Source organism: Brenneria alni, from assembly GCF_003666245.1.
GTDB lineage: Bacteria > Pseudomonadota > Gammaproteobacteria > Enterobacterales > Enterobacteriaceae > Brenneria > Brenneria alni.
On sequence record NZ_MJLZ01000021.1, the window covers coordinates 1 to 57,671 of the forward strand.

At 52.2% G+C, this 57,671-nt stretch carries 48 protein-coding genes and 1 pseudogene (1 of these 49 running past the window's edge); 32 read left to right on the top strand and 17 right to left on the bottom strand.

Annotation, left to right across the window (positions count from 1 at the left end; all coding sequences use genetic code 11):
• Nucleotides 1-236 precede the first annotated feature (236 nt).
• From BIY29_RS10770 to BIY29_RS10785, 4 genes are all read right to left on the bottom strand, one after another.
• Nucleotides 237-1,673 (bottom strand): NAD(P)/FAD-dependent oxidoreductase, encoded by a 1,437-nt coding sequence (locus tag BIY29_RS10770; protein WP_170158919.1) that lies wholly within the window; start codon nt 1,671-1,673, stop codon nt 237-239.
• The gene (locus BIY29_RS10775) at nt 1,670-1,978 is read right to left on the bottom strand and encodes a (2Fe-2S)-binding protein (RefSeq protein ID WP_121575129.1); all 309 of its coding nucleotides are present in this window, start codon (nt 1,976-1,978) and stop codon (nt 1,670-1,672) included. The genes BIY29_RS10770 and BIY29_RS10775 overlap by 4 nt, the downstream gene beginning before the upstream one ends.
• The gene (locus BIY29_RS10780) at nt 1,938-3,071 is read right to left on the bottom strand and encodes an NAD(P)/FAD-dependent oxidoreductase (RefSeq protein ID WP_240630094.1); all 1,134 of its coding nucleotides are present in this window, start codon (nt 3,069-3,071) and stop codon (nt 1,938-1,940) included. The genes BIY29_RS10775 and BIY29_RS10780 overlap by 41 nt, the downstream gene beginning before the upstream one ends.
• 297 nt (nt 3,072-3,368) lie before the next feature.
• Complete coding sequence (locus BIY29_RS10785) at nt 3,369-3,713, bottom strand: YceK/YidQ family lipoprotein (protein WP_121575179.1); 345 nt, start codon at nt 3,711-3,713, stop codon at nt 3,369-3,371.
• 318 nt (nt 3,714-4,031) lie between these two features.
• Here BIY29_RS10785 and ibpA point away from each other — a divergent pair, with 318 nt between their 5' ends.
• From ibpA to dcuR, 6 genes are all read left to right on the top strand, one after another.
• A complete protein-coding gene (gene ibpA, locus BIY29_RS10790) occupies nt 4,032-4,445 on the top strand; it encodes a small heat shock chaperone IbpA (protein WP_121575130.1) in 414 nt (137 codons plus the stop codon).
• Nucleotides 4,446-4,576: 131 nt separating this feature from the next.
• Nucleotides 4,577-5,026 (top strand): small heat shock chaperone IbpB, encoded by a 450-nt coding sequence (ibpB, locus tag BIY29_RS10795; RefSeq protein ID WP_121575131.1) that lies wholly within the window; start codon nt 4,577-4,579, stop codon nt 5,024-5,026.
• 266 nt (nt 5,027-5,292) lie between these two features.
• Entirely contained in the window at nt 5,293-6,951 is a 1,659-nt protein-coding gene (locus tag BIY29_RS10800; RefSeq protein WP_121575132.1) for a putative transporter, read from the top strand.
• Between the two features lie 492 nt (nt 6,952-7,443).
• Nucleotides 7,444-8,856 carry a DASS family sodium-coupled anion symporter gene (locus tag BIY29_RS10805; RefSeq protein WP_121575133.1) on the top strand — a complete coding sequence of 471 codons (1,413 nt, stop codon included), beginning with the start codon at nt 7,444-7,446 and terminating at the stop codon, nt 8,854-8,856.
• Between the two features lie 161 nt (nt 8,857-9,017).
• A complete protein-coding gene (locus BIY29_RS10810) occupies nt 9,018-10,631 on the top strand; it encodes a sensor histidine kinase (protein WP_121575134.1) in 1,614 nt (537 codons plus the stop codon).
• Nucleotides 10,624-11,346, top strand: a complete 723-nt coding sequence (gene dcuR, locus BIY29_RS10815; protein WP_121575135.1) for a two-component system response regulator DcuR — start codon at nt 10,624-10,626, stop codon at nt 11,344-11,346. The genes BIY29_RS10810 and dcuR overlap by 8 nt, the downstream gene beginning before the upstream one ends.
• Before the next feature lie 46 nt (nt 11,347-11,392).
• Here the strand turns inward: dcuR and glk are convergent, their stop codons facing one another.
• Nucleotides 11,393-12,361: a glucokinase gene (glk, locus tag BIY29_RS10820; RefSeq protein ID WP_121575136.1), complete on the bottom strand. Its 969-nt coding sequence runs from the start codon at nt 12,359-12,361 to the stop codon at nt 11,393-11,395.
• A 233-nt stretch (nt 12,362-12,594) separates the two neighbouring features.
• On the bottom strand, nt 12,595-13,944 hold the full coding sequence (locus BIY29_RS10825) for a 2-hydroxycarboxylate transporter family protein (RefSeq protein ID WP_121575137.1): 1,350 nt from the start codon (nt 13,942-13,944) through the stop codon (nt 12,595-12,597).
• Between the two features lie 1,093 nt (nt 13,945-15,037).
• Between BIY29_RS10825 and dppA the strand changes: the two genes are divergently transcribed.
• The 5 genes from dppA (at nt 15,038) to dppF (ending at nt 20,739) form a co-directional block, all read left to right on the top strand.
• The gene (gene dppA, locus BIY29_RS10830) at nt 15,038-16,645 is read left to right on the top strand and encodes a dipeptide ABC transporter periplasmic-binding protein DppA (RefSeq protein WP_121575138.1); all 1,608 of its coding nucleotides are present in this window, start codon (nt 15,038-15,040) and stop codon (nt 16,643-16,645) included.
• 157 nt (nt 16,646-16,802) lie between these two features.
• Nucleotides 16,803-17,822 (top strand): dipeptide ABC transporter permease DppB, encoded by a 1,020-nt coding sequence (gene dppB / locus BIY29_RS10835; RefSeq protein WP_121575139.1) that lies wholly within the window; start codon nt 16,803-16,805, stop codon nt 17,820-17,822.
• 13 nt (nt 17,823-17,835) lie between these two features.
• A complete protein-coding gene (gene dppC / locus BIY29_RS10840; protein WP_121575140.1) occupies nt 17,836-18,738 on the top strand; it encodes a dipeptide ABC transporter permease DppC in 903 nt (300 codons plus the stop codon).
• A 13-nt stretch (nt 18,739-18,751) separates the two neighbouring features.
• Nucleotides 18,752-19,732: a dipeptide ABC transporter ATP-binding protein gene (dppD, locus tag BIY29_RS10845; protein WP_121575141.1), complete on the top strand. Its 981-nt coding sequence runs from the start codon at nt 18,752-18,754 to the stop codon at nt 19,730-19,732.
• Nucleotides 19,729-20,739, top strand: a complete 1,011-nt coding sequence (gene dppF / locus BIY29_RS10850) for a dipeptide ABC transporter ATP-binding subunit DppF (protein ID WP_121575142.1) — start codon at nt 19,729-19,731, stop codon at nt 20,737-20,739. The genes dppD and dppF overlap by 4 nt, the downstream gene beginning before the upstream one ends.
• A 212-nt stretch (nt 20,740-20,951) precedes the next feature.
• On the opposite strand, the gene pdxR is transcribed toward dppF, so the two are convergent.
• Both pdxR and BIY29_RS10860 read right to left on the bottom strand, forming a co-directional pair.
• Nucleotides 20,952-22,448: a MocR-like pyridoxine biosynthesis transcription factor PdxR gene (gene pdxR, locus BIY29_RS10855; RefSeq protein ID WP_121575143.1), complete on the bottom strand. Its 1,497-nt coding sequence runs from the start codon at nt 22,446-22,448 to the stop codon at nt 20,952-20,954.
• 162 nt (nt 22,449-22,610) lie between these two features.
• On the bottom strand, nt 22,611-23,369 hold the full coding sequence (locus BIY29_RS10860; protein WP_121575144.1) for an SDR family NAD(P)-dependent oxidoreductase: 759 nt from the start codon (nt 23,367-23,369) through the stop codon (nt 22,611-22,613).
• 91 nt (nt 23,370-23,460) lie between these two features.
• Here BIY29_RS10860 and BIY29_RS20215 point away from each other — a divergent pair, with 91 nt between their 5' ends.
• From BIY29_RS20215 to BIY29_RS10885, 6 genes are all read left to right on the top strand, one after another.
• Entirely contained in the window at nt 23,461-23,634 is a 174-nt protein-coding gene (locus tag BIY29_RS20215; RefSeq protein WP_170158920.1) for a hypothetical protein, read from the top strand.
• Nucleotides 23,635-23,660: 26 nt separating this feature from the next.
• On the top strand, nt 23,661-24,992 hold the full coding sequence (locus BIY29_RS10865; protein ID WP_121575145.1) for an aspartate aminotransferase family protein: 1,332 nt from the start codon (nt 23,661-23,663) through the stop codon (nt 24,990-24,992).
• A gap of 386 nt (nt 24,993-25,378) precedes the next feature.
• The gene (locus BIY29_RS10870; RefSeq protein WP_121575146.1) at nt 25,379-26,215 is read left to right on the top strand and encodes an ABC transporter ATP-binding protein; all 837 of its coding nucleotides are present in this window, start codon (nt 25,379-25,381) and stop codon (nt 26,213-26,215) included.
• Nucleotides 26,205-27,086, top strand: coding sequence for an ABC transporter permease (locus BIY29_RS10875; RefSeq protein ID WP_121575147.1), 882 nt, complete (start codon nt 26,205-26,207; stop codon nt 27,084-27,086). The genes BIY29_RS10870 and BIY29_RS10875 overlap by 11 nt, the downstream gene beginning before the upstream one ends.
• Nucleotides 27,086-28,192 carry an ABC transporter permease gene (locus tag BIY29_RS10880; RefSeq protein WP_121575148.1) on the top strand — a complete coding sequence of 369 codons (1,107 nt, stop codon included), beginning with the start codon at nt 27,086-27,088 and terminating at the stop codon, nt 28,190-28,192. Before BIY29_RS10875 ends, BIY29_RS10880 begins: the two co-directional genes overlap by 1 nt.
• Nucleotides 28,193-28,243: 51 nt before the next feature.
• Entirely contained in the window at nt 28,244-29,257 is a 1,014-nt protein-coding gene (locus BIY29_RS10885) for an ABC transporter substrate-binding protein (RefSeq protein WP_121575149.1), read from the top strand.
• A gap of 483 nt (nt 29,258-29,740) precedes the next feature.
• Here the strand turns inward: BIY29_RS10885 and BIY29_RS10895 are convergent.
• Nucleotides 29,741-29,950, bottom strand: a pseudogene (locus BIY29_RS10895) (DUF1989 domain-containing protein); the annotation flags it as partial.
• Between the two features lie 365 nt (nt 29,951-30,315).
• Between BIY29_RS10895 and BIY29_RS10900 the strand changes: the two are divergent.
• The 8 genes from BIY29_RS10900 to BIY29_RS10935 all read left to right on the top strand — a co-directional run bounded on the left by BIY29_RS10900 (nt 30,316) and on the right by BIY29_RS10935 (nt 40,276).
• Nucleotides 30,316-30,960 (top strand): TetR/AcrR family transcriptional regulator, encoded by a 645-nt coding sequence (locus tag BIY29_RS10900; protein WP_170158921.1) that lies wholly within the window; start codon nt 30,316-30,318, stop codon nt 30,958-30,960.
• Nucleotides 30,961-31,264: 304 nt separating this feature from the next.
• A complete protein-coding gene (locus tag BIY29_RS10905) occupies nt 31,265-32,290 on the top strand; it encodes an ABC transporter substrate-binding protein (RefSeq protein WP_121575150.1) in 1,026 nt (341 codons plus the stop codon).
• On the top strand, nt 32,277-33,107 hold the full coding sequence (locus tag BIY29_RS10910) for an ABC transporter ATP-binding protein (protein ID WP_205680331.1): 831 nt from the start codon (nt 32,277-32,279) through the stop codon (nt 33,105-33,107). Before BIY29_RS10905 ends, BIY29_RS10910 begins: the two co-directional genes overlap by 14 nt.
• Nucleotides 33,100-33,936 (top strand): ABC transporter permease, encoded by an 837-nt coding sequence (locus BIY29_RS10915; protein ID WP_121575152.1) that lies wholly within the window; start codon nt 33,100-33,102, stop codon nt 33,934-33,936. The genes BIY29_RS10910 and BIY29_RS10915 overlap by 8 nt, the downstream gene beginning before the upstream one ends.
• Before the next feature lie 791 nt (nt 33,937-34,727).
• Nucleotides 34,728-36,143 carry an NAD(P)-dependent oxidoreductase gene (locus BIY29_RS10920; RefSeq protein WP_121575153.1) on the top strand — a complete coding sequence of 472 codons (1,416 nt, stop codon included), beginning with the start codon at nt 34,728-34,730 and terminating at the stop codon, nt 36,141-36,143.
• Nucleotides 36,136-37,449, top strand: a complete 1,314-nt coding sequence (gene preA / locus BIY29_RS10925) for an NAD-dependent dihydropyrimidine dehydrogenase subunit PreA (RefSeq protein WP_121575154.1) — start codon at nt 36,136-36,138, stop codon at nt 37,447-37,449. Before BIY29_RS10920 ends, preA begins: the two co-directional genes overlap by 8 nt.
• 28 nt (nt 37,450-37,477) lie before the next feature.
• The gene (gene hydA / locus BIY29_RS10930) at nt 37,478-38,929 is read left to right on the top strand and encodes a dihydropyrimidinase (RefSeq protein WP_121575155.1); all 1,452 of its coding nucleotides are present in this window, start codon (nt 37,478-37,480) and stop codon (nt 38,927-38,929) included.
• Nucleotides 38,930-38,986: 57 nt separating this feature from the next.
• Nucleotides 38,987-40,276, top strand: coding sequence for a Zn-dependent hydrolase (locus BIY29_RS10935; protein WP_121575156.1), 1,290 nt, complete (start codon nt 38,987-38,989; stop codon nt 40,274-40,276).
• Nucleotides 40,277-40,351: 75 nt separating this feature from the next.
• Here the strand turns inward: BIY29_RS10935 and BIY29_RS10940 are convergent, their stop codons facing one another.
• The 4 genes from BIY29_RS10940 to argG all read right to left on the bottom strand — a co-directional run bounded on the left by BIY29_RS10940 (nt 40,352) and on the right by argG (nt 44,570).
• Nucleotides 40,352-41,002, bottom strand: coding sequence for a LysE/ArgO family amino acid transporter (locus tag BIY29_RS10940; RefSeq protein WP_121575157.1), 651 nt, complete (start codon nt 41,000-41,002; stop codon nt 40,352-40,354).
• A 245-nt stretch (nt 41,003-41,247) separates the two neighbouring features.
• Nucleotides 41,248-42,729 carry an argininosuccinate lyase gene (argH, locus tag BIY29_RS10950; protein WP_121575158.1) on the bottom strand — a complete coding sequence of 494 codons (1,482 nt, stop codon included), beginning with the start codon at nt 42,727-42,729 and terminating at the stop codon, nt 41,248-41,250.
• The gene (locus BIY29_RS10955; RefSeq protein WP_121575159.1) at nt 42,726-43,325 is read right to left on the bottom strand and encodes a formyltransferase family protein; all 600 of its coding nucleotides are present in this window, start codon (nt 43,323-43,325) and stop codon (nt 42,726-42,728) included. The genes argH and BIY29_RS10955 overlap by 4 nt, the downstream gene beginning before the upstream one ends.
• A 9-nt stretch (nt 43,326-43,334) precedes the next feature.
• Nucleotides 43,335-44,570 (bottom strand): argininosuccinate synthase, encoded by a 1,236-nt coding sequence (gene argG, locus BIY29_RS10960; RefSeq protein ID WP_121575160.1) that lies wholly within the window; start codon nt 44,568-44,570, stop codon nt 43,335-43,337.
• Nucleotides 44,571-44,788: 218 nt separating this feature from the next.
• Here argG and BIY29_RS10965 point away from each other — a divergent pair, with 218 nt between their 5' ends.
• Both BIY29_RS10965 and BIY29_RS10970 read left to right on the top strand, forming a co-directional pair.
• Nucleotides 44,789-45,721 (top strand): LysR family transcriptional regulator ArgP, encoded by a 933-nt coding sequence (locus tag BIY29_RS10965; RefSeq protein ID WP_121575161.1) that lies wholly within the window; start codon nt 44,789-44,791, stop codon nt 45,719-45,721.
• Between the two features lie 454 nt (nt 45,722-46,175).
• Nucleotides 46,176-47,384 (top strand): aldose 1-epimerase family protein, encoded by a 1,209-nt coding sequence (locus BIY29_RS10970; protein ID WP_121575162.1) that lies wholly within the window; start codon nt 46,176-46,178, stop codon nt 47,382-47,384.
• 135 nt (nt 47,385-47,519) lie between these two features.
• On the opposite strand, the gene ghrB is transcribed toward BIY29_RS10970, so the two are convergent.
• The 4 genes from ghrB to BIY29_RS10990 form a co-directional block, all read right to left on the bottom strand.
• Nucleotides 47,520-48,482 carry a glyoxylate/hydroxypyruvate reductase GhrB gene (gene ghrB, locus BIY29_RS10975; protein ID WP_121575163.1) on the bottom strand — a complete coding sequence of 321 codons (963 nt, stop codon included), beginning with the start codon at nt 48,480-48,482 and terminating at the stop codon, nt 47,520-47,522.
• Between the two features lie 117 nt (nt 48,483-48,599).
• Nucleotides 48,600-49,625, bottom strand: coding sequence for an ADP-ribosylglycohydrolase family protein (locus BIY29_RS10980; protein ID WP_121575164.1), 1,026 nt, complete (start codon nt 49,623-49,625; stop codon nt 48,600-48,602).
• A 263-nt stretch (nt 49,626-49,888) separates the two neighbouring features.
• On the bottom strand, nt 49,889-50,332 hold the full coding sequence (locus tag BIY29_RS10985) for an N-acetyltransferase (protein WP_121575165.1): 444 nt from the start codon (nt 50,330-50,332) through the stop codon (nt 49,889-49,891).
• Nucleotides 50,329-50,892: a DNA-3-methyladenine glycosylase I gene (locus tag BIY29_RS10990; protein WP_121575166.1), complete on the bottom strand. Its 564-nt coding sequence runs from the start codon at nt 50,890-50,892 to the stop codon at nt 50,329-50,331. Before BIY29_RS10990 ends, BIY29_RS10985 begins: the two co-directional genes overlap by 4 nt.
• Before the next feature lie 227 nt (nt 50,893-51,119).
• Between BIY29_RS10990 and BIY29_RS10995 the strand changes: the two genes are divergently transcribed.
• The 5 genes from BIY29_RS10995 to BIY29_RS11015 all read left to right on the top strand — a co-directional run.
• On the top strand, nt 51,120-51,926 hold the full coding sequence (locus tag BIY29_RS10995) for a sulfite exporter TauE/SafE family protein (RefSeq protein WP_121575167.1): 807 nt from the start codon (nt 51,120-51,122) through the stop codon (nt 51,924-51,926).
• A gap of 153 nt (nt 51,927-52,079) precedes the next feature.
• Entirely contained in the window at nt 52,080-53,009 is a 930-nt protein-coding gene (gene glyQ / locus BIY29_RS11000) for a glycine--tRNA ligase subunit alpha (RefSeq protein WP_121575168.1), read from the top strand.
• A gap of 9 nt (nt 53,010-53,018) precedes the next feature.
• Complete coding sequence (gene glyS / locus BIY29_RS11005) at nt 53,019-55,088, top strand: glycine--tRNA ligase subunit beta (protein WP_121575169.1); 2,070 nt, start codon at nt 53,019-53,021, stop codon at nt 55,086-55,088.
• A gap of 743 nt (nt 55,089-55,831) precedes the next feature.
• Entirely contained in the window at nt 55,832-56,977 is a 1,146-nt protein-coding gene (locus BIY29_RS11010) for an iron-containing alcohol dehydrogenase (protein ID WP_121575170.1), read from the top strand.
• Nucleotides 56,978-57,187: 210 nt separating this feature from the next.
• Nucleotides 57,188-57,671 carry the 5' portion of a DUF3053 domain-containing protein gene (locus tag BIY29_RS11015; RefSeq protein ID WP_240630096.1) on the top strand. The gene runs 233 nt beyond the window's last position, so 484 of the gene's 717 nt are visible here — the first part of the coding sequence; the start codon lies at nt 57,188-57,190; its stop codon lies off the right edge, out of view.

The window sequence follows — 57,671 nt, forward strand, 5'->3', positions numbered from 1 at the left end:
CATTTATATACAGTTTATAACGCTAATCTAAAAAATTTAATCAGCTTTAATCTCTATTTTTTATGGAAAATTAGCTAATACAGGGCGCTTTTTCCTGTGAATCTTCATTTACTGGGCTGACAAAGACGCAGGTAAACCTTTGGGCGGGAAAACGCGGTGATTTATTCTGCGAAGAGCGGCCTGGGGGGAGGTGGGAAAGCCGCATGGCGATCGGGCGCGGGTTTACCGTAAACCACTTATTTTACTCGTTCCCCGCTTTGCGCCAACTCGGCAAGGGTTATGGGTTTAAGGGGAAAGCGCGCTCGCTGGTAGCCTACATCCTGCATCTTACGCTGTTGGGCGTGAGCCAGCAGTTGCGCCGCGTTTTGCCCACACATTCGCCCCTGACAGGCTCCCATTCCGCAACGGGTAAATGCTTTGAGCTGGTTGGCGCCGCTACATCCCATTTTTGCCGCCGAGCGGATATCACCTGCGCTGATCTGTTCACAGCGGCAAATCATCACACGGTCTTCCGGTTGGTCAGCGGCCTGCGGTACAGGATACAGTGCGGCAAGAAACGGCCTGATCGCCAACTGTTTATGCAGTGCCGTCTGTAACTGCTTTCCCTGTCTATTCCGTTCCTGAAGAGTGATAACGCCCGCGTCATGCAGTACCCCCAGCGTGGCGATTTGCCCGCTCAGTACCGAGGCCGCCGCGCCGACAATGCCGCTGGCATCACCGGCGATGTAAACGCCCGGCAGGCTGGACTGCTGCCAGTCGTCCAGTTCAGGTAACCAGTATTGGTATTGCTTATCCCAACTCAGACGGCAACCCAGCGCATTCGCCAACTGATTGGCAGGCGTAACGCCAATGTGACTCAGCACCGAATGGGTGGTCAGCCGGTGTGCTTTCCCCCGATGGGTGAAGTGGACGGCGCTGGCCTGCTCGTCACCCTCAATCGCCAGATTGCCGACGCCTGAAAAATAAGCAATGTTGGCTTTTTTTATTTCACGCAACAACTGCCAGCCTTTATACAGATAGCCTGGCGTATGCCGTAATGCGGCAGGCAGAAACGGCAGCGCGTTAAGGTAATGTCGGGGGGCGGTGGTGTCCAGAATGGCCTGAATATCTCCTCCGGCGCGTACCACCTGCGCGGCGAACAGCAATAGCAGCGGGCCGCTGCCCACCAACACGCTTTGCGACGGCGGGAGTAACCCGGCGGATTTCAGCAGCAACTGGGCCGCGCCCACGGTCATGGCGCCCGGCAGCGTCCAGCCCGGCATCGGGAACGTTCGCTCCTGTGCGCCGACGGCCAGCAAAATAAAGCGCGCCTGAATTTGATGGTTGCGGGTGACCTCGCCTTTTTCCAACAAAAAGACCTGTTTTTCCGGCGTGATTTGCCAGACCAGCGTATTGGGCAGATAGCGAATATGGGGGGAAAAAGCCTGTCCTGCAAGCTGGCGACCCGCGCTGTACTCGTCTCCAAAAATAGCGTTCGCATTGCTGATGGGCGAACGGGTCACATTACGATAAATTTGTCCGCCGGGCAGCGGGTTTTCATCCACCAGCCAGACGGTAAGCCCGGCCTGACTGGCTTCCTGTGCCGCTTTTAAACCCGCTGGCCCCGCGCCGACGATCAGCAAATCAACCGTTTTTCCTGCTGCGGTCTGGTGAGTATCATCACTGTTTTTCATTGCACCACCCTTGCGCCATGAGGAAATGCAATGCGCATACCGGCGCGTACCGGCGTCATACAACCCTGAATGTGTGGCGTGCCGTCCACCGTTACCCGGCATTCAAAACAACTGCCCATCATGCAAAAAGGCCCACGCGGCTGTTCATCAATGGCGGTTGTACGGCAGGCGGTAAAGCCGTTGGCCAGCAGCGCGGCGGCGATAGTCCAGTCCGGGCTGGCCTGCAAGGCGTTGCCATTAACCCAGATGGTGACTGACTGCGGGCTAACTGACGGCAAAGGGTGAAAGTGTAAATCGCTGGACATTGAACGCCTCAAAAAGATGGTGAAGTTTCCCGCCGAGGACCCAATCCGGCAGAAGGTTGCTGTGTAACGCGGCCAGCGTGACGCCGCTGTGACAGGTGACGGCAAACGCGCCGGGGTGACTGCCGGACGTATCGTAAACCGGGAGGCCGTCAGGCGTCATAATGCGTAATGCGCCCCAGGCGCGCACGATCCGTACCTCAGCCAGCGACGGAAAGGCCGCCAGCGCCCGTTGCGCCATATCGCGCTGAATAGCCGGCAACGTACCGTCATTCATCCCCACATGTTCATGCGAGTCGCCGATCATCACCGTACCTTCCTGCGTCTGGCGCAGCATGTTGCTGGGATAGTCGATCAGCAGCGCCAGACGTTCGGTTATCATCACCTGTCCGCGCACCGGCTCTATCGGAATAGATAATCCAACCTGTAACCCAAGCCGGGTATTCTCCAGTCCGGCGGCCAGCACAATCCGCTGCGCACGGAATTCGCCGCGTGAGGTATGCAGGATAAAACCAGTGGCATCACGCTGAATTTCACTGACCGGCGATGAGGGGAAATAATCTCCGCCCGCCTGTATAAAAGCTTGCGACAGCGCCCGCAGCGTCAGCAGCGGGTTGACGTGACCGTCATGAGGCGAATAGATGGCGCCGGCAACCTGCGGCGAAATGGCAGGGACATGCTGACGCAAAGTCTCTGCGCGCCATACCTGATAGCTGAAATGGGGGTTACCCCGGCGCAATTTCCGCATCGCTTGTTCAGCCTGTTCCAGCGCATCATGGCTGAGACAAATATTCAAACCGCCGGGGCGGCGAAAACCGCAGTCGATACCCGTTTTCGTTTGCAGACTTTGGGCAAAATCCTGCCATTGCGAAGCGGCAAGACAGGACAACGCATTATAGGATGGGCAGGTTAACCCTTTACCCTGAACCCAAACCAGTCCGAAATTACCGCGTGAAGCCCGGAAGTCGCGATCGCCGCCATCGCAAACCGCCACGCTGATCTTTTTCTGACTCAGGCCGTAAGCGATGGCATGACCTACAATACCGCCGCCGATAACCACCACATCATAGTGCCGATTGATATCGTGCCGATTCATAACTGACGATTCCTGCGCCGATGCAAGGGATATATGCCGGTTCTGTCGTGCCGGATTCATTAACCGGCTATTCATGGAAAATTTCTTCTGTTCTTTTAACGGGCCTTGGCTAAGTTGCTGTCAAATTAACAAATATATATTTTATATTGTATAAACTTTACGGAATAACGATTCTCATAAACTGCAAATGAGCGCAGGCCGCGTTGTACTGGCGGGTTGAGGGTAATAGTCACCCGCTCCGGCGACGCTTCAACCAGAGGGGCAGCCCGAAAAGAGCGGGAAAAAATAAGTTTAAAGTTAATTGTGAGGCGCAGTGGCAGTCTGTGAAATGACGGTTTGGTTCTGCTGTTCGCTGTGTGAAATGCGATCGTGCGTTGAGGTTTTATCACTACCTGCCCGGTAATAGTCGTAGGGGAGCAGCAGGGTATCGGCCACAGCGGAAAATGGCAGGTCGAGAATCACCAGCGGCATCATTGCCCAACTGGTGTCGTCATCGCGCAACATATCCATACTGGCCCGTGTACCGGGATAGTACCCCTGATCGCTGCCGGTGTGCGTCATTACGCTGGAACAACCGGCGGTTGCCATCACTCCGCTGCCGGTGATGATAAAAGAGAATAAAGCACTTTTCAGCATGGTTATATTACCGTCCATTAGAGATAGCGCGCCATGATTTACTATATACCTCGCAGCGCCAGATGAGCGCAATTCCATTATTTACGCTACGGCGATTCTTTAAATTGTATTGTTAAGTGTATGTGATAACCCGCGCTTCACCGGTGAATTTTGCATGAAAATACTAATTTTTGTTATCGGCCTATTGAAAGTCTGACAGAGGTCGCCATATTGATTACACGTCCGGCGAGAAAGATACGCCGTAAGGGTGTCTATCCGGGCTGCGAACCTGTCCTTAGGGAAGGTTGATTATGAATCCTCGCTGAATTTTTAGGAGGCTGTTTTATGCGTAACCCTGACTTTTCCCCGCTTTATCGTTCCGCTATTGGTTTTGATCGCCTGTTCAATCTGCTGGAAACCGGCCAAACCCAAAGTAATGGCGGTTATCCCCCTTACAACGTCGAATTAGTCGACGAGAATCAATACCGTATCGCCATTGCTGTCGCCGGTTTTGCTGAACATGAGCTGGATATTACGGCGCACGACAATTTATTGATCGTAAAAGGGGCACATGCCGGTGAACCGGTAACCCGTAACTACTTATATCAAGGTATTGCCGAGCGTAATTTTGAACGCAAGTTCCAGTTGGCTGAACATATTCAGATCAAAGGCGCCAATCTGGAAAACGGTTTGCTGTATATCGATCTGGAACGCATTGTGCCGGAAACGATGAAACCACGCCGGATCGAGATTAAATAACCGGTATCCGCGCCTGCGTTCATACATTAGCGAATTAATCGACTAAACATCGTCCGCCGCATGGGGATGAACCCAGTAACCTCGCCGTGACTGGGAGAGACGGTCTCGCTTCATAGAAGGAGTAAATTATTATGCGTAACTATGATTTATCACCACTATTACGTCAGTGGATCGGTTTTGACAAATTAGCCAGTTCGATGGGGAGCCAGGAGTCTATTGAATTTCCTCCCTATAACATTGAGAAAAAAGACGATAACCATTATCGCATCACACTGGCGTTGGCGGGTTTTCAGCAGCGTGAGCTGGATATTGAAGTAGAAGGCCCGCGCCTGACGGTGAAAGGGAATCCGACGCCGACAAAGAAAAAAGTTGAGTATCTGCATCAAGGGCTGGTGTTTAAGCCATTTTCCCTGGGCTTTACGCTGGCGGAACATCTGCATGTCTCTGATGCTCAGTTTGAACACGGGTTGCTGCATATCGATCTGGTTCGTGAAGTACCAGAAGCATTGCAGCCGCAGCGAATTGCTATCGGCACTAGCCGTCCGGCATTGACCCAGGCGTCAGCTGACGATAAGTCATAATTTTCGTTTATAACCATTTTGTTTGTTTTGCCCGCCGCTTTGCCGAGTAGCGAGCATTTTTCGGGGCGGGCTATTCCTGCCCGCCACCCTTACGGGCCGTCGCTGATGCGACGTCAAAAGTAATGGAAATTTTTTGTGCTGCCCGCCACGTTTCCCGCCGTGCCATTCTGCCAGAATCAATAACAGTAAAAGCGTATTCTCAACTGAATAGCTTGTTTTTACTCTTATTCTTTCCATGAAGATACGTCCACACAAGGATACAAGGTATGAGTGATATTGCGCTTACCGTTAGTATGCTGGCGCTGGTGGCGGTTCTGGGGTTATGGATCGGCAACTGGCGGATTTATGGTGTAGGTTTAGGGATTGGCGGGGTTTTGTTTGGTGGGATCATCGTCGGGCATTTTGCCGAGAGCTATCAGTTTACGCTGAATGGCGACATGCTGCATTTTATTCAGGAGTTTGGGTTAATTCTGTTTGTTTATACCATCGGCATTCAGGTTGGGCCGGGGTTTTTCGCTTCGTTACGCGTTTCTGGTCTGCGTCTCAACGGTTTTGCTATTCTGACCGTCCTCCTCGGCTGTGTAGTGACCGTTATCATTCATAAAATTTTCAATGTGCCTCTGCCCATCATACTGGGGATCTTTTCTGGCGCCGTAACTAACACGCCTTCTCTGGGAGCGGGCCAGCAAATTCTGACCGATCTCGGTTCCAGCAGCGCACTGGTCAATCAGATGGGGATGGGGTATGCCATGGCTTACCCGTTGGGTATCTGCGGAATTTTGCTGGTGATGTGGCTGATGCGTGTTTTGTTTCGCGTGGTGATCGATGCGGAAGCCAAGCAGTTTGACAACAACAGCGGTATGCATCATGAACAACTGCATACCATGAATGTGGCCGTCACGAATTCAAACCTGCAAGGATTGGCCATTCAGGATGTACCGATTCTGAATCGTGATGCCATTGTGTGCTCTCGCCTTAAGCGTGGTGATGAACTGGTGGTGCCTTCCCTCACGACCATTATTCAACTGGGGGATTATTTACATCTGGTTGGCGCGAAAAGCGATCTGGAGCAAGCGCGGTTGGTTATCGGTAATGAAGTGGATACCTCATTATCGACCAGTGGCACAAAGTTGCACGTAGAACGGGTGGTGGTGACCAATGAGAAAGTGCTGGGACGTAAGATCCGTGAATTAAATCTGAAACAAAATTACGATGTGGTGATTTCCCGCCTTAACCGTGCCGGTGTCGAACTCATCGCCAGCAATAATGCCAGCCTGCAATTCGGCGATATTCTTAATCTGGTTGGGCGCAAGACCGCGATTGATGCGGTTGCCGATATTGTGGGAAATGCACAGCAGAAATTGCAACAGGTACAAATGTTGCCGGTGTTTATTGGTGTCGGACTCGGTGTATTGCTGGGATCTATCCCGCTGTTTATCCCCGGTTTCCCGGTAGCCTTACGGCTGGGGCTGGCTGGCGGACCACTGGTGGTTGCGTTGATTTTGGGGCGTATCGGCGGTATCGGCAAGCTGTATTGGTTTATGCCCCCCAGCGCCAACCTTGCCTTGCGCGAACTGGGTATTGTGCTGTTTTTGTCGGTTGTCGGGCTGAAATCGGGCGGTGACTTCATGGATACGCTGCTGTATGGCGATGGCATATGGTGGATTGGATACGGGGCGTTAATTACCATTATTCCGTTGCTGATTGTCGGTATTTTGGCGCGGGTGGTCAGCAAAATGAATTATCTGACGCTATGCGGTATGTTGTCAGGGTCAATGACGGATCCGCCGGCGCTGGCATTCGCTAATGGATTACATCCCACCAGCGGTGCGGCGGCGTTGTCTTATGCCACGGTGTACCCATTAGCGATGTTCCTGCGCATTATGTCGCCACAACTGTTGGCGGTTCTGTTTTGGGCGATGTGAAATACGCTCCGGCGGCTGCAAATAAAATCAAGATGAGGGGGAAACCTCTCCTTCGTTTTTTAGCTATCTTTTGCCAGGCATAATTTTATTATCATTACAAATATTGTGGTTTTATGTTTAATTCTTTGAGAATAAACTAAGTTAATTATATGTTCTCTAATTGTTGTAACTTATTGATTTTAAGATGTGATATTTACCAACTTAAATTAATAAATGGCGTGATAATTAACTTAATAAACATCTTTAGTAGTTAAAGTAAAGATGATGCTAAAGTGCTTTATAATATCATATTCCTATTAATCATTTGATTTGATAAAACGAGAAAAACCTGACCTGTTTTCTCGTCTTTTTTTCTGCTGATGTTCCCTGTTGTGCTAGTTAATACAGTATTAACCAGTAGGGTGATGAAGGAAGAATAATGAAATGCCAACTTCTCCACACGGGACATCCGTTGTAAATTAACGAATTCCGTTTAATGAAGAGTGGTGTTCTATGTCTGCGAATAGTGGCAGGTTGTTAAAGCTTCTGATTATAATTTGTATCGCCGGTGGGTTATGGCTACTCCCGGTTCCTGATGGTGTCAAGCCTGACGCCTGGCACCTAATGGCGCTTTTTATTGCCACAGTGGTTGGTCTGATCCTTTCCCCTTACCCGCTGGGCGCGATGGCGATGTTCAGTCTGACGTCGGTCGTCATATTGGGCTTGCTCTCCATTAAAGATGTTCTTGCTGGTTTCAGCGATCCGACCATCTGGATGATCGCCTGCGCATTCTTTATTTCACGCGGTTTTATTAAAACGGGCTTTGGCCGGCGTATCGGCTTGGTGTTTATCAGCAAACTGGGTAATAGCTCGCTGGGGCTGTCTTATGGGCTGGTGTTCACCGACTTGTTGTTCGCCCCGGCCATGCCTTCAACATCAGCGCGCTGTGGCGGGATTATAACACCGCTGTTCCGTTCTATCGCTGAGGCCTATGACTCTACGCCGGAAAAAGGAACCCAACGCCGTATCGGCGCCTTTCTGGTGCAGTCCATTTTCCAGTGTAATGCCGTAACTTCCGCCATGTTTATGACTTCTATGGCCGGTAACCCAATGGTGGCTAAACTGGCCTCACAGTTCGATATTCATATCAGTTGGACTGACTGGGCGCTGGCAACGCTGTTACCCGGCTTCCTCTCTCTGGCTCTGATCCCCTATCTGATTTACCGTTTCTATCCGCCAGAGCTGAAGAAAACCTCAGAAATGCGGGCGATTGCGGTAGAACGTCTGCGTGAAATGGGGTCGATGAGCCGTGATGAATGGATCGTATTGGGCGTGTTCCTGGGGTTGGTTACGTTTTGGGTGCTGGGCTCTACGCTGAATATTGACGCCACTCTGACTGCGCTGGCTGGCCTGTGCGTGTTGTTGTTGAGCCGTGCACTGTCCTGGGACGATGTTATCGGTGAAAAGGAAGCCTGGCATACCGTGGTGTGGTTCGCGGTTCTGATGACGCTGGCCGGTCAGCTCAATAAGATGGGATTGATCGCCTGGCTTGGCGGGCTGGCAGGCGGCGCCGTGAGCGGTATGCATTGGCTGCCGATGCTGGGTCTGCTGTTGCTGATTTACTACTATAGCCACTATTTGATGGCAAGTGCGATTGCCCATATCAGCGCCATGTATGCAATTTTCGTATCGATTGCCCTGGCGGCGGGCGCGCCTCCAATGCTGACGGTTATCGTCTTTGGTATCTTCAGTAACCTGTTTATGTCCACCACTCACTACTCCAGCGGCCCGGCGCCGATTCTGTTCGGCTGTGGTTACATGCCGTTAAGCACCTGGTGGAAGATCGGCTTCTTTGTCAGCCTGGTGATCATCCCTATCTGGCTGGTGGTTGGCGGTATGTGGTGGAAAGTGCTCGGTTACTGGTAAGGCCAGAGAGATCCCTTGCCTTTAAATCGATTTATGTCTCTTCCTGAAATGACGCTCTTTGCCACCTGCTGGTAAAGAGCGTTCAGTGTTTACAGCGCTACGCGAAAAGCGATGAAACAGTATAAGATAACGGTGTGATGATGGTCATTCCGGAGAGCGACATGAGCAAGAAAAAAACACCGTTGAAACTGGGAACATCGGTGTTTCTGATGGTTTCGGCTGTGATCGGGGCTGTGCTGCTGGTGGTGTACGCTTTACTGTTTTTCCGCATTAACCAATTATCAGAGGATCACCTGCGGGAAAAAGCATTTGCCATTGCCCGCACGTTTGCCGCTTCACCCATGATCATTGATGAACTGCAAGGGATTGGAAACGCGAGTTTGGTGCAGAAGGAGGCAGAAATTATCCGTCTGCGTAATCAGTTGCTCTTCGTTACCGTCACCGATATGGACACTATTCGCCATACCCATCCTGAGCGGGAAAGGATTGGTGAACACTTTGCAGGCCGGGATATTTATCCAGCCTTGCTGGGGATGGAGAATACCTCAATTAACCGGGGTACCCTTGACCCGGCGCTGCGGGTTTTTACGCCGGTTTTTGATGGTAATAACAGGCAGATTGGCGTTGTGGCATTGGGTATCGCGCTTACCAGCGTGCAAAAGGTCATCAGTGAGAACCGCTGGATGATCCCCTGGACTATCCTGGCGGGGGCGCTGGTTGGCTGGTTGGGCACCTTGATTTTAGTGAAAATACTCAAACGAATTATGCTGGGATTTGAACCGTTTGAGATCTCTAATCTGTTTGAGCAGCGTAATGCCATGTTAAAGCAGATTACGGAAGGGGTGATTGCCGTTGACGGGTACGCACGTATCACGGTGATTAATGATGAGGCCAAACGGCTGTTTCGACAGAGTAACCTGCTGGTCAAAAAAACATCAGAGAGCGTTAGCGAACAGTGGCTGGAACACTTGCATATGCAACAGGTGCTGGAGAGTGGTATCCCTCGCCGCGATGAGGAAATTAATGTCAACGGGCATCTGTTGCTGACCAATACCGTACCGGTGTTTGTTAAGGGCGATATTGTCGGCGCGATCGCCACATTTCGTGATAAAACGGAAGTCAGCCAGTTGCTACAGCGTTTGAGCGGGATGTCTTACTATGCGGATGCCTTGCGGGCGCAGTCGCATGAATTCATGAACAAACTGCATGTAATACTGGGGATGCTGCACTTAAAATATTATTCTCAGTTGGAAGATTATATTTTAAAAACAGCCAATAACTACCAGGCGGAAATTGGTTCAATTATCCGTAAAGTAAAATCTCCTGTGATCGCTGGTTTTTTGTTGGGTAAAATTAACCGTGCCCGCGATCTCGGCATTACGCTATCGATCAGCGAAGAGAGCCTGCTGCTGGATACGGATGATGTTGATGCAACCAATGAATTGATCACCGTATTGGGCAACCTGATTGAAAATGCGATGGACGCCATCGATGGGCAGGAGAATTGTGAAATCAGCGTGAGTTTCCACCATCAGGATGGGCGTTTGCATTGCACGGTTGGTGATGATGGCCCAGGCATTGCGCTGGAAGATCAGGCGCGCATTTATGAGCAGGGTTTTTCCACTAAAGGCAGTGGACGTGGCATCGGCCTGTATTTGACCAGACAGAGTTTGGAAAAGATCGGCGGAAACATCGATTTTGAGTCGGAACCTGAGGTGTATACCCAGTTTTTCGTTAACATTCCTTATCAAGCAAGGTTGTTTGACCATGATTAATGTACTGATTGTTGATGACGATGCAATGGTTGCAGAACTCAACAAATCTTATCTGAATCAGGTTTCCGGATTTAGCTGCTATGCAACGGTACCCACGTTACAGCAAGCAAGAAACTTATTGATGCAACCTGATTCAGAAATTGACCTGGTTCTGCTGGATATTTATATGCAGCAGGACAACGGACTGGATTTGTTGCCCACCATTCGTGAGTTCAGTGAAAAGACGGATGTGATCATTATTTCCTCCGCCAGTGACGTGTATACCATCAAGAAAGCGCTGCACTATGGTGTGGTGGATTACCTGATTAAGCCTTTCCAATTCTCACGCTTTGAGCAGGCACTGACGGCTTATCGTGAAGAAGCGAATTTATTGAAACACCGCGACTTTGTGGCACAGTCCGATATCGATAACCTGATCCGCCGTACCAGCGGTAGCCCTGCCAGTGAGCGCAAGAAGCTGCCAAAAGGGCTGACCAGCTTAACGCTGCGCACCGTGTGTGAGTGGATTGAAGGGAACCAGGGGGCGGAATTTTCAACGGAAATGTTGGCGAATGCCATTGGTATCTCTCGTGTGTCATGCCGTAAGTATCTGATCTACCTGGCGGACACTGGTATTCTTGCCACCAACATTCTTTATGGTTCAACCGGCAGACCGGTGTATCTCTACCGGTTGCTGCCAGAAAAGCAGGACGCGCTGCGGCAGTACTGCGAATAACGCGTCAGATAAGAGGTGAGGGCCGGGGCACGGCCCTGTCGTTTATTTACAGCATGTAGCCGCTTGCCTGGCGCAGCCATGCGCCAGCCCCCAGCAGACCGGGGTGAGGATGAGTAATCAGGTAAACCGGAATGTCGACCAGATAATCCTTAAACCGGCCTTTATCCTCAAAGGCGGTACGAAAACCGGAACTGAGGAAAAAATCCAGAAAGCGCGGCACAATCCCGCCAGCGATGTATACGCCGCCAAACGTCCCCAGAGTTAACGCCAGATTGCCGCCAAAACGCCCAAGCAGAGTGCAGAACAGCGATAATGCACGGCGGCAGTCCACGCAGCTATTTTCCAGTGCTTTTTCAGAAACGGCCTTTGGCGTCAGGGGCGCGGGGGTTCTGCCGTCGGAGATGACGATAGCCCGATACAGGTTGACGAGGCCCGAACCGGACAGAATACGTTCAGCCGATACATGACCAAATTCATCACGCAGTATTTTGAGGATGACTGACTCTTCCTCACTGTTTGGGGCGAAGTCTACGTGTCCGCCTTCACCGGGCAAGCTAATCCACTTATCGTTCGCCTGCACAAGATGCGCCACCCCCAGTCCGGTGCCCGCGCCATAGATCGCAACGGGTTTACCCGCTATAGCCTGCGTTCCTCCAAACTGAATCACATCATTCGGGCCGAGCGTAGGCACAGCCATACTGACGGCGGTAAAGTCATTGATAATGTCCAGACGATCAAAATTCAGATTCTGGGTTTGCTGCGCAATGGAAAAGGCCCAGCTATGGTTGGTCATGGCCACCCAGTCGCCGACGATAGGGCAGGCAATGGCGATACAGCCTTGTTTGACATTATGCGAAGCATGTTCAGCCAGAAAAAGCCGGATAACCGTTTCCAGACTGTCATGATCCGACACGGCATAATTTCTGTTGCACGATATCTCACCGCTTTCTAATGCGCAAAGCGCCAGACGTGCGTTGGTTCCCCCGACATCCCCTACCAGGGCATACTGATGCATAACGTATTATCTCCGATTAGATTTCAAGAATCTTACCTCTCATGTTTCAAGCGACAGTTCGCTCACCATTGGCATCCGGTTTTCCAGGCTGATGAGGATGGGGTCTGCACGTTGAAATGCATTGGGTATATATAAACAGAAATAAGGGGTGAAGGTTACTGTTGAGGCAGAAAATAAATAGGCCAGTCAGCAAGGCTGACTGGCCTGATCACAGGTAATGCGCGGTTGGTGAATTAGACGACCCAGCCCAGCAGCAGCGCAGCGCCAATGACTGTGGACGCCCCGCCGATACGGGTGGCGATCTGTGCGAAAGGCATCAGCGACATACGGTTGGAAGCGGAAAGAATGGCAACGTCGCCGGTTCCGCCCAGTCCGCTGTGACAAGTCGTGACGATGGACGCCTCTATCGGATACATGTTCAGGTAAGGTGCGATGAAAAAGCTGACCAGCGCCATGGAAAGCACCACAGAACCACAGACGATAACATAGCCGATAGAAAAGACGGATACGACGCTTTCCAGCGGGATATACAGCATTCCTAATCCAATCATCAGCGGCCACACCAACGAACTGGAGACAAACTTGTAAACGCTGTGCGCCCCGGTTTCCATACTGGAAGGGATAACGCGGCTGTATTTACAGAATACGGCAATCAGAATCATCAGTACCGGGCCTGGAATATGCACCAGTTTTTCAAACAAACCGCCGACAATGAAGAATGCGCAGATCATCAGCAGGCCGCCGCCCATCAGGTGGAAATCAACAGGTTTAGGCGCTTCGGTCACGGCAAAAATCGCATTGTCTTCATCGCTACGCACCAGACGGCCTTCACCGGTCAGGTCTTTGCGGCGCATTCCAAGACGAGACAATATGCCCGCACAGAAAATGGCGAAAATATTCCCGACAACAGCGGCAGGCGCCAGTTGCGCGACATACACATCAGGTGATTCGCCTAAAATAGCGGAATAGGCCAGCGATAATGGCAGGATGCCTTCACCGATACCGCCGCCGATGATCGGGACAATAATGAAAAAGAAAGTATGGTAGACGCTGTAGCCGCAGAGTTTACCGACCAGTAAGCCCGTCACTAAGGCCGTCGCCGTACCCACCACCAGCGGAACGAACATACGGATCATGCCTTGAATCAGAATCTTCCGGTTCATACCCAGAATGCTGCCGACCACCAGACAGGCAATGACGAAATACAGAAAATTCGCTTCTTTCATCAGCAGATGCGTGGTCTTCATGGTGTTTTCATTAAACACATCAAAATACACCAGAATAGAAGGCACCATCAGGCAGAGAATGGCCGGGCCGCCGATATCCTTAAACACGGGGATGGTGTGCCCGATATGGGCTAGTAGAAAGCCCATCGTCATGATAATGGCGAAGCCGCCGATCATATTTCTGGGTAAGAAACCGGTATATGCGGCAATAAAAACAATTGCCGCGATGGCAATAAAAAGAGGGACTGGCACGGAACCAATTTTCTTTTTGAAAATAGCCTCCATAAATGAGAGGGATGTAGATGTTTCTATGGCGAGATTGTTCTCACATAGAATATCAGTTTCAGTTTTTTTCATTGTATTCACCCTGCTATGTCAGTACGGTACAGGAAAACCTGTGTTCATTTTCAGAAAGATAAAAAATCCATTTTTTTGTTTCTTATCAATTTTTTAATAAAAAACTAGAAATGGTAGAGGTTGTTTAACGAGTATTTTTATTAGTTGGTAATCTAGCATGGGTGAATGTTAAAAATAATACTTCATTTCATTATTTGTGAACTTATTAGCAACTCCTTTTTAAATAACTTATATTATTTTTTTGTAGTTAAATTAATCTTCGGGGGGTGTCGGACGGTTTATGAAGGGGGTAACAGGGCCAACGTTGAATATGAGATAAAATATCACGTTATTAGAATAAGTAAATAAGTGATCCAGATATTAATTAAAGTATTTTTATAGATAAAAACTTAAATTATTCTATGAAAAGAAATAAATAATAAAAAATGCAACGCCACCTTTGAAATCATTCCTCTTTATCTGCCTGTCTGTGAGGAAGCGTGGCGAACACATCAACGGGCATGGATGAGTGAGGGTGGCCAAAGCACCTGCAACTTGAAAGACGAAGGGTATATAAAGTTTTTTTATGAGGCGTAGATAGTATATCAGATTCTTATGATTTTTATTTAAGTATCAATTTTTCTTATATTTTATTAGCATTTTTACCTATTATTCGCGCTTTATACAAAAAATAGTGCTCATATTTTGGAATATATAGGGCTATTACTATAGTTTTTTTATTGGTGGTAATTTCTTTCTCTGTGCCTTTTTTTGGTTGGTATGACTGATTTTTCATATATTTATGAAATATAGCTCTTTATTTTTTTATAAATTCAGTATTTTAAATAATCTCCGGCAGTGCCATAGGTTTGTAAATCCCCACAACTTGTATTGACGTCACCGTGATCTGTTGACAGATTTAAGACGTTATAAGGAAGAAAGCAGCGGATACCCGAATGATTCCACGTATTCATTGAGTACCGTGGGCTTTTTGCACCCTGTCGCAGGACGCTTCCTTGGCTATTTTCGGGCAAAGGGTACGGACCACAGCAGTTAAAAATACCGGTCTGACCGCATGAACACACAACATCATCCATAATAGCGGAGCAAAATAATGGGAAATTCCCCGGTTAAATCAAAGGCACTGAGGATTGGGCTTGGCTTATTAGCCCTGTCTGCCGCGGCTGGATTACAGGCCAAAACATTGGTCTATTGTTCAGAAGGTTCCCCGGAAGGGTTTAATCCACAGTTGTTTACTGCCGGTACTACGTTTGATGCCAGCTCTATTCCGATTTACAACCGCTTGATCGAGTTTAAAAGCGGCACCACGGAGATTGAGCCCGGTCTGGCTGAGAAGTGGGAGATCAGTGAAGATGGCAAAACCTACACTTTCCACCTGCGCAAAGGGGTGAAATGGCAGGAGAGTAAAGACTTCAAGCCGTCGCGTGATTTCAACGCCGATGACGTACTGTTCTCATTCCTGCGTCAACAGGATACGAATCATCCCTATCATAAAGTGTCTGGCGGCAGCTATGAGTACTACCAGGGCATGGGGATGCCGGATTTAATCAGCAAGATTGAAAAAGTGGACGACTATACCGTCCGTTTCGAGCTAACCCGTTCGGAAGCGCCGTTCCTGGCTGACCTGGCGATGGACTTCGCCTCCATCATGTCTGCGGAGTATGGCGATAACATGCTGAAAGCCGGTACGCCGGAGAAGATCGACCTGAACCCAATTGGCACCGGCCCATTCCAGTTGCAGCAGTATCAGAAAGACTCCCGCATTCTGTATAAAGCGTTTGATGGTTTCTGGGGTAAAAAACCGGGAATCGACCGCCTGGTATTCTCCATCACGCCGGACGCGTCTGTACGTTACGCCAAGCTGCAAAAGAATGAATGCCAGATTATGCCGTACCCTAATCCGGCCGATCTGGCGCGGATGAAGCAGGATAAGAACATCACGCTGCTGGAAAAACCGGGCCTTAACGTTGGTTATCTGGCTTTCAATGTGCAGAAAAAACCACTGGATGAGGTGAAAGTCCGTCAGGCGCTGACGTATGCGGTAAACAAGTCCGCCATTATTGAGGCGGTATATCAGGGCGCGGGGCAAGCGGCGAAAAACCTGATCCCACCGACCATGTGGAGCTATAACAATGATATTCAGGACTACAGCTACGATCCGGAAAAAGCCAAAGCGTTGCTGAAAGAAGCGGGTATGGGGGACGGTTTCACCATCGATTTGTGGGCCATGCCGGTGCAACGGCCTTATAACCCGAATGCGCGCCGTATGGCTGAGATGATCCAGTCGGATTGGGCCAAGATCGGTGTGCAGGCCAAGATTGTCACCTATGAATGGGGCGAGTACCTCAAACGTGCCAAAGATGGCGAGCACCAAACCGTGCTGATGGGATGGACGGGCGACAATGGCGATCCGGATAACTTCTTTGCCACGCTGTTTAGCTGCGATGCGTCAGAAAAAGGATCGAACTACTCCAAATGGTGTTACAAGCCGTTTGAAGATCTGATCCAGCCTGCACGTTCGACATCCGATCATGAAAAACGGATCGAACTGTATAAACAAGCCCAGGTGGTGATGCACGATCAGGCACCGGCATTGATTGTGGCGCACTCCACCGTGTACGAGCCGATCCGTAACAATGTGAAAGGCTATGTTATTGAACCGCGTGGCGTACACAGCTTCAACAACGTGTCACTGGATTAATTCAACCCGTCATTTCATGGGCAATACTGAGCCTTGTCTCTGCCACGTCGCTGATGATGTGGCGCAGGCAAGGCTTTATGCCCGTCAAATTACCGATGTGAGCATAAATAAGCCCGGTAGCCGATGAGCGATCGGGCATTTATAGAGAGTTCGGGCTATGTTGCAGTTCATACTCCGGCGTTTGGGACTGGTTATCCCAACGTTTATTGGTATCACCTTACTGACTTTTGCTTTTGTGCATATGATCCCGGGCGACCCGGTGATGATCATGGCCGGGGAGCGCGGAATTTCCGCTGAACGCCACGCACAATTGATGGCCGAAATGGGGCTGGATAAGCCGCTTTGGCAGCAATACGTTCATTATATTACCGGTGTATTACAGGGTGATCTGGGCATTTCCCTCAAAAGCCGTATTCCCGTCTGGGACGAATTTGTCCCGCGCTTTAAGGCGACGCTGGAGTTAGGCGTCTGCGCGATGATTTTTGCCATTAGCGTGGGGATCCCGGTCGGCGTACTGGCGGCGGTAAAACGCGGCTCCATCTTCGATCACACCTCCGTCGGGCTGGCATTGACCGGCTACTCCATGCCCATTTTCTGGTGGGGCATGATGCTGATTATGCTGGTTTCGGTTCATCTCGACTTGACCCCCGTGTCGGGGCGTATCAGTGATATGGTTTTTCTTGATGAAAGTATGCCGCTTACCGGATTCATGCTGATTGATACCCTTTTCTGGGGGGAACCGGGTGACTTCGTTGATGCGGTGGAGCACATGATCCTGCCCGCCGTGGTGCTGGGCACCATTCCGCTGGCGGTGATCGTGCGTATGACGCGCTCCGCCATGCTGGAGGTGCTGGGCGAGGACTATATCCGTACCGCCCGCGCCAAAGGGTTAAGCCGTTTGCGGGTGATCGTGGTGCACGCGTTGCGCAATGCCATGCTGCCGGTGGTCACGGTTATCGGGCTACAGGTCGGTACGCTGCTGGCCGGCGCCATCCTGACGGAAACCATCTTCTCCTGGCCGGGGCTGGGGCGCTGGTTGATCGATGCATTGCAGCGTCGTGATTATCCGGTGGTACAAGGGGGCGTGCTGCTGGTGGCCACCATGATTATTCTGGTTAACTTGCTGGTGGATGTGCTCTACGGCGTGGTGAATCCACGTATCCGTCATAAGAAATAAGGGGGAGGCTGAGATGACACAACTTACTGAGCCGGTTGTAAATAGCGCGCCCAGGCCGATGACCCCGATTCAGGAATTCTGGCACTATTTCAAACGTAACAAAGGGGCCGTGGTTGGCATGACCTATGTCGTGCTGATGCTGATTATTGCGGTTGGCGCGAATGTACTGGCGCCTCATGCGCCTTCTGAGCAGTTCCGCGATGCATTACTCAACCCACCGGTGTGGCAGGAGGGTGGAAGCTGGAAGTTTATTCTGGGCACGGATGATGTTGGCCGTGACGTGCTGTCCCGCCTGATGTATGGCGCACGATTATCGCTGCTGGTCGGGTGTCTGGTGGTGGTGCTGTCACTGATTGTGGGGGTGATTTTTGGCCTGCTGGCGGGTTACTTCGGCGGCGTGGTTGACGGCCTCATCATGCGTATTGTCGATATCATGCTGGCGTTGCCCAGCCTGTTGCTGGCACTGGTGCTGGTGGCGGTCTTCGGGCCGTCGATTGTTAACGCCTCGCTGGCGCTGACGTTTGTTGCATTGCCGCACTATGTTCGTTTGACCCGTGCGGCGGTGCTGGTTGAAGTGAATCGTGATTATGTCACGGCTTCACGCGTCGCTGGCGCGGGCGCAGTACGCCAGATGTTCGTCAATATTTTGCCAAACTGTCTGGCGCCGCTGATTGTGCAGGCTTCTCTTGGTTTTTCTAATGCCATTCTCGATATGGCTGCTTTGGGTTTCCTCGGTATGGGCGCACAGCCGCCAACGCCCGAATGGGGCACCATGCTTTCCGACGTTTTGCAGTTTGCGCAAAGCGCCTGGTGGGTGGTGACGTTCCCCGGCGTGGCGATTTTACTGACGGTATTGGCATTTAACCTGATGGGGGACGGCCTGCGTGATGCTCTCGACCCCAAACTCAAGCAGTAACAGAGGTAGAGAGATGGCGTTACTCAATATAGATAAACTGTCGGTTCACTTTGGTGATGAGGATGTACCGTTCCGTGCGGTCGACCGTATCAGTTACCGGGTAGAACAAGGGCAGGTGGTGGGTATTGTCGGTGAATCGGGTTCCGGTAAGTCGGTCAGTTCATTGGCGATTATGGGGTTGATTGATTATCCCGGCAAAGTGATGGCCGACAAGCTGGAGTTTAACCAGCGCGATTTGACGCGAATATCTGAGAAGGAGCGGCGTCAGTTGGTCGGGGCGGAAGTGGCAATGATTTTTCAGGATCCGATGACCAGCCTGAACCCCTGTTACACCGTGGGATTCCAGATTATGGAGGCCATCAAGGTACATCAGGGCGGCAACCGCAGAACCCGCCGTCAACGTGCGGTGGATTTGCTGACGCTGGTGGGCATTCCCGATCCCGGCTCGCGGCTCGATGTTTATCCGCATCAGCTTTCGGGCGGGATGAGCCAGCGGGTGATGATCGCCATGGCCATTGCCTGTCGGCCCAAACTGTTGATTGCGGATGAGCCGACCACGGCGCTGGATGTCACCATTCAGGCGCAGATTATCGAACTGCTGCTTGAATTACAGCAGCGCGAAAATATGGCGCTGATCCTAATCACCCACGACCTGGCGCTGGTGGCGGAAGCGGCGCACCAGATCATCGTGATGTACGCCGGACAGGTGGTGGAGTCCGGCAAAGCGGCGGATATTTTTCGTGCGCCGCGGCATCCGTATACGCAGGCACTGCTGCGCGCCTTGCCGGAGTTTGCGGCGGATAAATCACGTCTGGCGTCGCTGCCCGGCGTGGTGCCGGGTAAATATGACCGTCCTGACGGTTGCCTGCTGAACCCGCGCTGCCCTTATGCCAACCACCGTTGCCGGCAGGAGGAGCCTGAACTGCGTGATATACCCGGTCGTCAGGTGAAGTGTCACACGCCGCTGGATGATGCGGGGAGGCCAACCGTATGAACCCAAATAACGTCATATCGCCACCGCATTTGCTACATGCGATTGATTTGAAAAAACATTACCCGGTGAAAAAAGGGTTCTTCGCCCCGGAGAGAATAGTCAAAGCGCTGGATGGCGTCTCTTTTACGCTGGAACGGGGAAAAACGCTGGCGGTAGTCGGTGAGTCCGGCTGTGGCAAGTCGACACTGGGGCGCTTGCTGACCATGATCGAAATACCGTCCGGCGGCGAACTCTACTATCAGGGACAGGATCTGTTAAAACCGGATCAAACGGCGGAAAAGCTGCGCCGTCAAAAGATCCAGATCGTGTTTCAGAATCCTTATGGATCGCTTAATCCACGTAAAAAAGTCGGTCAGATTCTGGAGGAGCCGCTGCTGATCAATACCCCTTTGTCAACAGCCGAACGCCGTGAAAAAGCGCTGACGATGATGGCGAAAGTAGGGTTAAAAACCGAGCATTACCAGCGCTATCCACACATGTTCTCCGGCGGGCAGCGCCAGCGTATCGCCATTGCCCGTGGCCTGATGCTGAACCCGGACGTGGTAATTGCCGACGAACCGGTCTCGGCGCTGGATGTTTCGGTTCGGGCGCAGGTGCTGAACCTGATGATGGATTTACAGCAGGAAATGGGGCTGTCTTACGTGTTCATCTCCCATGATCTGTCGGTGGTCGAGCATATTGCCGACGAGGTGATGGTGATGTATCTGGGGCGCTGTGTGGAGAAGGGCAGTAAAGACGCCATTTTCAATAATCCGCGTCATCCGTATACCCAGGCGCTATTGTCTGCGACGCCGCGCCTTAACCCGGATTTACGGCGCGAACGCATTAAACTGGTCGGCGAGTTGCCCAGCCCGCTGAATCCGCCGCCGGGCTGTGCGTTCAACGCCCGCTGTCAGCGCTGCTTTAGTCCCTGCACCCAGCTTCAGCCACAGTTAAAAACCTACGGTGGACAGCAGGTGGCCTGCTTCGCCGTCGATCAAGATGAGCAGGGCGTTCATTCCGGCTAACTGGTTGTCTCTAACCCACGTCCTTCCTATTGGCGCGTGGGTTATCTACCGGTTTGATTTTTTCATCCCGTGTATCTCTTCTTCTCTATACGACTCAGCATGTTCATGATTAACCGGATCAGCGTCTCTTTTTGTTTGGGATCGGATTCAGCTACCAGCAAGGTTAGTGCCGCCAGTTCTGTGTCAGTGACATGTATTACCGGAATAAGACGCTAGCGGCGGTGGGCCGACCGGGTAAGATGAAATGCCTCGGCCAGCCGGACAATACCTGGCTCAATCTGTTCGGTTTTGATGGCGTGAAACCCCAGGCGGAAATAATTTTCCGGTGGCTGGGTGCCGAGGAAATGATCCTGACCCGGTTCGATCAGTACACCAGAATGGGCTGCCCGCCAGGCCAGTTGCTGTGTGTTGATCGATTCCGGCGTGCGAATCCAGAAAGCGTTGGCGGGGCCGCTGCCGGGAATGCGGGTGCAGTCGGGAAGGTAGGTATTGAGCGCATCGTTGAGAATATTCCAGCGTTTGGCGGAGTCTTCACGGTAACGGTGCAGATAGGTTTCGTAGTATCCCTGTGCCAGAAAGTGCGCCATCTGATGCTGAATACTGCTGGGCGGATGGCGGTAAACCAGCCGCCGCAGCGCACGCAGCTCATCAATCAGTTCCGACGGCGCGACCAGATAGCCCAGACGCAGCCCCGGCGACAGCGATTTCGACAGGCTGCTGACATAAATCACCCGGTTGTGCATGTCGCTGGCCTTAAGTGCGGCTCTGGGGTGGGGATCAAAACTGCTTTCAGAGTCGTAATCATCTTCGATGATGATCTGGTCGTATTTGCAGGCGTGCTCAAGCAACTGTGTTCTGCGGGCGTTACTCATGCTGATACCGGTGGGCGCCTGATGGCTGGGCGTGACATAGAAATAGTCGCAGGAGCGGGACTCCTCCGCTAATCGCAAGCCTTCACTGTCTAGCGGGTGAGGAATAATATGCGCATCCTGTAGGGCGAACGTATTAATGGCTTCGCGGAACACCGGGTTTTCCACCCCGATACGGGTATTTTTATTCAGCAGCAGCCGGGCGAGCAGATAGAGCGCATTCTGTGAACCCAAGGTGATAAGGATTTCGTCGCCGCGGGCGATAATACCCCGCTTGGGAAGAATACGTTTACGCAGTTGTTCAATCAGCGGCGTGACATCCTGGTCGATATTATCGTACAACCAGCCATGATCGTGATGGGTTCCCGTCACCTTGCGCGTTGTCTCACGCCACTGCTCCAGCGGAAAAAGCTGTGTATTCGGCTGGCCGTAAATAAAGGGGTAGGGATAGTTCATCCACTGAGCGGGCTTCATGATCGCCAGATAGTTGCTGGGACAACTATTGAACCGTTTGCTCCATTGCGGTGCTTTCGGCGCGGTTTCCGGCTGGGTGCCATGACGCGGTATATCCGGTAAGACATCGGTTTGGTGATAGTCCGGGTGCAGGTAATATCCACTGCGCGGGCGGCTGGTCAGATAGCCGTCGTTAAGCAGGCCTTCGTAGACCAGCGCCACCGTATTGCGGGAAATATTCAACTGGCACGCTAGCTTACGACAGGAAGGGAGCGGTTCGTTAATCGGAAACACGCCAGCAAGGATGGACGAGACCAGCGTTTCCCGTAGCTGTTCTTGCAGGCTTCTGTTCGATACAAAATCGATATACAGACAGTGATCAATCATCTCCCGCTCCCCCGGTTTAACAATGCCTACCTGAGAGACAAGCAAATTACATACCTGAATGGCGGATTAGATTTTGCGAGGAATAGCGGAAAGGGGGAAACTGCCATGTCACTCATGGCAGTTTAAGATTATGTCTGGGTATCGTCTTAGCGCGAAAGCCGGTTAATCACGATCGATGGCGAATGGAGACCACGCCTGTCGTACCGGCATCACTTCGATCCGGTTGATATTCATATGGTCGGGCAGGGTGGCGATCAGGTAAATCTGTCCGGCGATATCTTCCGCGGTGAGCGGCGTGGTTCCGCGGTACAGTTGGTCTGAAGCCGCCTGATCGCCTTTGGTTCTGACCAGCGTGAATTCAGTTTCGGCAATGCCGGGGGCCAGATCGGTTACCCGCACGCCGGTGCCTTGCAGGTCGCAGCGCAGGTTATAACTGAATTGTTTCACAAACGCTTTTGAGGCGCCGTAAACGTGGCTGCCGGGATACGGCCATTGCCCGGCAATCGAGCCGATATTGATGATGCTGGCCCCTTTGCCGGTGGCGATAAGCGTTGGTAACAATGCATGGGTAACGTTAACCAGCCCGGTGATATTGGTGTCGATCATGGTGTGCCAGTCTTCCAGCGCCACACTTTGAGAGGGGTTGGGCGCCAGCGCCAGACCGGCATTGTTTACCAGCGTTTTTACCGCTTTGAATTCGGCTGGCAACGCCTCGACCAGTTGTTTGACCGCCTGTGCATCCCTCACATCCAGTGCGGAATAGTAGACCGGAACCCGGCCTGACAGCTCGTCTGACAGTGCTTTCAATCGCGTTTCCCGCCGTCCGGTCAGGATCAAGGACCAGCCATTGGCGGCAAAATGGCGTGCCGCCGCGTGACCGAATCCGGAAGTTGCCCCGGTGATAAACACAATATTCTGCATTGAAAACGCCTCGCTAAAGTTTGATAAAACCGTTTTTCTGACATAGTTCGGGGAGCCTGTATCCCTGTTTTTCCACTTTACGCAGTGGAAAATGTCTCCGACAGAGCCAGTTGAACGGAATATGTGGGACAAACTGGCTCAGGGTTATCCGCTATCTGGCTCTATCCCCGTTGCCGCTTTTATCCCTAATCTGGTTTTAACGATTATGATGAACGTATATCGCTGGCCCGTCGGGATCAGAATCGCGCCAGAGCGTGCAGCATAGGCCTGCGTAACGATGAGGATGAGAGGATGACTAATAACAATGAAGCCGCGTTGTCTAATGAGTACGTTCGCCAGTTGGACAGACAGCATGTTTTTCACTCCTGGTCGATGCAGGGGGCGCTGAACCCGATGGTGATTGCGGGTGGAGAAGGCTGTCGCCTCTGGGATTATGACGGGAAATCCTGGCTGGATTTCAGCAGCCAGTTAGTGAACACCAATATTGGTCATCAGCACCCGAAAGTGATTGCGGCGATCAAAGCTCAGGCGGAATCGCTGACGACTATCGCCCCATCGACAGCCAATCTGGCGCGTGGCGAGGCGGCGAAACGTATCGTTGCCCGTGCGCCGGATAAATTCAATAAGGTGTTTTTTACCAATGCCGGTGCGGACGCCAATGAAAATGCGATCCGTATGGCGCGTCTTTTTACCGGCAAAGAGAAAATTCTGTCCGGCTACCGTTCGTATCACGGCAATACCGGCAGTGCGATTGGCGCGACCGGCGACTGGCGGCGTTTGCCCAATGAGTATTCCCGCGGTCATATCCATTTTTTCACGCCCTATCTCTATCGCAGTGAGTTTATGGCTAAAACGGAGGAAGAAGAGGGTGCGGCGGCGCTGCGCCACCTGCGCCGCATCATCGAATGTGAGGGGCCTAACACTATTGCCGCCATTCTGCTGGAAACCATTCCTGGGACGGCGGGAATATTGGTGCCGCCTGCCAGTTATTTAGCGGGAGTACAGGCGCTGGCCAATGAGTTCGGCATTATGCTGATTCTGGATGAAGTGATGGCCGGATTTGGCCGCACCGGCTCCTGGTTTACGTTTGAGCATTACGGTGTCGAGCCTGACCTGATCACCTTTGCCAAAGGAGTGAACTCCGGCTATGTACCGGCGGGGGGCGTGCTGATATCCGATCCGATCGCCCATTTCTTCGATACACGCATGTTTCCCGGCGGCCTGACCTATTCCGGGCATCCTCTGGCGATGGCCGCCATTGTGGCGACGCTGGATGCAATGGAAGAGGAAAAAATTGTGGAAAATGCCGCGCAGATCGGGGATGGCATATTGGCCGCCGGTTTACGCAAACTGGGCGGGAAATACGCCATTGTTGGCGAGGTGCGCGGCATTGGGTTGTTTCATGCGCTGGAGCTGGTATCGGATCCGGTCAATAGAACACCGTTGCCGGCTGCCGCTATGAGCGAGTTTAAATCACTGTTGCTTGATAAAGGGCTGCTGGGATTTGTCGCTGAAAACCGCCTGCATGTGGTGCCGCCCTGCATTGTCACCGCCGAGGAAGTGAATCAGGCGTTAGGCATTATTGATGAAGCGCTTGCCGGGATTAACGCCAAGTTTTCCTGATTTCGGCAGGATGACCTAAATGGGTTCAGTGAGATTTCATGCGCGAGGAATAGCGGTGTTTCCATGCAACGACGTAGCTGCGCCCGACAAGGAGCGCTCAATCGCCGCTGCTCCATGACCTCATGGCTTTTGGCGGAACGGGGCCGCTGCGCGGTTCCTTCGCCCCCTCATCAAAACCAAATATACATTTTATGTATGGAAATTGCGCCAAATGGAAGCAAATGCGCGGCAATTTGCACCAAATATGTTTTTTCTCGCCATGACTGAAAAATGAATCCCCTGTTATTCGTAAGGTTGACGGAAAAATAAACTTTGGCATGGAAATGGCATCAGCATACTCAGAAACCTAACCAAATAGTCAGAAACTGCCATATAGGACAACTGGTATGCGCCAACCAATGTATGCAGATGAGCCATCACTCATAACGACAACATCGGTTCCGGTCGCCAGACCGGCAATCGTCGTGCGTGATGCCAATGTGATTTATCCGGCGGCGGATCAGCCGGTACACGCGTTGAAAGATATTAATCTGACCATTCGTCAGGGCGAGTTTGTCTCCTTTATTGGCCCTTCCGGCTGCGGCAAAACCACATTGCTGCGGGTGATTGCCGATCTGGAACCCATTACCTCCGGCGACGTATGGGTAAATGACATGACGCCATCGGAAGCCCGACAGGCGCGGGCCTATGGTTATGTTTTTCAGGCGCCGGTGTTGTTGCCGTGGCGTACCGTGCTGGCTAACGTCATGCTGCCGCTACAGATTCAGGGCGCCATGCCTGCCCGCTGTGAAGAGATTGCCCGTGAACAGTTATCGCGTGTCGGCCTGGCCGGGTTTGAGAAAAAATATCCGTGGCAGCTTTCCGGCGGGATGCAGCAGCGCGCCTCCATTGCCCGTGCGCTGGGGTTCGAACCTAAAATTCTGATGATGGACGAGCCTTTCGGCGCGCTGGATGAGCTGACACGGGATAACCTGAATCAGCAGTTGCAGCAGTTGTGGTACAACGAACAACGCACGATGGCCTTTGTCACCCACTCCATTGCCGAAGCGGTCTACCTGTCCACCCGTATTGTCATTATGTCGCCCCGTCCCGGTCGCATTGTCAAAGTCATTGACTCTCCTTTACCCCATGAGCGGGATCTGTCTCTGCGTGATTCACCGGAATTCATTGGTCTGGCTCAGGAGGTGCGTGAAGCGCTAATCGAGGGACATCATGAACATTGACGCCTTACGCTACCGGGCCTTGCCCGTCTCAGTGGTGATCGCCGCAGTGGTGCTGTTCTGGTATCTGCTGGCCATTGGGTTGAACGCGCAGGGCGCGATTGATCGTACCCTTTCGGCGGCAGGTGACTGGGGCTGGCGCGATCTGGTGCATACCACGCTGAACATGACGCGCCCGGTGCTGCCGACGCCGCACCAGATTCTGGCCGATATCTGGACCAGCCTGACCAAATGGCCGGTTACCTCGCCGCGCAATCTGCTGCTGCATACCTGGGTTACCGCCAGCGCCGCCCTGACCGGCTTTGTGATGGGCGTAGTGCTTGGGTTGGGGCTGGCTATTTGCATTGTGCATTCCCGCACGCTGGATAAAGCGCTGCTGCCGTGGATCGTGGCATCCCAAACGGTGCCGGTGCTGGCTATCGCCCCGATTGTGCTGATTATTCTGGGCAGCCTGGGGATCACCGGCCTGCTGCCCAAAGCCACCATTGCCATGTATCTCTGCTTCTTTCCGGTGACCATTGCTACCGTGCAGGGGTTACGTTCGCCGCAGAAGCTGGAAATGGAATTGATTCACACCTATGCCGCCAGCCGCATTGATACCTTCTGGATGGTCAGGTTGCCTTCGGCTCTGCCTTATCTGTTCCCGGCATTCCGGGTGGCGATCGCCAGCGGCCTGGTGGGCACCATGGTGGCGGAGCTGCCGACCGGGGCGCAGGCCGGTCTGGGCGCCCGCCTGTTAACCGGTTCTTATTACGGCAATACCGTTCAGATCTGGTCTGCCTTAGTGATGGCTTCTTTACTGGGCCTGTTGTTGACCGCATTGGTCAGCCTGACGGAATACGGCGTAATGAAACGTCGTAAGGGGGGGCAGTGATGGGTAAATATGTTCCCGGCGGTTTTAGCATTGTGGTGGCATTGATCGTGACGCTGATGGGGCTGGGGCAGTTGATTCCCGTTGGCGTGGCGGAAACCGGCATCACGCCGGTGCTGATTATTGAACTGTTGCTGCTGCTGTGTGCGGCGCTGCTGGCGCTGTACCCCACTTCATCACCGTGGATGCTGGCCTTGCTGATGGTGCTGGTGGCGGTGACGGCTGGGCTGCTTATACAGCCGGAGGCGATGGCGCAGGTCGATGCGGTGTACTGGCTGGCGGTGTCGGCGCTGGTGATGCTGGCGTGCCATAGCGTGCAACGTCTGGCCAATATCAATGGCCGAAAACTGCCGGACGGCGCGGTTGCGACGCTGTTTGGCGTCTGGGTCCTCTACTTCTGGCAATTGCTGGTCACGGTGTTTGCGGTGCCTCAGGTACTGCTGCCCGCACCTATCGATATTGTGCAGGCGTTGTATGAAAACGCCGGGGTGCTGGCGGGCGATTTTGTGCAAACGGTACTGAAATCCGTGCTGGTGGGCTATCTGTTGGGCAGTGGCATGGGCATTGCGGTCGGTATTCTGATCGACAGGCTGCCATTTCTGCAACACGGTCTGTTGCCCCTGGCGAACCTGACCAGCACCATCCCGCTGGTGGGCGTGGCGCCGATTGCGGTGATGTGGTTTGGATTTGACTGGCCCTCCAAAGCGGCGGTGATTGTGCTGGTCACGTTCTTTCCCGCGTTGGTCAGCACGCTGGCGGGGCTGCAGGCCAGCGGCAAGCTGGAGCGTGAGCTGATGCACTGCTATGCCGCCACGCGGCGCAAGACGCTGTGGGTGCTGCGTTTACCGGCGGCGCTGCCTTTCATTTTCAATGCGCTGAAAGTGAATGCCACGCTGGCGCTGATTAGCGCGATTGTCGCGGAATTTTTCGGTTCACCTACGGCGGGGCTGGGTTTTCGTATCTCAACCGAGGCGGCCCGTATGCATATGTCCACCGTGTGGGCGGCGATCGTCGTCGCCTCTGTGGTGGGGTCGGTGTTTTACGCACTGTTGGTGCGGCTGGAAAGGAAAGTCAATTTCTGGCACCCCTCAGTGCGGGGCGAGTCGTAGTCCGTTTTTGCTGCACGTTGCGTGTTTCCACTTTAACCCGAGGATACTCAGATGAAAGATCGTTCCGCCTTTCGCCAATGCCTTATCTTGGCTGCCACGACGCTGGCATTTTCATTGACTGCCGGCGCCTGGGCCGCCGAGAAAGTCACGCTTCAGCTTAAATGGTTGCCTCAGTCTCAGTTTGCCGGCTACTACGTGGCGCAGGCAAAGGGTTATTACAAAGAGGCCGGGCTGGATGTCGTCATTAAGCCCGGCGGCACCGATATTTCCCCGGTACAGGTGATTGCCGGCAAGTCGGCGGATGTTATCGTTAACTGGATGCCGGATGCGCTGGCGGCGCGTGAGTCCGGGGTGCCGCTGGTCAATATCGCCCAGATATTCGATCGTTCCGGCATGATGCTGACCTGCCGCAAATCGACCGGGATTAAAACCCCGGCGGATTTGAAAGGAAAAACGCTGGGCGTTTGGTTTGGCGGCAATGAATATCCTTTCTTCAACTGGATGCACAAACTGGGCTATAAACCGGATACCGACATCAAAGTGTTGAAACAAGGCTTTAACGTTGATCCGCTGTTGCAGAATCAGGCGGCCTGTATTTCCACCATGAACTACAACGAATACTGGCAGTTGATTGACGCGGGTATGCAGCCGGATGAGCTGATTTCGTTCCCGTATGAAGATCAGGGTGTCTCCACGCTGGAAGACGGGCTTTACGTGCTGGAATCCAGCCTGAAAGATCCGGCTTTTGTGGCGAAAATGGCGAAGTTCCTGAAAGCGACCTATAAAGGCTGGGATGAAGCGGTGAAGAACCCGGCTGAGGCGGCGGAGATCGTGGTGAACGAGGATATGTCCGGCTCGGCGACGTTAGAGGTACAGCAACGGCAGATGGAAAACGTCGCTAAACTGATCACCAATGCCAATACGCCCAAAATTGGCTATCTGGATCCTGCGGCCTACCGGCGCACGGTGGAGGTGCTGCTGAATGGCGGTAGCACCTCGGTAATCAAAAAAGACCCCGGCGATAGCGCCATGACCCATGTCGTTTGGGACGCGGCGGCGAAATAACCGAGCTTGATGACAAACATTCACATCATGGAATGGTTCTGTGACAGGTAAAAAACGGAGACGGTTTCGTGCCTGATAAATAAGCGGCATTTTCTGCGGCCCTCCGCGCCACGTGCGATTCAGCGTAATTCTTTACGCCAGGAGGGAGTAAAACCGTGAAATATGCGTACTGGCAGAGGATTGCCGGTAGTCTGAATAATCACGTATAGGCAAGGCGAGGTTGCTGACAAAGTAGCCTGTAAGCCTGAGATACACGGACCTACCGTACCGAGGGGCCATTATGGGACACATCCTTGTGTCCCACCCTGCGGGTCAGCATAAATGCTGTTCAAATTTTGCTCCCGGCAAATTTGTCGGCGGCTTACACCGCTACGACCCCTCAAGCACGCTCTCCCTAATAATGAGTTTTGTCAATGGTCTAAGGCCCGTAACTTTGGGGTTACGGGCCTTAGACCGTTATCACACTTCCTCAATCACCATGACACACTGTCCGGCAGTGAGTTTGGCCGTGTACTGGCCTTTAAGGGTGTCGGGCAGGTTCAGACGTTCGCTGGGCTGGACGGCATTAAGCAGCAGCAGGCTGACATTGGCGCTGCCCTCAATATCCGTGATGCGCAACTGCTGTCCCCGGCGGAGGACAAAAGAGGTATGCCCGCCGCCAGGGACGGTTTCTTCAGCTGCCCTGTGGGTAATATCAAGCAATATATGTGCCAGTAAATAAACTCAATAAAAATAAACGTATGTGAAATATCAGGCCGAAAGCCATGAACTAAAATGGTGCGGTAACGCGTATTTATGCCCGAAAACCGTGCTGCTATTGCCATGACTTTTATTACCCCGCCAGGTCTGTTTATGAGACGCTGACTGGTCAGGTTATTTCGTCGCGGCTAACATCGGTATTCTTTGGTGATGTGGGTGAACGGTTATGTTATTACTAATCGGATTTCCGGTTATGGCGCTCGCCAGCATGGGCTATCTTGCGTTGGATTCAACAACCCCGATCTTTAACCGACCGATCTTGATACAGATAGTAGGACAGGAAATTGATATTGAAACAGATGTCGACTGACGAATCGGCAAAAGGCCGTATCCGGCTGGATAACGAAGCGGTGATCCTGCTGGCGGCGGAGCATGTTTTCGCCCGTTTTGGTTTTAAAGGCGCCACTATGGCCTTGATCGCCGAAGAAGCGGAACTGCCTAAACCCAATGTTCACTACTATTTCGGCAACAAGCAGAACCTTTATTTACGCGTACTGGATGGCATTTTGCATGACTGGCTGGCGCCGCTTAAGCATTTCCAACCGCAGGCCGATCCGCAGGCCGTCATTGAGCAATATGTGCGGCAAAAAATGGCGTTAACTTTTGAACGCCCACATGCCTCAAAGCTATTCGCCAACGAACTCCTGCAAGGCGCGCCGATGGTGCATGATCTCTTGCGTACGCAATTGCATGATTTGGTCGCCGGTAAGGCCGCAGTGGTGGACGGCTGGGTAGCGCAAGGATTGCTTCTGCCGTTGGACAGCAAACACTTTTTCTTCTCTATCTGGGCTATCACCCAAACCTATGCTGATTTTGATATCCAGATTGCCGCCGTGCTCGGTGAGGACGCCAATGCGCCGGATGCGCGGCAGCGGGCGATCGATCATGTTCTGACCAGCGTGTTCAGAATGTGCGGGTTGGATACGGGTGGCGTCATGACATAGCGGCAAATTGGGCTAAGGCTGTTTTTACCCTCCATAGCTGTAGAAACCCGCACGTAACCAATCAGCATGATAAGTATTCCAGTAAGTCACCAGATTTGAGTATAGATGGAAGATGAATACTGGAATGAAAAAGTGTAAACCCGCGCTGCGAGTTACCGGCTGATCATGAAAGTCGAGATGCACAGTCCATAAACGGTCGTTTAATGGACTTTATGAAAAGTGATTTTTATTGATTGCATGATATTTAATCAATAGATTATCTTACTTGAAGTATGCGATGCCATTATAGATAAAGGAAACAGCTATGAGAGTTGTACTGAAGGGATTCCTGGCGGGTTTATTACTGTTCGGTCTTCACGCCGTATCTTCTGCCTCGCCGCTGGAAAAGCCGCGGCTGACTATTGCAGTTGGGGGGAAAAGCGTTTTATACAATCTGCCTCTGACGATTGCAGAGCAGAAAGGCTATTTTAAAGAGGCCGGTTTACAGGTTGATATTGCGGATTTTGCAGGCGGTGGAAAAGCATTGCAGGCGCTGATTGGCGGGAGTGCTGATGTAGTCAGCGGAGCTTATGAGCATACAATTACCTTACAGAATAAAAATCAATACATTACCGCATTTATCATGACCGGACAGGCGCCGCAAATTGTTGTTGCCGTGTCACGAAAAACCATGCCGGATTATCATCAGATTAGCGATCTGAAAGGTAAAAGAATCGGGATAAGCGCACCTGGCTCCTCCACCAATATGGTGGCAAATGTGGTGCTTGCCCAGGCGGGGCTAAAACCAGGTGACGTTTCCTTCATTGGTGTCGGCACCACCGCAGGCGCAGTGGACGCCCTGCGTTCCGGACGTATTGATGCCATCGCCAATACGGAACCGGTTATCTCTCTGCTTGAGAAAAGTAATGACATTATTATTGTCGCTGATACCCGAACCATAGCAGGCACAGAAGCTATTTTTGGTGGGCCAATGCCCGCCGGTTCGCTGTACGCCAAAGAGTCATTTCTGAAGAACAATCCAGCAACGGTTAAGGCATTAACATCAGCGATGCTGAAAGCATTACGCTGGCTGAAAACTGCGTCCCCTGAAGAGGTCGCTGCTGTGGTGCCCGAAAATTATCTTCTCGGGGACCCGGCTCTTTATAAAATGGCTTTTACCAATATACGTCCTGCTATCTCCCAGGATGGTCTGTTTACGCTGGTAGCCACAAAAACAGCATTACATGCACTTTCGACGTTCGATCAGTCCATTCAGCCTGAGCGTATCGATCTCTCGCGGACATGGACTAATCGTTACGTGATTGAGGCACAACGCAATGAACAGAAATGACCCTTGTAGTGAGATGGCACTTCAACTGCACGCTGTTTCATATTGTTATGGTCAGTCTCGTTCAACGGCAGAAAGAACGGTACTGGCCGAAACCAACCTGAAGATTTCAGCCGGAGAGTTTGTCTCTGTGGTCGGGCCAACAGGGTGTGGCAAATCCACATTGTTGAAGCTTTGCGCTGGCCTGCTTACTCCTTCTTCTGGGCATATTACGGTATTTGATAAACCGCAGGCCGGTATTAATTCATACGCAGGATATATGTTTCAGGATGAAGTGTTATTGCCCTGGCTGACTGTCCTGGAAAATGTTGTGCTGGGATTGCGTTACCGCGGGATGCCGAAGACTGAATCTGATTCGCTGGGCAGGTCGTGGTTAACCCGCGTGGGGTTAAGTGTTGTTGCAGATTATTATCCTGCGCAGCTGTCCGGAGGTATGCGTAAGCGCGTGGCTCTGGCGCAAACCTTGATTCTTGATCCTGACATTATCCTGATGGATGAACCATTTTCTTCGCTGGATATTCAAACCCGTCAGTTAATGGAAAATGAATTACTCGCACTCTGGGAAAAAAAGCGCAGTGCGGTACTGTTTATCACGCACGATCTGGACGAAGCCATTGCCCTGGCTGATCGGGTTATTGTCCTTTCGGCAGGGCCAGGCACACATCCGATAGGCGAATTTTCAGTTCCCCTATCACGCCCACGTGATGTAACAGAAATTCGTACCCATCCAAAGTTTGTCGGGTTGCATAAAGATATCTGGAATGTACTTCGTGACGAAGTACTGAAAAGTTACCAACATAATTTATCCTATAATGCGTAATAAAAATTCCGAAATAAAACCAGCCTGGCTTGTGCTGGGTAAATTGTCCGTATTCTTAAGTGCGCTTGCAGTTTGGGAAGTGGCATCGTGGGAGCCGCAGCTGGCGTTTTTCTTTGGTGATCCTCAACGTGTGGTGATCACCCTCTGGCAATGGTTTACTGAAGGTGAGGGGGTTCTGGATATTGTCTGGGGAGACCATGTTCTCTATTCGTTACATTTTCCGGCGCAAATTTATCCTCATCTCATTATTACACTCGCTGAAACCTTGTTGGCATTTTTTATTGGTACGGCGATGGGAATGGCGGCGGGACTTTTTCTGGGTTTGAATCCGCTGTTGTCAGCAATTTTCTCACCTTATATCAAAGCATTAAACTCGTTACCGCGTGTGATCCTCGCCCCCATCTTTGCTATGTGGTTTGGCCTTGGTATCTGGTCAAAAGTGGCTTTCGCCATCACCCTGGTATTTTTTGTTGTCTTTTTTAACGTATGGCAGGGGGTTCGTGACGTTAACCCTGTTTTGCTGGACAATGTCCGTATGCTGGGAGCAAATAAACGCCAACAGCTAATGACGATTTACCTTCCATCAGCCACATCATGGGTATTTTCAAGTTTGCACATGGCTATCGGCCTGGCTTTCGTCGGTTCAGTTGTGGGGGAGTATTTAGGCTCTTACCGGGGGATTGGATATTTAATTCTTCAGGCCGAAGGAAGTTTTGATATAAACACCATTCTGGCCGGAACGTTGTTACTTACCCTGTTTGCTTTGTTATTAGACTCCGGGATTAGTATTATTGAGCGCTATACATTTAAATACAGACAAGTTAAATAATTTCATCGGGCGAACAACGTTTGCCAATGAAACTGTTTCTGATCATGAGTTTTTATTTGCAATTATTGTGGGTTGGTGGAAATGAAATGCAGGTTTGATCATTTATAAATGCCGGTCGCTATAATTATTATCTTTTAATCGATTGTGTTCTAAAGCACCACGGTTCTCTATGCCATAAACACGCGTTCCGTCCATTTCAAAACCCTCTGTTAACCGGATAAACGCGCCATATTCCTGCCAGAAATGCGGCTGGTCAATGGCAATATTATGGCCGAAATCATAATAAGGCAGCAGCCCCTGATAGCCGGGGGTTTTCGGCTAACCCAGTTGATCGTCCCGTTCGCCGTTTTTCCTCTCGATAAACACACTCGCCAGGCTGAATGAAATCCAGCCCCGGCATTCATTTCCGCAGTGCGGCGGAGACAGTCACTGAAGCCGCCCCATCAGCACAAAAATAGCGCACCGGATGAAACGAATAGCCTGATTTGCACCTCAATTGGTCAAAGTTTGTTCTTATGGCTCAAGAGTTGTGTTGGTAATTTATTGTTTTTGTTTGAATTAATTATTTTCATGAAAATGGCACATAAATCGCATGGTTAGTTTGGAAAACTTAACCATTTGGTCAAGATTCTTTGGAAGGTGTGGCGCCACCGGACTTTCTCTTCATTCGATGTTAGCGGGAGAACCACTATGAGCCATCGACAGCAAGGCGATACGAACAGGCGGTTGCGCGGTTTACCGATGCTTTGCCTTCGTGACCGGGGTGTTAACCAACCAGAGGAGCGTACCGAATGAAAACGTCACTACCGCCCGGCATTGATACGCCGGGTATTCAGGCCGGGCGATTGAGCGAGGCGGAGTACGCAGGCAACTTTAGCGACAGCGCCGCCCCGCTTGGCAAAATTCAGGCGGTGATTGAGGCGGAACGTTGCTACTACTGCTACGACGCGCCCTGTACCCGCTCATGCCCGGCGGATATTGATGTACCGAGCTTTATTCACCGTATCGCTCAGGAAAATGTGCGCGGTGCGGCAGAGGCGATTCTGAGCGAAAACCTGCTGGGCGGCATGTGCGCCAGAGTGTGTCCGACCGAAACCTTGTGTGAACAGGCTTGCGTGCGTAATCAGCAGGACGGCAAGCCGGTACAAATCGGCCTGCTGCAACGTTATGCCACCGACACTTATCTCTCCAGTCCGGGGCAGCCTTTATTTACCCGTGCGACATCCACCGGCAAAAAAGTAGCGGTGGTGGGGGCAGGCCCGGCGGGGTTAACGGTTGCTCATCGGCTGGCGCGGCACGGGCACCATGTGGTGGTGTTTGATGCCAGAGAAAAGCCGGGCGGGCTGAATGAATATGGTCTGGCGACGTATAAAACCACCGATGATTTTGCCCAGCGTGAAATTGCCTGGCTGCTGTCGATTGGCGGCATTGAGTTACGCCTCAACCATCGTCTGGGACAGGAGATCAGTCTGGATGCGCTGCGCACCAATTATGACGCGGTGTTCCTCGGTATGGGATTAGGCGGCGTCAATGCGTTGGGTATTGACGAAGTTCCGCTGGAAGGTGTGCGTGAAGCGGTTGATTTTATTGCTGAATTACGTCAGGCCGCCCATCCCGGCGAGGTGGCGATTGGCCGCAACGTGGTGGTGATTGGCGGGGGAATGACCGCCGTCGACGCGGCGGTTCAGGCCAGAAAACTGGGCGCCCGTGAAGTCACCATGGTGTATCGCCGGGGTGAAGCGGATATGAAAGCCTCGGCGCATGAGCAGCAATGGGCGAAAGCCAATGGCGTTGCCCTCCGTTATTGGGCCGCTCCGCAGGCTATTCATGGTGAAAATAATCGCGTCACCAGCGTGTCGTTTAGGGTTATGCAGTTGCAGGCTGGGGCGCTTGTCGCTAGCGGGGAAACTTTCCGCTTACCGGCTGATATGGTGCTCAAGGCCATTGGTCAGACCTATGACGCCAGCCTGACCGGGGATTCGGTGGCGCTGAAAGGCGGGCGTATCGCCACCGATGACCACGGACGCACCTCGTTGGCGGGTGTCTGGGCCGGGGGCGACTGCTGCGCCGATGGTCTGGATTTAACAGTGGATGCGGTACGGCAGGGCAAAGCGGCGGCGGCGTCGATAGACGCGGTGCTGCGTCCTTTTGCCAACCAGTCTGTCAACCATAAACCTTCAACCACCGGGGAGTACTCACATGGCTGATATCAGCAGTCGTTTTTTAGGGCTCAAAAGCCCTAATCCTTTCTGGCTGGCATCCGCTCCGCCTACGGACAAAGAATACAACGTGGTGCGGGCATTCGAAGCGGGTTGGGGCGGCGTGGTGTGGAAAACGCTGGGCCTTGATCCGCATGTGGTGAATGTCAGCGGGCCGCGCTATAGCACCTTGCGCACCACCGATCGCCGCATTATCGGCCTGAATAACATTGAGCTGATTACCGACCGATCGCTGGATATCAATCTGGAAGAGATCGCCCGCGTAAAGCGTAACTGGCCTGACCGGGCAATGATCGTCTCGATTATGGTGCCCTGCGAAGAGGACGCCTGGAAAAGCATTTTGCCGCTGGTGGAACAGACCGGGGCGGACGGCATCGAACTGAACTTTGGTTGCCCGCACGGCATGAGCGAACGCGGTATGGGGGCGGCGGTCGGCCAGGTGCCGGAATATATCGAAATGGTCACCCGTTGGTGCAAGCAGTATTGCAGCCTGCCGGTGATCGTCAAACTGACGCCGAATATCGCCGATATTCGTCACCCGGCGCGGGCGGCGTTGCAGGGCGGCGCGGATGCGGTGTCGTTGATAAATACCATCAACTCGGTGATGGGCGTGGATCTGGATCGGATGACCATCCACCCTAATACCGGCGGCAAAGGATCGCACGGCGGCTACTGCGGCCCGGCGGTTAAGCCTATCGCGCTGAATATGGTGGCGGAAATCGCCCGTGATGAACAAACACGCGGTTTGCCGATTTCCGGTATCGGCGGGATTTCCACCTGGCGCGATGCCGCCGAGTTTATCTCGCTGGGCTGCGGCACGGTGCAGGTGTGTACCGCCGTGATGGTGCATGGTTTTCAGATTGTGCGCGACATGGTAAACGGCCTGTCCAACTTTATGGATGAGCACGGTTATCGCACGCTGGAGGATTTTCGCGGGCGCGCCGTCAGCACGGTCAGCGACTGGCGTTACCTGAATCTCAATCATGTGGACAAGGCGGTGATTGATCAGTCGTCGTGCATTAAATGCGGGCGCTGTCACCTGGCCTGTGAAGATACTTCACATCAGGCGATCACCAGCATGAAAGAGGGCGAACGTCATTACGAAGTGAAGGAAGAAGCGTGCGTGGGCTGCAACCTGTGCGTCTCCATTTGTCCGGTTGAAAACTGCATTTCTATGCGCAGCCTGCAACCGGGAGAAGTGGATTTGCGTACCGGCAAGGTGGTGAGCGGGGAATATGCCAACTGGACCACCCACCCGAATAATCCGATGGCGACCACAACCGGCACGGTCTGACCTGTTCAGCAACTACGAGGGGAAAATAATGAGCCATAACCTGTTAATTAGAGGCGGTACGGTGGTCAATGCCGATCGGGAATTCCGTGCCGACGTGCTCTGTTCAGGCGGTATTATCGTGGCGGTTGGCGAGGATGCCGCCCGCGATGCGCCAGCCGGAACCGAGACGATCGACGCAGGCGGTATGTACGTAATGCCGGGCGGTATCGATCCGCATACCCATATGAACTTCCCGTTTATGGGGACGGTCACGGTAGACGATTTCTACAGCGGAACCGCGGCAGGACTGGCGGGCGGCACCACCACCATTATCGATTTCGTTATCCCCAATCCGCAGCAACCGCTGATGGAAGCCTATCGCGAATGGCGCGGCTGGGCGGAAAAAGCGGCATCCGACTACAGCTTCCATGTCGCCATCACCTGGTGGGACGAGAGCGTACACCGCGATATGGGTACGCTGGTGAACGAAGAGGGCGTTAACAGCTTCAAACATTTTATGGCCTACAAGAATGCCATCATGTGCGATGACGAAACGCTGATGAACAGCTTCCGCCGTTCGCTGGAGCTGGGGGCAATGCCCACCGTCCATGCCGAAAACGGCGAAATGGTCTTCCTGCTACAGCAGGAGATGTTGAAGCGCGGCATCACCGGGCCGGAGGGGCATCCGCTGTCGCGCCCGCCGGAAGTGGAAAGCGAGGCCGCCAGCCGTGCGATTTCTATCGCCAGTGTGCTGGGCGTGCCGATTTATGTGGTGCATGTCTCCTGTCAGGAATCGGCGGAGACGATAGCCCGCGCCCGTTCCCGTGGCCAGCGGGTTTATGGTGAAGTGCTGGCCGGTCATCTGGTGGTGGACGACAGCGTGTACCGCGATGCGGATTTCGCCAAAGCGGCTGCGCATGTGATGAGCCCGCCATTTCGCCCCAAAGGCCATCAGGAGGCATTGTGGCGCGGTTTACAGTCCGGTCAGTTGCACACCACCGCCACCGATCACTGTACCTTCTGCGCCAGCCAAAAGGCCGCCGGTGACGGCAACTTCACCAAAATCCCCAACGGCTGCGGCGGTGTGGAAGAACGTCTGGCGGTGATCTGGGATGCCGGGGTGAATACCGGGCGCCTTACTCCCAGCGAATTCGTGGCCATTACCTCTGCCAATACTGCCCGGCTGTTCAATATCTATCCCCGTAAAGGCCGTATTTCAGTAGGGGCTGACGCCGATCTGGTGGTCTGGGATGCCAATGGCAGTAAAACCCTGTCGGCCAAAACGCATTACTCGAAAAATGATTTCAACGTGTTTGAAGGCCGCACGGTACGCGGCATCCCGCGCTATACCGTCAGTCAGGGGACGCTGGTGTGGGCCGATGGCGATCTGCGCGCACGGGAAGGGGCTGGCCGCTATATCAAACGCCCTGCTTTTAACGCGGATTTTAGCGCCTGCGCCCTGCGCCAGCGCCTGCTGGCGCCGAAAGCCGTATCGCGTTGAACCGGACATACCCGAGAGTAAGCAGGCAACTTCACTCCACCCATGAGGAAATCTGTTATGAATAGCCAAGTGTTATCCGCAACAAAAAATAAAACCGATATTACCGATTTGTGTATTGATGGCGATCGCCTGTGGCAGTCGCTGATGGAGCTGGCGGTAATCGGCGCTACGCCGAAAGGCGGCGTCTGTCGGCTGACCTTAACGGATCTGGATCGCCAGGGCCGCGATCTGGTGGTGAGCTGGGGAAAAGCCGCCGGGCTGTCGGTTGAGATCGACAAAATCGGTAACGTGTTTATGCGCCGCCCCGGTCGGAACAATGCTTTGCCGCCGGTGGTGGCGGGCAGCCATATCGATACCCAGCCGACCGGCGGGAAATTTGACGGTAACTTTGGCGTGCTGTCGGCGCTGGAAGTGATCCGCACGTTGAACGATCATCAGATCGAAACCGATGCCCCGGTGGAAATGGTGTTCTGGACCAATGAAGAAGGGTCGCGTTTTGTGCCGGTAATGATGGGTTCCGGCGTGTTCGCCGGTATTTTCCCGCTGGAACACGCCTACGCCGCGCAGGATGTGGACGGCAAAAGCGTGAAGGATGAGCTGGAAAAAATCGGTTATGCCGGCCCGCAAACGCCGGGCGATCATCCGATTGGCGCTTACTTTGAAGCACATATCGAACAGGGGCCGATTCTGGAAGATAGGAACGTCGAAATCGGCGTGGTGCAGGCGGTGCTCGGCATTCGCTGGTATGACTGCGTGGTCACCGGGATGGAGTCTCACGCCGGGCCGACGCCGATGGCGCTGCGCAAAGATGCGTTGCAGGTTTCCACCTGCATTATGCAGGAAGTGATCGCCATTGCCGACCGCTTTGCGCCGCATGGACGCGGCACCGTCGGTATGGTGCAGGTACACCCCAACAGCCGCAACGTGGTGCCGGGCAGTGTGAAGTTCTCTGTCGATTTGCGTAACCTCACCGATGTGCTGGTGGATGAGATGGATGCGGCGCTGAAAGCGTATATCGCCATGCTGAGTGCGGAAACCGGGCTGGATATTCAACTGACGCAGGTCTCTCACTATCCGGCCGCCCCGTTCCATCCCGACTGCAAGGAAGCGGTGCGCCGGGCGGCCAATACGCTGGGTTACTCCAGCATGGATATTGTTTCCGGCGCCGGGCACGACGCGGTTTATGTGTCTGAACTGGCGCCCACGGGGATGATTTTTATTCCGTGTAAAGACGGCATCAGCCATAACGAGATAGAGTATTCATCACCGGAGCAGGTGACCGCCGGGGCGAATGTGTTGCTGCACGCGGTGATGGAAACCGCCGGTGTAGTGGGGCGCGGGGCGTGATTTCAGTCGCTATGGTATGAAAATCTGGGGCTAATGCCGATCCTGAAACGATCGGCATCAGGACGCTCCGGGGAATTAAGCCAGGGTATCCAGACGGCTCAACCCATACGCAATAACGAACATGGCGATGGCGATAATGAAATCAAGCCCTCGTACCATTAGCGGATTGGCGAAAAAGCGTGAAACGCGATAAGCCGCGTACCCTGTGGTGTAAAACCAGATATAAGAGGCGGCGCTGGCGCCGATAATAAAACTTAGTCTGTCATCCTCAGGTTGACGGGAGCCGATATTGCCGAGAATAAAGAATGTATCGAGATAAACGTGCGGGTTTAACAGAGAGAACGCCAGCGCCGGAATCACCACGCTGCGCTGGTTCAGATAGCGTGCTTTCTCTGATTTATTGACATCAGACAAAACGGCTTCCCAGCCTTTGGGGTGCCTGGATAACGCATTAATCAACGAGAGTAAACCATAATAAATCAAAAATAAGACGCCAATCCATTTGGCGATAACGATCAGGTCAGGCACGATGGTCACCAGCGCCGACATGGAGAAGGTGCCCAAAATAATCAGTGCGCAGTCGCAGCTTGCCGCTATCGTCGCGGCAAGAAAAACATTTTTATTTTGCAGACCGGTTTTAATGATGTAGATATTTTGTGCGCCGATGGCGACGATCAAACTCAGGCCGAGCACAAACGCTTTGGTAATCTGCAATAGATCTATCATTTAACTGTCCTTAGCCGATATCGTGTAGACCCGTCATACTTCAAGCTGCAGGTGTGTTGGCTGCCCTTACTCACCCCAGTCACTTACTCAAGTAAGCTCCTGGGGATTCGCTCGATTGCCGCCTTCCTGCAACTCGAATTATTTAGGGTGTAGATGGTGTACTCTCCTCAGCTTATCGGGATAAACGCTTCCCCGCCAGGGGGAAGCGAAACCCGATATCACCTTCAATCAAACCCATGTCACTGTCAGATGTCTGCATATTTTCGAGCATGATTCAACGTTTCTTGTTCAGCGTGTTTGATCTGTTTCTCCGCTTTATCCAAGAGCTGTTGATGCGTAATAAGCTCAGTACGAAGATGGTCGATCATGCGGTGAACACTGTCTGGCCCGGTTGAACCGTCGCTGCACTGCCGCCTGATAACATACGACGGTGAGACGTATTCAATAATTTCTTGTTCATCAACCAGAATGCCTTGCGCTTTGAAGAAATGGCAGACCATTTTCGTATTGCGCAGGTCGGCCTGCGCATTTATCAGTGTCTTGGTTAACATACCGGTGAGCCGATGAGCCTCGCGGAAAGGGAATTTTTTTTGACTGACCAGAAAATTAGCCAGTTCTGTCACGGTCGAAAAGTTTTGCCAGCAAAGTTCCTCCGCTCTGTCTGAGTTGTACTCGCAGCTTTCAAGGTGGTGGTGAAGGATTGCGGTGGTTTCCTTAATCGTATCAATAGCCTCCCACATCATGGGCTTATCTTCTTGAAGATCGCAGTTGTAACCGAGTGTGACCCCTTTCACCATAGTCAGTAATTGCATCAGCGTCCCATATACGCGGCCAACTTTACCTTTCACCAGTTCAGCGACAACCGGGTTTTTTTTCTGCGGCATGATGGAACTGCCGGTGGCGAATGAGTCGTCCACTTTGAGTAAGCGGAATTCGTGGCTGCTCCAAATGACGATTTCTTCCGCCAGACGTGAATAGTTGCCCATCAGTATGGCGAATGCCGAGGCTGACTGAAGAACGAAATCACGGCTGCTGGTGGCATCAAGGCTATGCAGAAGAGGACGGTCAAAACCGAGCATTTTCGTCGTCATATTGCGATCGATTGGGAAAGATGTGCCGGATAGTGCGCAAGCGCCGAGCGGGTTTATGTTCGTGACATTCAGCGCCTGACTTAACCGTTCCAGATCGCGTAAGAACATGCTGGCATAGCAACTGTACCAGAAGCCCAGGCTGATAGGCTGCGCGGGCTGGAGATGGGTGTACCCCAGCGCGGATCTGTTCGCGCTCTTTTCTGCCAGATCAAGTAATGAAGAGACAAACGCACATAATGTTTTTTGTATCTGCAATAGCTCCGTGCGCAAATACATCCGCGTATCAAGGACGACCTGATCGTTTCGTGAGCGGGCGCTGTGCATTTGGCCGCCATAGTCCAGCCCTACTTTTTGTATCACCAGTTGCTCAATGTTTAGGTGAACGTCTTCATATTCGGGATTCAATCTCAGTTCACCACGCTGATATTGTTCATATAAACTCACCAGCGCGCCGAGGATTTTCCCTGCGGTTTCCGGGGTGACAATCCGGCATTCCTTAAGCATTGAAACATGCGCCATGCTGCCGAGAATGTCGAAAGGCAGCAGCCGCTCGTCAATGACGGTGGTATGGGTGTATTGCAGTACTTCGCCAGTAATATCTTTGCTGAAACATCCGCCCCAAAGTTTCTTGCTCATATTTTTTCTCCTGCCTTGACGTGCTCTATCGGCTTCCGGGGCCGTGTAAGGTAGCGTTCGAGTTCCTGGTGGCTAAATAGCCGATCGCTCCAGCATACCGACGAGCGGGGCAGCGGTTCGTCATGATAGATTTTGATACAAACGTCATAGAGTAATGTCAGGCTATGCACTGCGGTTCGGTAGCGCAACATCTCGGGGGTTTCCGTTGGGGAAAGACGAAATTCCGATGTTTGGATGATCTGCCCGTGATCGATATATTCATCCATGTGATGGCAGGTCGCGCCAAAGCTGGCGTCATGATTATCAATAGCGTAATGATACCCGCCCAATCCCCGATACTTAGGTGAGGAGGGGTGGAAGTTGATTGCGCCTTTACCGGCATGATTCAGAATATATTCCGGCAGTATAAGGTCTGATTTGAAAGAGATGATCCAGTCGCCCCGCCAGGTAGAAACGATAGGGTTTTTTTCCATGCCGCGCTCCCAAAATACATGCGTCACCTGGCTGAAAAGCGAGGATATGAATTCGCAGGCAGCCTCTGACCAGAAAGAACAATCACCGATAAAAAGCACGTCGTAACTTTTCTTTTCGTTCATGATGATTCTCTATTCCTTAATCTGCCCGGCCAGCGCGCTTATCCGGGTATTCAGCGTCAGAATATTCAGCAAACCCTCTGAATCCCGATGATCGAAATTGCCCTCGTTTTCCATTGAACCGTCTTTGCTGTAGAGGCTATGTTTTACATTGCGGGTAGAGACATAAGACAGATTGCCTTTATAGAGCGAGAAGGTGACTTCGCCGCTGACCAGAGACGTTACTTCCTGTATTGCCGTGCGCGCCATGCGCGACCCCAGATCGATCCAGTATCCCTGATAGAGTTGTGTGCCGAGATAGTCGGCGGTGTTGCGGTAAAAACTGAGGGCGCGTTTATCCAGAATTTGCTGTAACAACTGCTGATAGGCATAAGCGAGAATAGTCATCGCCGGAGATTCATATACGCCGCGCGATTTCACGCCGACGAAGCGGTTCTCCACCAGATTTTCGGCGATACCGACACCGTGCCTGCCGCCGATAAGGTTAAGCATTTCAAAGAGATCCACCAGGGAGTGGGCCTGGCCATTTAATTCCGCTGGCCTGCCTTTCAGGAAGGTCAGGCAAAGCTCCTCTGGCTGTGAGGCGGCGTTGAGCGGCCAACAGCCCAGGCCTGGGTCCACCAATTCCATACGGCTTTCAAGGCTTTCCAGCGTACCGCCCTCATGGGTCAAACCGAGCAGATTGGCGTCTGTGGAGTAGGGTTTTTCCGCCGTGGCTTTAATAGGGATCTCGTGTCGTTGGCAGTAGTCGATCATTTCCTGCCGTCCTTTAAAGGTACTGAGAAAGGCGGCGTCACGCCAGGCGGCATAGAACTGCATGGTTGGGTCAAGCATAGAGGCAATGACCTGGAATCTGACCTGGTCGTTACCACGGCCTGTGGCGCCGTGACTGAAGATAGTAATGTTGCGCTCTTTGAGCTTTGGTAACAGTCCCTTGATAATCACTTGCCGTCCGGCGCCGGTAAGATTCCAGTAATCGCCCTCGTATTTCGCCCCTGCCTGAATGACTTCCAGCCCTGTTTCTGCCATTTGTTGCCGGAGATCAACGGAGATGAATTCTCTGGCGCCGGACGCGAGCATCCTCTCTCCTATTTGACCGAAATCATCTTCATCCGGTTGCCCCAAATCCGCCGTCAGGCACACGACGTTTACCCCCTGGCTGGCAAGCCAGTGCGTGATGGTACAGCTATCCAATCCACCGGAAGCGGCAAATGCCACTGTTTTACCCCTAAGCTCATCGACATTCATGTTTTGACTTTATCTCCATATAGTATTCAATCATTAATCTGGCTTAATTTTTTGCGCTATTATTAACCTGTTAAATTATTATTATTCAATGCGTTATTTCTTCGCTGACTATGCTTGATAGTCGAGCAGTTGGAGAGGTTAATCAACTTGTGTTCCGCCAGCAAGTCTGTTAAGAAACATTACGGTATGTTTAATTTTTCTTAAGTTGAAGGGCGCGAGTGAAGATAGACGTTCGCAAAACGGAAGCCTTAATAGCAGTGATTGAAACCGGCGGGTTTGAACTCGCGGCGAAGAGGCTCAACCTGACCACCTCGGCGGTATCGCAACGTATTAAAGCGTTGGAAAGCGCTATCGGTACGCCTTTGGTCATTCGGGGCAGGCCCTGCGCCTCTACCGAAGAAGGGGTGAAGCTGATTCGATATTTGCGCAGACAGAAATTTCTTTACGATGAATTTGAATCCGAACTTTTTGGCAAAGAAAATACCAGGGTTAAAATGCGCATCGCCATTAATCAGGATTCGTTGGATACATGGTTTCTGCCTGCGGTTCAGCCGGTTGTTCAACAGAAAAATATTTTATTGGATATCGTTGTGGACGATCAGGACTATACGCTGAAAGCGCTGGCGGAAGGGAATGTGATTGCCGCTATCTCCTCCATTGCAAAGCCGATGCGCGGTTGCAACGTGGTGCCGCTGGGTGCGATCCGTTATCGTTTTCTGTGCAGCCCCGATTTTTATCGGCGCTGGTTCGCGCACGGCGTTACCCGCACCGCATTACAGCAGGCGCCGCTAATAATTTTCGGCAATAAGGACAGGTTGCAGTTGGATTTTCTGAATCGGGTGTTTTCCGTTAATCAGGAGGCGTGTCGTTACCACTGTGTGCCCTCTACCGCGGCATTTTATATCGCTGTGCAACGTGGTCTGGGCTACGGCATGATTTCGGAATTGCAGTATGCCGACAATCTGGCGACAGGATCGCTGATGGATATCTCGCCGGGAGCTTGCAGCGATATAGATCTGTATTGGCATCATTGGAAGGTGCAATCGCCCAACATCAATTGGCTCACGCGCTGCCTGACAGAAGAAGCCTGCCGTTTTCTGGCAACCCCCCCCTTGCCTGCCGACAGCGTATCGTCAACGGTCAGAATTTGAACCCGCCGGTTTTCGGGAAGGAGGGGCTTACCAAAAGGATGGAATGGCGGGATTTATTGCCGAAAAGAGAAAAGTTCATAGTTTGTCAATTGCGGGTAATACATGAGTAAACGGCAACCAAGCGCTTGCGTTTCCGTGGTGCAATGCGGCGGAAAATCAAGCTTGCTTTGTATCGTCCTGCTTTGGACTGATTTTGTGAAATAAAATTCTGATGCGATTATCCCGCGATAGTGGTTTTGTTAACGCTGAATCGATATCAGCGTTAACCGATCTACATGTCATTATTTTGTAATAAGCATTTATACCGATAACGTTATTGTGATCTTCATGGGAAAAATTCACTGGAAAAAGGCTATTTCTCGAACTGGTGATTAGTGTCACATTCTGAGCCGCTGCTGATTTGTAGTCTTGGTTGCGTATTGGCTAAATCAATTCAGCAAAAAGGACGAATGAAATGAAAAAATTACTGGTAATGGGGATTTCATTAGCACTGGCTTCATGGCAATTATCGGCCCAGACGTTTGTGCTGACGGATGCTGAAAGCAGTGTGGAAAAGGGCGACTGGCAGATCAGCAGTGATGCGCTGAAGATCAAGGATCAGCACTTCAGCATTGAGCAAAGCGTGTTGCACGGCGGGCGTCAGGAAGGCAGTAAAATTATCACTATCAACAGTCAGAATGGGTTAAAAATTGTCCTCAGCCCGAGCCGTGGTATGGATTTGCTGCACGTCACCGGTAAAAACATCCGTCTGGGGTGGGATTCTCCGGTCAATGAGGTGGTAAATCCAAATACCATCAACCTGGAAAGCCGTAATGGAGTGGGTTGGCTGGAAGGTTTCAATGAAATGCTGGTGCGTTGTGGTTATGAATGGACCGGTCATCCGGTGGTCAGTGACGGTATGATTTATACCTTGCATGGCCGTGCCGGGAATACGCCTGCCTCGAAAGTGGAGATTGACGTCAGCGAGAAAGCGCCATATCAGATTACCATCCGCGGCTTGCTGAAAGAGAACAGCTTTAAGAAATCGCATCTGGAAACCTGGACGGAACTGCGTTACATCCCCGGCAGCGAATCTTTCACCGTGCATGATGTGCTGACCAATAAAGCCGATTATGTCCGTGATTATCAGATCATTTATCACAGCAACTTTGGCACCCCCATTCTGGAGCAGGGCGCACGCTTTATTGCGCCGGTGAAAGAGATTTCACCGTTTAATGACTATGCCAAAGCCGGTCTGAAAGCGTGGCAAACCTATCAGGGGCCAACCAAAGATTTTGACGAAATGGTCTTTAACCTGACGCCGTACGCGGATCAACAGGGAAAAACGCTGGCGGCATTGGTCAACCGTGCAGGCGATAAAGGGGTATCGATTGAGTTTGATACGCAGCAACTGCCGCTGCTGACGCTATGGAAAAATACCGATACTGAAAAACAAGGGTATGTTACCGGCATTGAACCGGGCACCAATTACGCCTATCCGGTGACGATTGAGCGTGAGCAGGGGCGGGTGAAACAGTTACAGCCTGGGCAAAGCACCGCCTTTGAACTGACCTACAATTTGCTGAGTAGCGCGGAGGCGGTACAGAAAACGGAGCAGAGAGTGAAGGCGATTCAGGGTGAGAATAAAACCACGCTGACCGAAAAACCCATCGCGGTTGAATAAGACGTGGTTATACCGAAAGCGTCGGATATCGCCTTGCTCATCCCAGAGCAAGGCGTTGTTGTATGACGTGTCAGAACAAAGGCATATGCTTAGAAAAGGATACAGAGATTGAGACGGGGAATGATATTTTCAGCATTATTTCAGCACTTGCGGATTCACGCAGTTTTCTTTTACCTGTCCGCTCAGGGCGGCGATCAGGTTGTCGACGGCGCAGGCGGCCATGCCATAGCGGGTTTCATGCGTTGCAGAACCAATGTGGGGTAAAGCCACCACGTTTGGCAGGCTTAACAGCGGGGAGTCAATCGGCAGCGGCTCTTTAACGAAAACGTCCAGACCTGCGGCATGGATAGTTCCGCTAGTGAGTGCATCGATCAGTGCCGTTTCGTCCACGACGGCCCCGCGGCCAATATTGATCAGAATCGCACCCGGTTTCATTTTCGCCAATTGCTCACGACCGATAAGGTGATGCGTTTCGGCAGTCAACGGCAAGGTGATGCACAGGAAATCCGCTTCAGCCAACAGGGTATCCAAATCGCAATAACGAGCGTTAAAGCGTGCTTCCGCTTCCTGATGGTGACGGCGTGCGTTATACAGTACGGGCATACTGAATCCAAAATGCGCACGCTGCGCCACGGCCAGACCAATACGGCCCATACCGAGGATACCCATGGTTTTATGATGGACGTCAGTGCCAAACCAGTCGCTGCCGATACCGTATTGCCACTCACCCGCCTTCACTTTTTCCGCTACTTCCACCACCCGGCGAGCACAGGCCAGCATCAGTGCCAGCACGGTATCCGCCACGGTTTCAGTTAGCACCGTGGGGGTGTGCATAAGAATGACGCCTTTCTCGTTGAGGGCGGCGACATCAACGGTGTCATAACCGGCGGAAATGGTGGAAATCGCACGCAGGCGTGGAGTTTGTCGTAGAAAGGCATTATCCACTTTACCGCCTGAGCCGATAATGCCTTCCGCCTGGGCCAGCGCCGGATGGTTTTCGGGCGGAAAGTCGTCAAATTCAGTGACCATGAAGTGTTGATCCAAACGGGCGCGTAAATCGTCAGGGATATTTTTATACAGAATAACGCTGGGTTTCATCGCAAACTCCGGCAGGTTAAAACAGAAATAGCTGATGGAATCATCGCGTAGCTGGCAGGATACTGCAAGCCACACCGCACAGTAGGCATGATGGAAAAAGGCAGCAATAAAGCATCATCACGTCGGTGGCGCCTGTTCCCGCAGGGTTCGCAACCGCAGAAGTTCACGGCTGTAGTAGTCGATATCAATCCCATTGGCGCTATCCAACTGCTGTTTAAGGTGAGGTGCAATGCTGGTTACGCCATGTATCGCCCCGCAAATTGCTGTAGCCATCGCACCGATGGTATCGGTATCGCCGCCCAGATTGGCGCACAGAATGGCACAGCGGTTGGGGTCGGTTTGCGCCAGTTCAACCATTGCAATGGCCGCCGGAACCGATTCGATCGCTTCCGTACCGGTGCCAATCAGGTCATAAATGCGTTTCATGGCACGCTCTGTCCCATCCACGTGTTTTACCGTGTCTAATGCCAATTCGATACGGCTCGCCATAGATGCGCTATATGTAGTAATCCGCCTATTCTGTGCCGCCTGGGCGACAACCGGCAGTTTATCGCGGATACTCCGCCATGTGGAGGCGCCTTCAATACCTTTGGAGATTGCCCAGGCGATAACCGCAGCGCCGGCGACGGCAACGTCGGATTTATGCGTCGGGCTTGAGGCCAGCGCGACATCGCTGATGAAGTTGTTCAGCGAACGGCCTGGCAGCAGACAACCTAGCGGGGCAACCCGCATCGCCGCGCCGTTGGTTACACCATTATTTTCCAACTCGCGGATATCGGTTCCCTGCCGTAGGGCGGTCAATGCTGTTTTTGATGTCGGGCCGAGGATATTTTTCTCAAATGCACCGATGGACAATGCCCACGCCAGAATGTGCTTTCCTATCACCGTTGGATCGATTCGGCCTTCACACTCTATAAGAGCATCCGCCAGCGCGATAGCCATTGCCGTATCATCGGTATATTCCGCACACTGAAAATAACAGGCGGCAATATTATCCGCAGGGCCGGGCAAAAAATGATCAATCCAGCCGAAATGTGTTTTAATTCGCGTTCGCGGCCATAATTCTGATGGCATTCCCATCGCATCGCCCAACATCTGACCATATAACGCGCCGGCAATACGGTTCTGCTTATTAGATGGCATGGCACATCCTTAATAAAGTTGAATAATCCTCTTTCCATGATGGTTTATTAAGAGACGTCATCCGATTGGCTCTGCTGTTGTAGTTTATTGATCTTAGAGTAAGCTGATTTCATTATTCATTGATTTTTATAATAAATTTAATCACGACTATGTTTATATCGTGATTAAGCAATAAAGCAGGAGACGTTACAGCATAAGGTAACGCTATATACTATCAATATAATATCTTTGCGCCGTTATTTAAGCGTAATGTGAAGATTTATTTATTTTAGTGGTGAGGGATTTGCCCACTGCATAAGCAGCATAGTCGCTTGTGTTTCCTGATTGAAATTCTTTTGCACGACGACAAAGCCTTGTTTACGGTAAAACGCACAGGCTCGTTTATTCTGTTGATACACTTCCAGACTGAGTAACGGGAATTGCTGCTGAACATGGCTGATTAACGCGGCGCCAATCTGTTTACCCCAGTCGTGCTGGTGCACGAACAGCGCGCCAATAAAACGCCCTTCCAACACGCTGATAAAACCAGCGATCCGACCTTGTTTCTCATACAGCCAGGTTTGTGACTGCGGGATGTAGACATCACGAATCAGCGCGGCGCTCTCCTGCCAGTAATTCGCGTGGATAAACGGGTGCGCCAGCGTGGTGCTTTCCAGCCAGAGCGACATCAGCAGGTTCAGATCCTGAGGGCGGTACTCGCGGATCATGCCGTGGTTTTCTTATGGCAAAAACAGTCGGTGGCGTGGTCGTTTACCAGCCCGGCAGCCTGCATAAAGGCGTAACAGATGGTTGAACCAATAAACTTAAAGCCGCGTTTTTTCAGTGCTTTCGACATGGCATCTGAAATATCGGTTTTGGCAGGCACATAGGCCAGCGACGCCGGGCTGTTTAGCACGGGCTGATGGCCGACGAATGACCAGATGAAAGGGGAAAAAGGCTCGCCCTGATTTTCCATCTCCAGCCAGGCGCGGGCATTGGCGATAATGGCTGCTATTTTTCCGCGGTGGCGGATGATACCGCTGTCCTGCATCAGCGCGTCCACATCATCCTCAGTCATTTGCGCAATACGCTGTGGATTAAACTGATGAAAACAACGACGATAATTTTCGCGTTTTTTCAACACGGTAATCCAGGAAAGCCCGGCCTGCTGACCTTCAAGGCAAAGCAGTTCAAACAGTTTTTGACTGTCGGTGCAGGGTTTTCCCCATTCGTTATCGTGGTAGTCCTGATATAAGGTGTCCTGAGTGACCCAGCCACAACGTTTCATCGCTTTTTCCTATCATTAAGACTTGGATACGGATTGTTATTCGCTAAGGTTATTGTTATTGATAGTGATGTTGCTAACGATATTGCACCATCATTGCATCTGGAGTGCTGTATATGCAACCAGCTTGTGTGCCAGGGACCACAGATATCACAATGCTAGCGTACACGTGGCTGACCATTAAGCTGTCTTATAAAAAACGATGACAAATGACTGATTGGGGACGGGGAATGGCGGTTGAGTGGATTTTGGCTTATCTGGCTTTAGGGGCTGTGGTTGGCTTTATGGCGGGGTTATTGGGGATTGGCGGCGGCGGCATTATGGTGCCGATTTTGACGTCAATGTTTGCGGCACAGGGCGTGCAGAATGAACATCTGGTGCATATGGCGCTGGGAACGTCGATGGCGGCTATCGTGATTACGGCGGTTTCCAGCCTGCGCACCCATCATCAGCATCAGGCGGTGTTGTGGCCGGTGGTCTGGCGGATTACCCCCGCTATCCTGATTGGCACGTTTGCCGCCACCTGGCTGGCGACATTAATGCCGACGCGGGCGCTGGCGATCTTCTTCTCCTGTTTTATGGCCTATGTCGCCCTGCAAATGGTGTTGAATATAAAGCCTAAACCACAGCGTCAACTGCCTGGCACCGTGGGGATTTCGCTGGCCGGGCTGTGTATCGGCGGTATTTCCGCGCTGGTAGCCATCGGCGGCGGTTCATTAACCGTTCCTTTCCTGACCTGGTGCAATGTACGCATTCAGCAGGCGATCGGTACGTCGGCTGCGGTGGGGCTGCCTATCGCATTGGCAGGAGCATTGGGGTACATGGTCAACGGGTGGTCAGCGGTCGGGCTACCCGCTCACAGCATCGGCTATGTTTCCCTGCCAGCGGTGGTGTTGATTTCTATCGTGAGTTATTTCACCGCGCCGATCGGCGCCCGGCTGGCGCACCGCCTGCCGGTTGCCACGCTGAAGAAGGTCTTTGCCGGGCTGCTGCTGCTGTTAAGCCTGAAGATGCTGCAAACGGTGTTTATGAGCTAATCGCATTCCTGCGGATTAAAGCGGGCACATCCTGCCCGCATGAAAAATCATCACTGATATGAACTTGTCGCCGCATTCTGGCTGTATATCTCGCCCTCAGCGGGTATACTGGCGCATTCATTGTAAATCCACTTGTATCGCGTGCGAATCCAAATGCAAAAGTTTGATACCAAGACCTTCCAGGGCCTGATCCTGACATTACAGGATTATTGGGCGCGTCAAGGCTGCACCATTGTTCAACCACTGGACATGGAAGTCGGCGCTGGCACGTCACATCCGATGACCTGTCTGCGGGCGCTTGGCCCGGAACCGATGGCTACCGCCTATGTCCAACCGTCCCGCCGTCCTACCGATGGCCGCTACGGTGAAAACCCTAACCGGCTGCAACACTATTACCAGTTTCAGGTCGTCATTAAGCCATCACCCGATAACATTCAGGAACTGTACCTCGGTTCGCTAAAGGAACTGGGCATGGATCCGACGATCCACGATATCCGCTTCGTGGAAGACAACTGGGAAAACCCGACGCTGGGCGCCTGGGGGTTGGGTTGGGAGGTGTGGCTTAATGGGATGGAAGTGACGCAGTTCACCTACTTCCAGCAGGTTGGCGGTCTGGAGTGTAAGCCCGTCACCGGCGAGATAACTTACGGTCTGGAACGTCTGGCGATGTACATTCAGGGCGTGGACAGCGTTTACGATCTGGTATGGAGTGACGGCCCGTTAGGCAAAACCACTTACGGCGATGTGTTCCATCAAAACGAAGTGGAGCAATCTACTTATAACTTTGAACACGCCGACGTCGATTTCCTGTTCAGTTGTTTTACGCAGTACGAAAAAGAGGCGCAACACCTGCTGGCGCTGGAAAAACCGCTGCCGCTGCCAGCCTACGAACGCATTCTGAAAGCGGCGCACAGCTTTAACCTGCTGGATGCGCGTAAAGCGATTTCTGTTACCGAACGTCAGCGTTACATCCTGCGTATTCGTACCCTGACCAAAGCGGTAGCCGAAGCGTATTACGCCTCCCGCGAGGTGCTGGGCTTCCCCTTGTGTAACAAGAACATCAGCAATAAGAAAGAGAGCTAAGAGGCCGCCATGACTGACAAGACTTTTCTGGTGGAAATCGGCACGGAAGAGCTGCCGCCAAAGGCGCTGCGTAATCTGGCGGAATCTTTTGCCGCTAATTTTACCGCCGAGTTGGATGCCGCCGGCCTGACTCACGGCGGCGTGAGCTGGTTTGCCGCTCCGCGCCGTCTGGCGCTGAAAGTGGCTGGCTTAAGCGCTTCACAGCCGGATCGTATCGTTGAAAAACGTGGCCCGGCGATTGCCCAGGCATTTGATGCCGCGGGTAATCCGACCAAAGCGGCCGAAGGATGGGCGCGAGGCTGCGGTATTACTGTCGCTCAGGCTGAACGTCTGACGACGGATAAAGGCGAATGGCTGCTATACCGGGCGCATGTCAAAGGCGAGCAGGCGCAAACGCTGCTGGCAGGCATGGTAAACGCCGCACTGACGAAGCTGCCCATTCCGAAACTGATGCGCTGGAGCGATAAAGAAACCCAGTTTGTGCGTCCGGTGCATACCGTGACCCTGTTGCTGGGTGATGCGTTGATCCCCTGCAGCGTGCTGGGCATCGACTCAGACCGTACTATCCGCGGTCACCGTTTTATGGGGGAAGCGGAATTCACCATCGACAGCGCCGATCAGTATCCTGACGTCCTGCTGGAACGCGGCAAGGTCATGGCGGATTACGAGGCGCGTAAAGCGAAAATCAAGCAGGATGCCGAAGCCGCCGCCCGTAAGATTGGCGGTAACGCCGATCTGAGTGACAGCCTGCTGGAGGAAGTGACCTCTCTGGTTGAATGGCCGGTGGTATTGACCGCAAAATTTGAAGAGAAGTTTCTGGCTGTGCCGTCGGAAGCGCTGGTCTACACCATGAAAGGCGACCAGAAGTATTTCCCGGTTTACGATAACAGCGGTAAGCTGCTGCCGAACTTTATTTTCGTTGCCAATATTGAATCCAGCGATCCGCAGCAGATTATTTCCGGTAATGAAAAAGTGGTGCGCCCGCGTCTGGCAGATGCCGAATTCTTCTTCAATACCGATCGTAAAAAACGCCTTGAAGATCATCTGCCGCGTCTGGAAACGGTATTGTTCCAACAGCAGTTGGGCACGCTGCGCGACAAAACTGACCGTATTCAGGCGTTGGCGGGCTGGGTGGCCGGGCAGATAGGCGCCGATGTGAATCACGCCACCCGGGCGGGCCTGCTGTCCAAGTGTGACCTGATGACTAACATGGTGTTTGAATTTACCGACACGCAGGGCGTGATGGGTATGCATTATGCCCGTCATGACGGTGAAGCGGAAGATGTCGCCGTGGCGCTGAACGAGCAGTACCAGCCGCGTTTTGCCGGTGACTCCCTGCCCTCTTCTGCGGTGGCCTGCGCGCTGGCGATTGCCGACAAAATGGATACGCTGGCCGGGATTTTTGGCATCGGTCAGCACCCGAAAGGGGATAAAGACCCGTTTGCGCTGCGTCGCGCCGCGTTAGGGGTATTGCGTATCATTGTCGAGAAGCGCTTACCGCTGGATCTGCAAACGCTGACGGAAGAGGCTGTGCGTCTGTATGGCGACAAACTGACGAACGCCAGGGCGGTAGATGAAGTAATTGAGTTTATGCTCGGTCGTTTCCGCGCCTGGTATCAGGAAGAAGGTCACAGCGTGGATACGATTCAGGCGGTATTGGCGCGCCGTCCGACCCGTCCGGCGGATTTTGATGCACGGGTGAAAGCAGTCAGCCATTTCCGTACGCTGGAAGCGGCTGCCGTCCTGGCTGCGGCCAACAAGCGCGTATCCAATATCCTGGCTAAATCCAGCGATACGCTGAAGGATAATGTTGACGCCTCTTTGTTGAGGGATGCGGCGGAAATTACGCTGGCAACGCATGTCGTGGTGCTGCGTGACAAGCTGGAGCCGTTGTTTGCCGAAGGGCGTTATCAGGACGCGTTGGTGGAGCTGGCTTCGCTACGTGAACCGGTCGATGCGTTCTTTGAGCAGGTAATGGTGATGGCCGATGATGAGTCGATTCGCATCAATCGCCTGACGTTGCTCAACGCGCTGCGCGAGCTGTTCCTGAAAGTGGCGGATATTTCGCTGTTGCAGTAATGTTTCTGTGCGCTCTCTTCTTACCGAAGGGGAGAGCGCTTTCTATTGTTTCGTGTTTGTTCTAAATAATATATATATTTTTTGATTAATTATTTAACACATGAATATAAGTTAAATATCATTTCATTAATAAATAGCCCATTTTTTCAACATAATTACGGTTATTTTTTACCCGCATTAGTCATGCTGTTAACGTTAATTATACCCTTAAAAAGATTGCTGTTTTTTATTCTATTTAATTTTTTATGAAATAGAATAAAGATCACAATTCCCACCTAATGCCGGGCCTATACTGAAAATAGTTTTGGTCACGTCCGATGTATGACGAGTAAGAATAACTAAAATAAATAACATCATGATTTTATTTATTTTAGTTAATTAATTTTCTTGATTATCAGACAGAGGGAATCGCCTGTGATTGGTCAGGTAAGACGAACAAAGAATGAAGTAATAATCGGGATATTCTGAACCAATAACGTCGTGGCTCTCTGTCTACTATACCCGTCATACTTCAAGCTGCATGTGCGTTGGCTGCGTTACTCGGCCCATCCGTGGGCCTCGCCCCTTCGGGGCCGCTGTGAACAGCGTTCAAATCTGCTCCAGGCAGATTTGTCATTCACCCGAATCACTTACTTGAGTAAGCTCATCGGGATTCACTCACTTGCCGCCTTCCTGCAACTCGAATTATTTAGGGTATATAACACACTATTTATATAGCTTATTATTAATTACAGGAGTTCATTATGAGTGCGATTAACTTTTCTATTCCGCGTGATATCACCTATGGCGAAAATGCGATGGATCGGCTGGCAACCCTGCGAGGGAACAGAGCGGCTATCGTGACCGGCGGCAGTTCAATGAAGCGGCATGGCTTTCTGGCCCGTGCCGAAAAACTGCTCAATCAGGCAGGGATGGACTGCCTGCTGATTGATAATGTTGAGCCTAACCCCTCTGTGGCGACGGTACAGCGCGGCGCAAAAGCAATGCTTGAATTCAGGCCGGATTGGATTGTGGCGATTGGCGGCGGGTCTGCTATTGATGCGGCAAAAGTCATGTGGTGCTTCTATGAGCACCCGCATCTTACGCTGGAGGATATTCTGCCCGTTGGCTCCATGCCGCCGCTTCGCAACAAGGCAAAATTTGTGGCCATTCCTTCCACCAGCGGTTCTGCCTCTGAAATTACCGCATTTTCCGTGATTACCGATACGGAAAGCCATATTAAATATCCTATTGTTGCGTCAGATATGGTGCCGGATATCGCTATTCTCGATCCGGCTATTCCGGCAACCTGTCCACCACACATTACCGCCTATTCGGGCATGGATGTGCTAACTCACGCGCTGGAGGCCTATGTGTCTACCGCCGCAACCTCATTTACCGACCCTTATGCGCTGGAAGCTATCCGGCTGGTGTTTGAGAATTTGGAAACCGCCTACCTCTCGCCAGACAATATGCAGGCGCGTTATCACATGCATAACGCTTCCGCGCTGGCGGGTATTGCCTTTACCAATGCCTCTCTGGGGATTATCCATTCGCTGGCGCACAAACTTGGCGGCGAATTCGGCGTTACGCACGGTTTAGCTAACGCGATACTGCTGCCGTATGTGATTCAATTCAACAGCCACTGGACCAACAAATATCAGTTAATTGAGAAACGCTTTGGCATTATCAATCTGGCAAGCACCATCCGGGATCTGAATCACCGGCTAAATATTCCCGATACGCTTAATGCGTGTGATGAAGTGGATTTTTGTGAGGAGAAATTCATAAAAGTGCTCGACCGCATGAGCAACAACGCGCTGGCCGATCCTTGTACGCTGACTAACCCAGGAAATCCTAAAGCAGAAGATATGAAGGATTTGTACACCATAGCTTATTACGGGCATTAATCCTGATACCCGCTTGGGTATATTCGCGGTCAATTATAACGTCCGGGAGCGGGTTTCCGCTCCCGGACGTTATCTTTTGCGATCGCGCTTTTTGCCCGCTGCATCAAGCTGATTCGTCTATGCTTACTGAGGTATGAAACAAATTGCCATCGTCGGTTTATCGGTGAAATTTACTGACCGAGCGAGAAGCATGTAAAACAGGGGTTTGGAATGAAAGGATTGATGGGATATCGCTCACGCTGGTTGCTGCCAGTGCTGATGTTTTTTATGGCGTTACAGCTCGTTGCCTGTGGTGATTCCGAAACCGACCAGCGCAAAGCGTTTACTGATTTTCTGCAACGTGTCCAACTGCAACAGGATGGGAATTTACCCGCGCTGACTGAAGAACAAAAGAAGAATTTCGGACCTTTTATCAACGATTACGCGATTTTGACCACCTTTTCCCAGCAGATAAATCGAGCGGTGGAGGGGAGCCTGACGCCGATGCTGGAGCAGATCTCCCAGATCCGCGAACCTAAGGATTATCTGTCTCAGCGCGAAAACCTCCGGCAATCCATTGGGGCGATGAATCTGCTGGGGCAGCAAATTCAGGCTGCAAAAGCCCAGGCAGATAATGCCCACCGTAAGCTCAAACAGCCGGAAGAATTACAGGTCGCTTATGAACGGCTGTATGCACGCGTTGTCACCCAGCCGA

Coding starts and splice junctions, on each gene's coding strand:
- BIY29_RS10860 (WP_121575144.1), bottom strand. CDS start 23,369: ATGCAGAATATTGTGTTTATCACCGGGGCAACTTCCGGATTCGGTCAC.
- dppD (WP_121575141.1), top strand. CDS start 18,752: ATGGCGTTACTCAATATAGATAAACTGTCGGTTCACTTTGGTGATGAG.
- BIY29_RS10990 (WP_121575166.1), bottom strand. CDS start 50,892: ATGAAACGTTGTGGCTGGGTCACTCAGGACACCTTATATCAGGACTAC.
- ibpB (WP_121575131.1), top strand. CDS start 4,577: ATGCGTAACTATGATTTATCACCACTATTACGTCAGTGGATCGGTTTT.
- BIY29_RS10875 (WP_121575147.1), top strand. CDS start 26,205: ATGAACATTGACGCCTTACGCTACCGGGCCTTGCCCGTCTCAGTGGTG.
- BIY29_RS10885 (WP_121575149.1), top strand. CDS start 28,244: ATGAAAGATCGTTCCGCCTTTCGCCAATGCCTTATCTTGGCTGCCACG.
- BIY29_RS10985 (WP_121575165.1), bottom strand. CDS start 50,332: ATGATCCGCGAGTACCGCCCTCAGGATCTGAACCTGCTGATGTCGCTC.
- BIY29_RS10865 (WP_121575145.1), top strand. CDS start 23,661: ATGACTAATAACAATGAAGCCGCGTTGTCTAATGAGTACGTTCGCCAG.
- dppC (WP_121575140.1), top strand. CDS start 17,836: ATGACACAACTTACTGAGCCGGTTGTAAATAGCGCGCCCAGGCCGATG.
- dcuR (WP_121575135.1), top strand. CDS start 10,624: ATGATTAATGTACTGATTGTTGATGACGATGCAATGGTTGCAGAACTC.
- glyS (WP_121575169.1), top strand. CDS start 53,019: ATGACTGACAAGACTTTTCTGGTGGAAATCGGCACGGAAGAGCTGCCG.
- BIY29_RS10870 (WP_121575146.1), top strand. CDS start 25,379: ATGCGCCAACCAATGTATGCAGATGAGCCATCACTCATAACGACAACA.
- pdxR (WP_121575143.1), bottom strand. CDS start 22,448: ATGATTGATCACTGTCTGTATATCGATTTTGTATCGAACAGAAGCCTG.
- BIY29_RS10910 (WP_205680331.1), top strand. CDS start 32,277: ATGAACAGAAATGACCCTTGTAGTGAGATGGCACTTCAACTGCACGCT.
- BIY29_RS10900 (WP_170158921.1), top strand. CDS start 30,316: ATGTCGACTGACGAATCGGCAAAAGGCCGTATCCGGCTGGATAACGAA.
- BIY29_RS10880 (WP_121575148.1), top strand. CDS start 27,086: ATGGGTAAATATGTTCCCGGCGGTTTTAGCATTGTGGTGGCATTGATC.
- BIY29_RS10805 (WP_121575133.1), top strand. CDS start 7,444: ATGTCTGCGAATAGTGGCAGGTTGTTAAAGCTTCTGATTATAATTTGT.
- preA (WP_121575154.1), top strand. CDS start 36,136: ATGGCTGATATCAGCAGTCGTTTTTTAGGGCTCAAAAGCCCTAATCCT.
- glk (WP_121575136.1), bottom strand. CDS start 12,361: ATGCATCAGTATGCCCTGGTAGGGGATGTCGGGGGAACCAACGCACGT.
- BIY29_RS10905 (WP_121575150.1), top strand. CDS start 31,265: ATGAGAGTTGTACTGAAGGGATTCCTGGCGGGTTTATTACTGTTCGGT.
- BIY29_RS10810 (WP_121575134.1), top strand. CDS start 9,018: ATGAGCAAGAAAAAAACACCGTTGAAACTGGGAACATCGGTGTTTCTG.
- BIY29_RS10800 (WP_121575132.1), top strand. CDS start 5,293: ATGAGTGATATTGCGCTTACCGTTAGTATGCTGGCGCTGGTGGCGGTT.
- BIY29_RS20215 (WP_170158920.1), top strand. CDS start 23,461: ATGTCTCCGACAGAGCCAGTTGAACGGAATATGTGGGACAAACTGGCT.
- hydA (WP_121575155.1), top strand. CDS start 37,478: ATGAGCCATAACCTGTTAATTAGAGGCGGTACGGTGGTCAATGCCGAT.
- BIY29_RS10775 (WP_121575129.1), bottom strand. CDS start 1,978: ATGTCCAGCGATTTACACTTTCACCCTTTGCCGTCAGTTAGCCCGCAG.
- BIY29_RS10770 (WP_170158919.1), bottom strand. CDS start 1,673: ATGAAAAACAGTGATGATACTCACCAGACCGCAGCAGGAAAAACGGTT.
- BIY29_RS10935 (WP_121575156.1), top strand. CDS start 38,987: ATGAATAGCCAAGTGTTATCCGCAACAAAAAATAAAACCGATATTACC.
- BIY29_RS10955 (WP_121575159.1), bottom strand. CDS start 43,325: ATGAACGAAAAGAAAAGTTACGACGTGCTTTTTATCGGTGATTGTTCT.
- BIY29_RS10780 (WP_240630094.1), bottom strand. CDS start 3,071: ATGAATCGGCACGATATCAATCGGCACTATGATGTGGTGGTTATCGGC.
- BIY29_RS10825 (WP_121575137.1), bottom strand. CDS start 13,944: ATGAAAAAAACTGAAACTGATATTCTATGTGAGAACAATCTCGCCATA.
- BIY29_RS10995 (WP_121575167.1), top strand. CDS start 51,120: ATGGCGGTTGAGTGGATTTTGGCTTATCTGGCTTTAGGGGCTGTGGTT.
- BIY29_RS10920 (WP_121575153.1), top strand. CDS start 34,728: ATGAAAACGTCACTACCGCCCGGCATTGATACGCCGGGTATTCAGGCC.
- BIY29_RS10970 (WP_121575162.1), top strand. CDS start 46,176: ATGAAAAAATTACTGGTAATGGGGATTTCATTAGCACTGGCTTCATGG.
- BIY29_RS11010 (WP_121575170.1), top strand. CDS start 55,832: ATGAGTGCGATTAACTTTTCTATTCCGCGTGATATCACCTATGGCGAA.
- argH (WP_121575158.1), bottom strand. CDS start 42,729: ATGAGCAAGAAACTTTGGGGCGGATGTTTCAGCAAAGATATTACTGGC.
- glyQ (WP_121575168.1), top strand. CDS start 52,080: ATGCAAAAGTTTGATACCAAGACCTTCCAGGGCCTGATCCTGACATTA.
- BIY29_RS10940 (WP_121575157.1), bottom strand. CDS start 41,002: ATGATAGATCTATTGCAGATTACCAAAGCGTTTGTGCTCGGCCTGAGT.
- BIY29_RS10980 (WP_121575164.1), bottom strand. CDS start 49,625: ATGCCATCTAATAAGCAGAACCGTATTGCCGGCGCGTTATATGGTCAG.
- BIY29_RS10915 (WP_121575152.1), top strand. CDS start 33,100: ATGCGTAATAAAAATTCCGAAATAAAACCAGCCTGGCTTGTGCTGGGT.
- dppA (WP_121575138.1), top strand. CDS start 15,038: ATGGGAAATTCCCCGGTTAAATCAAAGGCACTGAGGATTGGGCTTGGC.
- argG (WP_121575160.1), bottom strand. CDS start 44,570: ATGAATGTCGATGAGCTTAGGGGTAAAACAGTGGCATTTGCCGCTTCC.
- ghrB (WP_121575163.1), bottom strand. CDS start 48,482: ATGAAACCCAGCGTTATTCTGTATAAAAATATCCCTGACGATTTACGC.
- ibpA (WP_121575130.1), top strand. CDS start 4,032: ATGCGTAACCCTGACTTTTCCCCGCTTTATCGTTCCGCTATTGGTTTT.
- dppF (WP_121575142.1), top strand. CDS start 19,729: ATGAACCCAAATAACGTCATATCGCCACCGCATTTGCTACATGCGATT.
- dppB (WP_121575139.1), top strand. CDS start 16,803: ATGTTGCAGTTCATACTCCGGCGTTTGGGACTGGTTATCCCAACGTTT.